Annotated in this window: 57 protein-coding genes and 1 pseudogene (3 of these 58 only partly in view); 28 read left to right on the top strand and 30 right to left on the bottom strand. The window is 39.8% G+C overall.

From position 1 onward, the window contains the following. Positions 1-125, bottom strand: the start of a protein-coding gene (locus FTV50_RS03785) for an O-succinylhomoserine sulfhydrylase (RefSeq protein ID WP_180023548.1). The gene continues 1,063 nt to the left of window position 1, outside the view; only the first 125 of its 1,188 coding nucleotides appear in the window; the start codon lies at positions 123-125; its stop codon lies beyond the left edge, outside the window. A 142-nt stretch (positions 126-267) separates the two neighbouring features. Between FTV50_RS03785 and FTV50_RS03780 the strand changes: the two genes are divergently transcribed. The 11 genes from FTV50_RS03780 to FTV50_RS03730 all read left to right on the top strand — a co-directional run bounded on the left by FTV50_RS03780 (position 268) and on the right by FTV50_RS03730 (position 9,006). Then, a complete protein-coding gene (locus FTV50_RS03780; RefSeq protein WP_180023547.1) occupies positions 268-1,362 on the top strand; it encodes an alpha/beta fold hydrolase in 1,095 nt (364 codons plus the stop codon). Between the two features lie 18 nt (positions 1,363-1,380). After that, positions 1,381-2,253, top strand: a complete 873-nt coding sequence (locus tag FTV50_RS03775) for an NAD(P)-dependent oxidoreductase (RefSeq protein ID WP_180023546.1) — start codon at positions 1,381-1,383, stop codon at positions 2,251-2,253. A gap of 88 nt (positions 2,254-2,341) precedes the next feature. Further along, positions 2,342-2,611, top strand: coding sequence for a YARHG domain-containing protein (locus FTV50_RS03770; RefSeq protein ID WP_078188510.1), 270 nt, complete (start codon positions 2,342-2,344; stop codon positions 2,609-2,611). 31 nt (positions 2,612-2,642) lie between these two features. Then, positions 2,643-3,056 (top strand): HIT family protein, encoded by a 414-nt coding sequence (locus tag FTV50_RS03765; RefSeq protein WP_180023545.1) that lies wholly within the window; start codon positions 2,643-2,645, stop codon positions 3,054-3,056. A 310-nt stretch (positions 3,057-3,366) separates the two neighbouring features. Further along, complete coding sequence (locus FTV50_RS03760; protein ID WP_180023544.1) at positions 3,367-4,446, top strand: porin; 1,080 nt, start codon at positions 3,367-3,369, stop codon at positions 4,444-4,446. A gap of 522 nt (positions 4,447-4,968) precedes the next feature. Continuing rightward, positions 4,969-5,160 (top strand): cytochrome oxidase putative small subunit CydP, encoded by a 192-nt coding sequence (gene cydP / locus FTV50_RS03755; protein WP_078188513.1) that lies wholly within the window; start codon positions 4,969-4,971, stop codon positions 5,158-5,160. Continuing rightward, a complete protein-coding gene (locus tag FTV50_RS03750; protein ID WP_168378621.1) occupies positions 5,160-6,746 on the top strand; it encodes a cytochrome ubiquinol oxidase subunit I in 1,587 nt (528 codons plus the stop codon). Before cydP ends, FTV50_RS03750 begins: the two co-directional genes overlap by 1 nt. Continuing rightward, positions 6,743-7,888 (top strand): cytochrome d ubiquinol oxidase subunit II, encoded by a 1,146-nt coding sequence (gene cydB / locus FTV50_RS03745; RefSeq protein WP_078193913.1) that lies wholly within the window; start codon positions 6,743-6,745, stop codon positions 7,886-7,888. The genes FTV50_RS03750 and cydB overlap by 4 nt, the downstream gene beginning before the upstream one ends. A gap of 24 nt (positions 7,889-7,912) precedes the next feature. Continuing rightward, positions 7,913-8,014 carry a cytochrome bd-I oxidase subunit CydX gene (cydX, locus tag FTV50_RS03740; protein WP_002120988.1) on the top strand — a complete coding sequence of 34 codons (102 nt, stop codon included), beginning with the start codon at positions 7,913-7,915 and terminating at the stop codon, positions 8,012-8,014. 3 nt (positions 8,015-8,017) lie between these two features. Continuing rightward, entirely contained in the window at positions 8,018-8,320 is a 303-nt protein-coding gene (locus FTV50_RS03735) for a cyd operon YbgE family protein (protein ID WP_078188516.1), read from the top strand. Between the two features lie 293 nt (positions 8,321-8,613). Further along, positions 8,614-9,006, top strand: a complete 393-nt coding sequence (locus FTV50_RS03730; protein WP_180023543.1) for a hypothetical protein — start codon at positions 8,614-8,616, stop codon at positions 9,004-9,006. Here FTV50_RS03730 and FTV50_RS03725 read toward each other — a convergent pair. From FTV50_RS03725 to FTV50_RS03695, 7 genes and pseudogenes are all read right to left on the bottom strand, one after another. Continuing rightward, positions 8,984-9,182: pseudogene (locus tag FTV50_RS03725) on the bottom strand (transposase); the annotation flags it as partial. The gene FTV50_RS03730 and the pseudogene FTV50_RS03725 sit on opposite strands and share 23 nt — an antisense overlap. A 285-nt stretch (positions 9,183-9,467) precedes the next feature. After that, on the bottom strand, positions 9,468-10,604 hold the full coding sequence (gene rodA, locus FTV50_RS03720; RefSeq protein ID WP_078193916.1) for a rod shape-determining protein RodA: 1,137 nt from the start codon (positions 10,602-10,604) through the stop codon (positions 9,468-9,470). Between the two features lie 85 nt (positions 10,605-10,689). Beyond that, positions 10,690-11,415, bottom strand: coding sequence for a 2-C-methyl-D-erythritol 4-phosphate cytidylyltransferase (gene ispD, locus FTV50_RS03715; protein WP_180023542.1), 726 nt, complete (start codon positions 11,413-11,415; stop codon positions 10,690-10,692). Next, on the bottom strand, positions 11,378-11,770 hold the full coding sequence (locus FTV50_RS03710; protein WP_078188520.1) for a septum formation initiator family protein: 393 nt from the start codon (positions 11,768-11,770) through the stop codon (positions 11,378-11,380). Before FTV50_RS03710 ends, ispD begins: the two co-directional genes overlap by 38 nt. A gap of 16 nt (positions 11,771-11,786) precedes the next feature. Next, positions 11,787-13,076, bottom strand: a complete 1,290-nt coding sequence (gene eno / locus FTV50_RS03705) for a phosphopyruvate hydratase (protein WP_111884957.1) — start codon at positions 13,074-13,076, stop codon at positions 11,787-11,789. 64 nt (positions 13,077-13,140) lie between these two features. Then, the gene (gene kdsA / locus FTV50_RS03700) at positions 13,141-13,998 is read right to left on the bottom strand and encodes a 3-deoxy-8-phosphooctulonate synthase (RefSeq protein ID WP_078188522.1); all 858 of its coding nucleotides are present in this window, start codon (positions 13,996-13,998) and stop codon (positions 13,141-13,143) included. A gap of 31 nt (positions 13,999-14,029) precedes the next feature. Continuing rightward, on the bottom strand, positions 14,030-15,670 hold the full coding sequence (locus FTV50_RS03695; RefSeq protein ID WP_180023541.1) for a CTP synthase: 1,641 nt from the start codon (positions 15,668-15,670) through the stop codon (positions 14,030-14,032). A 229-nt stretch (positions 15,671-15,899) separates the two neighbouring features. Here FTV50_RS03695 and FTV50_RS03690 point away from each other — a divergent pair, with 229 nt between their 5' ends. Continuing rightward, positions 15,900-16,313, top strand: coding sequence for an internalin (locus FTV50_RS03690; RefSeq protein WP_180023540.1), 414 nt, complete (start codon positions 15,900-15,902; stop codon positions 16,311-16,313). 113 nt (positions 16,314-16,426) lie between these two features. On the opposite strand, the gene FTV50_RS03685 is transcribed toward FTV50_RS03690, so the two are convergent. Continuing rightward, a complete protein-coding gene (locus tag FTV50_RS03685) occupies positions 16,427-17,311 on the bottom strand; it encodes a LysR family transcriptional regulator (RefSeq protein WP_180023569.1) in 885 nt (294 codons plus the stop codon). Between the two features lie 109 nt (positions 17,312-17,420). On the opposite strand from FTV50_RS03685, the gene dkgB reads away from it, so the two are divergent. Next, the gene (gene dkgB / locus FTV50_RS03680; RefSeq protein ID WP_180023539.1) at positions 17,421-18,242 is read left to right on the top strand and encodes a 2,5-didehydrogluconate reductase DkgB; all 822 of its coding nucleotides are present in this window, start codon (positions 17,421-17,423) and stop codon (positions 18,240-18,242) included. 1 nt (position 18,243) lies between these two features. After that, the gene (locus tag FTV50_RS03675) at positions 18,244-19,419 is read left to right on the top strand and encodes an MFS transporter (RefSeq protein WP_180023538.1); all 1,176 of its coding nucleotides are present in this window, start codon (positions 18,244-18,246) and stop codon (positions 19,417-19,419) included. A gap of 38 nt (positions 19,420-19,457) precedes the next feature. On the opposite strand, the gene FTV50_RS03670 is transcribed toward FTV50_RS03675, so the two are convergent. The 3 genes from FTV50_RS03670 to FTV50_RS03660 form a co-directional block, all read right to left on the bottom strand. Continuing rightward, positions 19,458-20,549, bottom strand: coding sequence for a YheT family hydrolase (locus FTV50_RS03670; protein WP_180023537.1), 1,092 nt, complete (start codon positions 20,547-20,549; stop codon positions 19,458-19,460). A gap of 202 nt (positions 20,550-20,751) precedes the next feature. After that, entirely contained in the window at positions 20,752-21,156 is a 405-nt protein-coding gene (locus FTV50_RS03665) for a nuclear transport factor 2 family protein (RefSeq protein WP_078193923.1), read from the bottom strand. Between the two features lie 121 nt (positions 21,157-21,277). Next, positions 21,278-23,302 (bottom strand): NADPH-dependent 2,4-dienoyl-CoA reductase, encoded by a 2,025-nt coding sequence (locus FTV50_RS03660; protein WP_180023536.1) that lies wholly within the window; start codon positions 23,300-23,302, stop codon positions 21,278-21,280. A gap of 181 nt (positions 23,303-23,483) precedes the next feature. Between FTV50_RS03660 and FTV50_RS03655 the strand changes: the two genes are divergently transcribed. After that, entirely contained in the window at positions 23,484-24,023 is a 540-nt protein-coding gene (locus tag FTV50_RS03655; RefSeq protein WP_180023535.1) for a PadR family transcriptional regulator, read from the top strand. A 25-nt stretch (positions 24,024-24,048) separates the two neighbouring features. Continuing rightward, complete coding sequence (locus FTV50_RS03650) at positions 24,049-24,957, top strand: alpha/beta fold hydrolase (RefSeq protein ID WP_180023534.1); 909 nt, start codon at positions 24,049-24,051, stop codon at positions 24,955-24,957. A gap of 133 nt (positions 24,958-25,090) precedes the next feature. Here the strand turns inward: FTV50_RS03650 and FTV50_RS03645 are convergent, their stop codons facing one another. Further along, a complete protein-coding gene (locus FTV50_RS03645) occupies positions 25,091-26,002 on the bottom strand; it encodes a LysR family transcriptional regulator (protein WP_078188530.1) in 912 nt (303 codons plus the stop codon). 279 nt (positions 26,003-26,281) lie between these two features. Here FTV50_RS03645 and FTV50_RS03640 point away from each other — a divergent pair, with 279 nt between their 5' ends. Then, positions 26,282-27,196, top strand: coding sequence for a LysR substrate-binding domain-containing protein (locus FTV50_RS03640; protein WP_180023533.1), 915 nt, complete (start codon positions 26,282-26,284; stop codon positions 27,194-27,196). A 320-nt stretch (positions 27,197-27,516) separates the two neighbouring features. On the opposite strand, the gene map is transcribed toward FTV50_RS03640, so the two are convergent. Continuing rightward, entirely contained in the window at positions 27,517-28,311 is a 795-nt protein-coding gene (gene map, locus FTV50_RS03635) for a type I methionyl aminopeptidase (protein WP_078193926.1), read from the bottom strand. A 349-nt stretch (positions 28,312-28,660) separates the two neighbouring features. On the opposite strand from map, the gene brnQ reads away from it, so the two are divergent. Together brnQ and FTV50_RS03625 are read left to right on the top strand one after the other, a co-directional pair. Beyond that, positions 28,661-29,953 carry a branched-chain amino acid transport system II carrier protein gene (brnQ, locus tag FTV50_RS03630; protein WP_180023532.1) on the top strand — a complete coding sequence of 431 codons (1,293 nt, stop codon included), beginning with the start codon at positions 28,661-28,663 and terminating at the stop codon, positions 29,951-29,953. A gap of 558 nt (positions 29,954-30,511) precedes the next feature. Next, positions 30,512-30,748 (top strand): hypothetical protein, encoded by a 237-nt coding sequence (locus tag FTV50_RS03625; RefSeq protein ID WP_078188534.1) that lies wholly within the window; start codon positions 30,512-30,514, stop codon positions 30,746-30,748. Positions 30,749-31,022: 274 nt separating this feature from the next. On the opposite strand, the gene FTV50_RS03620 is transcribed toward FTV50_RS03625, so the two are convergent. Next, complete coding sequence (locus tag FTV50_RS03620) at positions 31,023-31,484, bottom strand: hypothetical protein (protein WP_180023531.1); 462 nt, start codon at positions 31,482-31,484, stop codon at positions 31,023-31,025. Positions 31,485-31,658: 174 nt separating this feature from the next. Here FTV50_RS03620 and FTV50_RS03615 point away from each other — a divergent pair, with 174 nt between their 5' ends. Next, on the top strand, positions 31,659-32,519 hold the full coding sequence (locus FTV50_RS03615) for an alpha/beta fold hydrolase (protein WP_180023530.1): 861 nt from the start codon (positions 31,659-31,661) through the stop codon (positions 32,517-32,519). Between the two features lie 215 nt (positions 32,520-32,734). Then, positions 32,735-33,220 (top strand): Lrp/AsnC family transcriptional regulator, encoded by a 486-nt coding sequence (locus FTV50_RS03610; RefSeq protein ID WP_078188537.1) that lies wholly within the window; start codon positions 32,735-32,737, stop codon positions 33,218-33,220. An 85-nt stretch (positions 33,221-33,305) separates the two neighbouring features. Here FTV50_RS03610 and FTV50_RS03605 read toward each other — a convergent pair whose 3' ends face one another. The 5 genes from FTV50_RS03605 to FTV50_RS03585 all read right to left on the bottom strand — a co-directional run bounded on the left by FTV50_RS03605 (position 33,306) and on the right by FTV50_RS03585 (position 36,528). After that, complete coding sequence (locus FTV50_RS03605) at positions 33,306-33,518, bottom strand: hypothetical protein (protein WP_180004964.1); 213 nt, start codon at positions 33,516-33,518, stop codon at positions 33,306-33,308. Next, on the bottom strand, positions 33,515-33,727 hold the full coding sequence (locus FTV50_RS03600; RefSeq protein ID WP_078193931.1) for a DUF4177 domain-containing protein: 213 nt from the start codon (positions 33,725-33,727) through the stop codon (positions 33,515-33,517). Before FTV50_RS03600 ends, FTV50_RS03605 begins: the two co-directional genes overlap by 4 nt. Before the next feature lie 203 nt (positions 33,728-33,930). Beyond that, a complete protein-coding gene (locus tag FTV50_RS03595; protein WP_180023529.1) occupies positions 33,931-34,788 on the bottom strand; it encodes a tetratricopeptide repeat protein in 858 nt (285 codons plus the stop codon). A 94-nt stretch (positions 34,789-34,882) separates the two neighbouring features. Next, the gene (gltS, locus tag FTV50_RS03590) at positions 34,883-36,106 is read right to left on the bottom strand and encodes a sodium/glutamate symporter (RefSeq protein ID WP_180023528.1); all 1,224 of its coding nucleotides are present in this window, start codon (positions 36,104-36,106) and stop codon (positions 34,883-34,885) included. Positions 36,107-36,312: 206 nt separating this feature from the next. After that, entirely contained in the window at positions 36,313-36,528 is a 216-nt protein-coding gene (locus tag FTV50_RS03585; RefSeq protein ID WP_180023527.1) for a hypothetical protein, read from the bottom strand. A gap of 192 nt (positions 36,529-36,720) precedes the next feature. Between FTV50_RS03585 and FTV50_RS03580 the strand changes: the two genes are divergently transcribed. After that, positions 36,721-37,806, top strand: coding sequence for a ParA family protein (locus tag FTV50_RS03580; protein ID WP_180023526.1), 1,086 nt, complete (start codon positions 36,721-36,723; stop codon positions 37,804-37,806). A gap of 121 nt (positions 37,807-37,927) precedes the next feature. On the opposite strand, the gene FTV50_RS03575 is transcribed toward FTV50_RS03580, so the two are convergent. From FTV50_RS03575 to FTV50_RS03560, 4 genes are all read right to left on the bottom strand, one after another. Further along, complete coding sequence (locus FTV50_RS03575) at positions 37,928-40,567, bottom strand: bifunctional aconitate hydratase 2/2-methylisocitrate dehydratase (RefSeq protein WP_180004960.1); 2,640 nt, start codon at positions 40,565-40,567, stop codon at positions 37,928-37,930. 296 nt (positions 40,568-40,863) lie between these two features. Further along, entirely contained in the window at positions 40,864-41,133 is a 270-nt protein-coding gene (locus tag FTV50_RS03570) for a hypothetical protein (protein ID WP_078189189.1), read from the bottom strand. A gap of 296 nt (positions 41,134-41,429) precedes the next feature. Next, a complete protein-coding gene (locus FTV50_RS03565) occupies positions 41,430-41,789 on the bottom strand; it encodes a hypothetical protein (protein WP_180023525.1) in 360 nt (119 codons plus the stop codon). Positions 41,790-41,901: 112 nt separating this feature from the next. Beyond that, positions 41,902-42,336, bottom strand: a complete 435-nt coding sequence (locus FTV50_RS03560) for an I78 family peptidase inhibitor (protein WP_180004959.1) — start codon at positions 42,334-42,336, stop codon at positions 41,902-41,904. A gap of 298 nt (positions 42,337-42,634) precedes the next feature. On the opposite strand from FTV50_RS03560, the gene FTV50_RS03555 reads away from it, so the two are divergent. From FTV50_RS03555 to xseB, 4 genes are all read left to right on the top strand, one after another. Beyond that, entirely contained in the window at positions 42,635-43,282 is a 648-nt protein-coding gene (locus FTV50_RS03555) for a LexA family transcriptional regulator (protein WP_078193940.1), read from the top strand. A gap of 15 nt (positions 43,283-43,297) precedes the next feature. Beyond that, positions 43,298-44,593 carry a Y-family DNA polymerase gene (locus tag FTV50_RS03550; protein WP_078193941.1) on the top strand — a complete coding sequence of 432 codons (1,296 nt, stop codon included), beginning with the start codon at positions 43,298-43,300 and terminating at the stop codon, positions 44,591-44,593. Between the two features lie 123 nt (positions 44,594-44,716). Next, positions 44,717-45,997: an exodeoxyribonuclease VII large subunit gene (gene xseA / locus FTV50_RS03545; protein WP_180023523.1), complete on the top strand. Its 1,281-nt coding sequence runs from the start codon at positions 44,717-44,719 to the stop codon at positions 45,995-45,997. Then, positions 45,987-46,181 carry an exodeoxyribonuclease VII small subunit gene (xseB, locus tag FTV50_RS03540; RefSeq protein WP_078188551.1) on the top strand — a complete coding sequence of 65 codons (195 nt, stop codon included), beginning with the start codon at positions 45,987-45,989 and terminating at the stop codon, positions 46,179-46,181. The genes xseA and xseB overlap by 11 nt, the downstream gene beginning before the upstream one ends. A gap of 69 nt (positions 46,182-46,250) precedes the next feature. Here xseB and FTV50_RS03535 read toward each other — a convergent pair whose 3' ends face one another. Continuing rightward, a complete protein-coding gene (locus FTV50_RS03535) occupies positions 46,251-50,771 on the bottom strand; it encodes a translocation/assembly module TamB domain-containing protein (protein WP_180023522.1) in 4,521 nt (1,506 codons plus the stop codon). 21 nt (positions 50,772-50,792) lie between these two features. Next, complete coding sequence (locus FTV50_RS03530) at positions 50,793-53,534, bottom strand: autotransporter assembly complex family protein (protein ID WP_180023521.1); 2,742 nt, start codon at positions 53,532-53,534, stop codon at positions 50,793-50,795. 177 nt (positions 53,535-53,711) lie between these two features. Here FTV50_RS03530 and FTV50_RS03525 point away from each other — a divergent pair, with 177 nt between their 5' ends. Both FTV50_RS03525 and coq7 read left to right on the top strand, forming a co-directional pair. Continuing rightward, positions 53,712-55,031 carry an MFS transporter gene (locus FTV50_RS03525; RefSeq protein ID WP_180023520.1) on the top strand — a complete coding sequence of 440 codons (1,320 nt, stop codon included), beginning with the start codon at positions 53,712-53,714 and terminating at the stop codon, positions 55,029-55,031. A 3-nt stretch (positions 55,032-55,034) separates the two neighbouring features. Next, positions 55,035-55,670 (top strand): 2-polyprenyl-3-methyl-6-methoxy-1,4-benzoquinone monooxygenase, encoded by a 636-nt coding sequence (gene coq7, locus FTV50_RS03520; RefSeq protein ID WP_180023519.1) that lies wholly within the window; start codon positions 55,035-55,037, stop codon positions 55,668-55,670. A 69-nt stretch (positions 55,671-55,739) separates the two neighbouring features. Here coq7 and FTV50_RS03515 read toward each other — a convergent pair whose 3' ends face one another. Beyond that, the gene (locus tag FTV50_RS03515) at positions 55,740-56,420 is read right to left on the bottom strand and encodes a hypothetical protein (protein ID WP_180023518.1); all 681 of its coding nucleotides are present in this window, start codon (positions 56,418-56,420) and stop codon (positions 55,740-55,742) included. 77 nt (positions 56,421-56,497) lie between these two features. Next, on the bottom strand, positions 56,498-56,995 hold the full coding sequence (locus tag FTV50_RS03510; protein ID WP_180023568.1) for a DedA family protein: 498 nt from the start codon (positions 56,993-56,995) through the stop codon (positions 56,498-56,500). Between the two features lie 243 nt (positions 56,996-57,238). Further along, a protein-coding gene (locus FTV50_RS03505; protein ID WP_180023517.1) for a 2-amino-4-hydroxy-6-hydroxymethyldihydropteridine diphosphokinase crosses the window boundary here: on the bottom strand, positions 57,239-57,671 show its 3' portion. The gene runs 17 nt beyond the window's last position; the window shows 433 of its 450 coding nt (coding positions 18-450); its start codon lies off the right edge, out of view — the gene reads right to left on this strand; the stop codon is at positions 57,239-57,241. Next, a protein-coding gene (gene folB, locus FTV50_RS03500; protein ID WP_180004951.1) for a dihydroneopterin aldolase crosses the window boundary here: on the bottom strand, positions 57,645-57,671 show its final stretch. Its footprint extends 354 nt past the window's final position; only the last 27 of its 381 coding nucleotides appear in the window; its start codon lies beyond the right edge, outside the window; its stop codon occupies positions 57,645-57,647. The genes FTV50_RS03505 and folB overlap by 44 nt, the downstream gene beginning before the upstream one ends.

Raw genomic sequence — 57,671 nt, 5'->3', positions numbered from 1 at the left:
CTTTCACAAACAAATGATGAAGTCAGGAAAATTGGCTCACTATGTTCACCCTCAAAAGTACGAGTATGACCTGTACGAATCGCTAAAGTCTCTAATTGGTATTCGATGTCGTCTTGTTGGCTCATCTGTATTACTCAGTCGCGAAGAACTGCCTTTGTGAAGAATTGCCAATATTTTGAGCGTCTAAGCTATTTAAGGTCAAGGTAAAATACGAAATTATCGCTTAGACTTCGACCAATCCTACAAGGACTTAGGCAATTGACAGTTATGCACCCTTTCAAACAGAAATTTCTGGCGCAGCAAAAGAAAATTAAACACTTGTCTACACGTGTGTTTAATGCAAAATCGCTGGTCCTTTCTCAATCGACACCCTATGAAGTAATTACTGAATATAAACATGCAAAAGTTCGGTATTACGCTTCGCCTGATCGTAAATACAAAGAACCCTTAGTGTTTGTTGCTCCACTGGCCATCAATATGGCGATTTATGATTTGTATCCATATCGCTCATTGGTTAAACATTTTCAACACAGTGGCTTTGATGTCTATTTGCTGGAATGGGGAAAATTAAACTATCAAGATCGTTTCTTAAATTTTCTATCGTTTATTGATGATGTGATTCCACATTGTATTGATCAAATTTGTGAGCATGCAGATAGTCGATACATCTCGCTACACGGTTGGAGTATGGCTGGAGTCTTTGTCACGCTGTATACAGCATTACATCAACCTGAACATGTTAAAAATCTAATGGTGATGGGCGCGCCGATTGATAGCTATGCCTCAGGTCGTATCGGAAAGCTATTTCAAAAAACCAATCGCTTGCTTTCACGTAGTAAGAATTTACAAGATAAGGTCTACACAGGGAAAATTCCTAAACATTTTATCCATACACCGGGTGTGCTCAATGCAATTGGATTTAAAATCGTCGATCCACTGGGTTGGTTCAAAAGCCAAAAACAATTTCTATCTAACTTAGACAATCTACATGACCTGTATGAACATGCAACCATGGGCGATTTTCTCAATCACATGATTGACTATCCGGGTGGGATTAACCAAGACATGGTGTTCAATGTTTGGCTACAAAATCCACTTAAAAACGGCATTATTCAATTGAAAGATAAAGTTATTAAATTAAAAAATATCCACTGCTCTTTATTGATTGGCGCGGGTTCTACCGATCAAATCGTTACTGCCGATGCAGCAAGTCCTTTAGGCGAATTGACAAGTAGTCAAGATGTCACGTTTACTCTCATTCCCGGTGGTCACCTCGGCCTGATGTCGAGTCAAAAAAGTGCCAATCAATTTTGGCCAACTTTGACCCAGTGGCTTACACAAAGATCCAGTTTATTGAAATAAAAAATTTAGAGGGTAAAGATGATTCAGTCAGTTGCATTTATCGGATTGGGCGCAATGGGTTACCGTATGGCAGCGCACCTACCAAAACAGTTCGACACGGTTTATGTCTGGAATCGAAACTTTACCAAGGCAGAGCAACATGCTGCTGAATTTGGTACGCAAGCGGTTGCATTAGAGCAAGCAGTACAAGCGGACATTATTTTTTCATGCCTACCCATCAGCCAAGATGTTGAAAATTTAATTGCGAGTGTGACGCTGAAATCAGGCTCGATTTGGGTCGACTGTACCAGCGGTGTGCCAGAATCTGCAAAAAAACTCGCTTCAGCCTTAAAGCAACAAAACGTTTCATTCTTAGACGCCCCTGTGAGTGGACAAACCATTGGCGCTGAAACGGGAACATTAACCGTCATGATTGGTGGTGACGCAGCAGCCTTTGAACGTGCATTACCTGCGATCCAAACATTTGGCAGACTGATTAAACATGTGGGTGAACCGGGTGCGGGTTTTGCTGTTAAAGCTGTAAACAACATGTTAATGGCTGTAAATCTTTGTGCAGTTGCTGAAGGATTAACCACCTTAAAAGCGCATGGCGTAGACTTACATGAGGCACTCGATTGTATTAATGCGTCGAGTGGTAAAAGTAATGTGACTGAAACAGTTTTACCTCAGCGCGTACTGAATCGTAGCTTCCCATTAACCTTTGCACTTCCATTACTTGCAAAAGATACGGGAATTGCTGTTGATCTGGTGCGACAAGCAAAACTTTCAGCACCTGTGCTCTCTTTGACGCAAAATTTAATCCAAGCAGCAAGCGATCAAGCTGAAGAAAACAGTGATTTTTCAAGCGCTATGATTATGTATGAAAAATGGAGTAAAATTACAATTGAGTAATAACTCGCCATTGAATAACGATAAATAACCATCATATTGTACTCTAGTGTCATAACACACATTGTTACAAATGACAGAGGAAACTCGCATGAACAAATTTACCCTTGCAACTTTGCTAGGTGCTGTAACTTTAATCGGGGCTTCTACTGCTGTTTTAGCATCTGAGCAAGAATGCCAAAAGTTGAAAAATGACCATGATGTGATTTATGCGTCGAAAGGTTTCTGCTTTAAAGATCCTGATGCTAAAGCGAAGTTTGGCAATGACAATTGCTACACAACTAAGCCTAAATTTTCAGAAAAAGAGCAACAACGACTTGACGCGATCAAAGATCGTCAGAAAGAATTGAACTGTAAATAATTACGATTCAATTCGCTCAAGGAATTTAGCAATGACTTATGATGATCAAAATATTTTTGCTCGGATTTTACGTGGAGAACTTCCTGCGTTTAAAGTCTATGAAGATGATCAAGTACTCGCTTTTATGGATGTCATGCCACAGGCCGAAGGTCATACGCTCGTAATTCCTAAAACCCCTGCTATTACGCTGCTTGATTTAGATCCAGAAGCGGCTGCTTATACCATTCAGGTTGCTCAAAAAGTTGCGAAAGCAATGGAAAAAGCCTTAGACGTGAAAGGTATCGTATTGATGCAGTTGTCTGGCGCTGCTGCGGGTCAAACTGTTCCGCATGTACATTTCCACCTAATTCCGACTTCAGTACATGAATTAGGTAAACATGCCGCAAAAATGGGCGATATGGAAAAAATCAAAGCCATTGGCGAAAAAATCAAAGCAGCACTTTAAGTTCAATTGAGTTTAAAGTGATGATCAATGGAGCTTCGGCTCCATTTTTTATGTCTCGAATATTGTCCCAAGAACTTTTAGCTGCAAAATTTACTGTTCAATACAACTCTAAGCATTTAATAAATATTCATTTTTATAAGTATAAAAGCAATTTAAACCAAAAATCACCTTTCACCGTTTTGAAATATTTCCTTAATAGAACTGTCTTATTTGTAATGAATACTTAGCGCCATTAGATAGCGAAATTACTTCTAGCCAAGCTACTGATAAAACATATTGATATGACTGGAAAAGTCTTCTGGAGCTTCAAATGAAAAAAACTCTATGTGCATTAGCAATCGGGGCAACAATTCTTACACCAATGATGGCGTCTGCTGCAGATGTAAAAATTTATGGCCGTGCACATGTCTCTCTTGACTATCTAGATGATGGTAAAGATTACAACGAAGTTGGTCTTTCTTCTAACGCTTCACGCTTAGGCTTCAAAGTAGATCAAAAAATTAATGATGACCTCAACGTATTCGCTCAAATTGAGCAAGAAGTAAACTTTGCAAGCGGTAGCCAAGACAGTAAAGGTGTAGATTTTTCAACACGTGACACATTCGTGGGTTTAAAAAGTTCAACTTATGGTCAAGCACGTGTAGGTCGTTTTGACAGCCCATTTAAAGTCGCACGTAGCCCTGTGAACTTCTTCGGTGACATGGTTGGTGACGTTCGTAACGTAACACGTGTAGGCAACTTAAAATTTGATGAACGTAATGAAAACACCATTGAATATAAATCTCCAAAATTTGGCGGTGGTTTCAATGTATTAGCTGCAATGTCGATGCATTCAGGTACACAAATTGACCGTGACGCAGATGGCGAAGGCAAAGATGATAACAAAGCCTATGACCTTGCTCTAACCTATAAAGAAGGCCCAATTGATTTTGCAGCAGCATACGAAAAGTATGATGAAAATGCAGCAAACGCAGCAGGTGGCGCAAGTCGAGATGCATTCCGTATTGCCGGTGCATATAAGTTAACTGAAGAATTGAACTTGGGTGCTCTATATCAAATTGCTAAACACGACAACGATACATCCAACCCAGATGCTCAAGTTTTTGGTGTAGCTGGCGAATATAAAGTAACGCCTAAAACCTCAGTACGCGGTGAATACTTCTACCGTGACGTCGATGCTGATGATGCCAATGCAAGCTTGATCGGTGTGGGTGTAGAACATAAGTTAGATAGCACTTTACGCGTATATGGCAACCTAGCAACTGTGCTTAACGACAAAAACTCTAAACTCAACCCTTGGAAAGAAGGTCGTAGCTTCGGTAACGGTATTTCAGGGATCGGTGATGAAAATGCAACTGCACTTTCTCTTGGTCTGCGTTACGACTTCTAAGCTGCAATATCTCCCCCAAAAGACATACTCCGGTATGTCTTTTTTTACTCAAAAGAAATGTTTCAGGACTAAAATAAGCTAAGTTCATCATGTATCAAATATTTAAAAAGTATTTAAAAAACTTAGTCCAGCCTCTTTAACATTAACCATATAGAGATCGTTTAACAGCACTACATCAATAGCCCATTTTTTTAGCAAAACTTAAACATAACAAATAAAAATCTTATTCACTCAATAAGGATTATCATTATTAATAATGTAACTTTTAGTAAATATAGTAAATTAGTCAGAATTTAAAATATAAATATAAGCGTTTTAGTCGGATTTAAAATAATTAAACACAAGTGTTTTAGTCAAGTATTTAAAATAAAAAAATTAGTTTATTTTTTAACTAATAAGCACTATAAGTAATTGTATTTAAATTACTTAATAATATATTTTTATTTTAACTGTTCAACCTATTTGCTTTTTGTATATATTTGTTAATAATATAGTACAAGTTTAAAGAATAGGCTTATCTCCATGAGCTTAAAATTCAAAGATTTAAATCGTCGTGTGGTCAGAGAAATAACCGCAATACTAATAATTAAAGTGATTATTTTAATGATCATTAAGAACATCTGGTTTGACGCCCCTACTATCCCTAAAAACTTTGACAATCAAGTTGCCGAGCATATTGCTGGCAGTCCTTCCCAAATCAAGGAGACACGTTGATGATTTCTGAAAGCGTGGTCGATCTTTCGCGGTTCCAATTTGCAATGACCGCGATGTATCACTTTATTTTTGTTCCACTGACTTTAGGTCTGGCTTTTATTCTTGCCATTATGGAAACCACCTATGTGATTTCTGGCAAAGAAATTTATAAAGACATGACTAAATTTTGGGGAAAACTCTTCGGTATTAACTTCGCATTAGGTGTTACTACTGGTTTGACCATGGAGTTTCAGTTCGGTACTAACTGGGCGTATTACTCACACTATGTCGGTGATATTTTCGGTGCACCATTAGCCATTGAAGGTCTGATGGCATTCTTCCTTGAATCAACATTTATTGGTTTATTCTTTTTCGGCTGGGATCGCCTATCTAAAGTTCAGCATTTGGCTGTCACTTGGTTAGTTGCACTTGGCTCGAACATGTCTGCACTATGGATTTTAGTGGCAAATGGTTGGATGCAAAACCCTGTCGGTTCCGCGTTTAACTATGAAACCATGCGTATGGAAATGGTGGACTTCGGTGCACTGATTTTCAACCCTGTGGCTCAGGTTAAATTCGTACATACCGTATCTGCAGGTTATGTGACTGGTGCTATTTTCGTACTGGCAATTTCAAGTTACTACTTATTGAAAAAGCGTGACTTGCCATTTGCGCGTCGTTCATTCGCTATCGCTGCTATCTTTGGTTTAGCGTCTACACTTTCAGTGATCTTACTAGGTGATGAATCTGGTTATGAAATTGGTGACGTACAAAAAACTAAACTTGCTGCGATTGAAGCTGAATGGGACACTCACCCAGCTCCAGCGCCATTTACTTTGTTTGGTATTCCAAATAAAGAAACTATGTCTACTGACTACGCGATCAAAATTCCTTATGTCATGGGGATTATCGCAACACGTTCAACTGACAAAGAAGTAACAGGTATTAAAGACCTGATCGTACAACACGAAGCACGTATTCGTAACGGTATGGTGGCTTACTCACAGTTAGAACAACTTCGTGCAGGCGATACTTCTCCTGAACTTAAAGCAGCATTTGCTGAGTCTCAAAAAGACTTGGGTTATGGTTTGCTTCTGAAAAAATACACAGACAAAGTGGTCGATGCTTCTGATGATCAAATCAAAGCTGCTGCAAAAGACACTATTCCACATGTTCCAAGCTTGTTCTGGGCATTCCGTGCAATGGTTGCTTCTGGTTTCTTAATGCTCCTTCTGTTCGTACTGGCTACCTTTGCTGTCGGTAAACGTAATGCAGAAAACAAACCTTGGTTATTAAAGTTTGCTTTGTTTGCTCTACCATTACCTTGGATTGCTGCACAAACAGGTTGGTATGTTGCCGAAGTTGGTCGTCAACCTTGGACTATCGGTGAAGTTCTACCTACACATCTTTCAGCTTCTAGCTTAAGTACAGGTGATGTATGGGGTTCTATCCTTGCATTAGCAGCGTTCTACACTGTACTGCTGATCATTGAAATGTACTTAATGATTAAATTCTCACGCCTTGGCCCAAGTTCTCTACATACTGGTAAATACCACTTCGAGAAACTTGAAGCTGCAAAAAAGGCAAATGAGGAGGCTCAAGCATGATCGAATATGAATTACTCAAAATCATTTGGTGGGTATTAGTCGGTGTCCTACTGATCGGCTTCGCCCTCACCGATGGCTTCGATATGGGCTCAATGGCGATCATGCCATTCGTAGGTAAAAAAGACGAAGAACGTCGTGCGGCAATCAATACGATTGCCCCACACTGGGACGGTAACCAAGTGTGGTTTATTACTGCCGGTGGTGCACTGTTTGCAGCATGGCCAATGGTATATGCGACTGCATTCTCAGGCATGTACTGGGCACTGTTACTGGTACTCTTCGCCCTTTTCTTACGTCCAGTCGGTTTTGACTACCGTTCTAAACTCGAAAATACCAAGTGGCGTAATTCTTGGGACTGGGGTTTAGCAATTGGTGGTGCCGTTCCTGCCCTCGTATTTGGTGTTGCGTTTGGTAATATGTTCCTTGGTGTTCCATTCACTATGGACGAAACTGTTCGCTCAACTTATACAGGTAGCTTCTTTGCACTGCTTAACCCATTTGCTTTAGTTTGCGGTATCGTGAGTTTATCTATGCTTTGTGCACATGGTGGTGCATGGCTCATGCTTCGTACAGATGGCGACCTACGTGCACGCTCTGCAAAAGCGACTCAACTTATGGGTATCGTATTCTTGGTTTGCTTCTTACTTGCAGGCGCATGGTTATACTTCGGTAATATCCAAGGCTACACATTAGCGCAACCATTTGACACAAATGGCGTTGCTAACCCATTGGCTAAAGAAGTGATCACCAATGCCAATCCAGGTTGGATGAACAATTATAGTATTTATCCAATTACTATGATTGCGCCAATCATGGCAATTTTAGGTGCTTTGATCATCATCCTTGCCGCAGGTAAAGGCAAAGCAGGTTTCAGCTTCCTTGGTTCAAGCTTGGCAGTCATTGGTGCAATCTTAACTGCTGGTTTTGCATTATTCCCTTTCCTTATGCCATCGAGCATCAACCCAACTGTAAGTTTGACTATGTGGGATGCGGTATCAAGTAAAAATACCCTGACTGTGATGACAGTTGCCGCGTGTATTTTTGTCCCAATTATCCTGTGCTACACAACTTGGTGTTACTACAAGATGTGGGGCGTGGTCACTAACAAACATATTGAAGAGAATTCACACAGCCTATACTAAGGCTGTGTCTAAGGAGATAAAACAATGTGGTATTTTGCTTGGATTCTCGGTATTTTGATGGCTTGTTTTGCAGGTGTACTTAGTGCGCTTTACATCGAACATCATCAAGATCTAGATGAGGAATAACAAATGACTGATGCTGCTGTAGAAAAATCACTTGTAGAAAAGAAGCCAAATAAATTTGCAATGGTCATTTCCTGCCTGTTAGCTTTTCCTTTGGCAGCCGTGTTACTTGTACATCCTGCTGCCATGCTGGATGACAATGGTGGATATAGCCATCGAGCGCTGATGTTCATCATGATAGGTATTTCAGGTGGTTTTGTGCATGGTGTGGGTTTTACGCCACACCATTGGTTCTGGAAATGGCTTTTTAGCCCCTTCCTCGCTTGGCCACTCATGTTATGGGGCTACTACACATGGTTCCTACATTAATTGATATCTAAATAAAGCCCTCACTTGAGGGCTTTATTTTTGATTGAAACTACAAAACTGTTTAAAATCAAAAAGATAAAAAAATCGATCCTAGTTGCACACTTCAGAGTTTGTATGAGCACTAATAAGTAAATGAAAGGTATTTAAACTATCGAAACTAGAGATTAGGATTTAATATCTAGATCAATAGATATATTAGATATAGGATCTAGTCTTATGAAAATAAAAGGTTTTCTTTTAAACCAAAATCCAATTTTTTTGATCGAAATGCAAATATATTCAAGAACTTTTCAATGCTAAAAATAGAAAAACTTTGGAGTATGTGTAATAGAAATTTTAGTGATCTTACAAACAAAAACTACGCTGAAGTAATTCAATCTGTCTTTTCTAAATATAAAGTGCAAGAACAAACTTACTCATTTGAATCCACTGGAGGAATATTAGAGTTTGATATTTCATGCTCTATGTATGATTGTTTGGCATATAAAGAAACCAATGGATTCTTCGATGAGTGTGATTGTCCGCCGCCAGAATTTTGGATTGCTTATATTGACGATAAGTTATTTGCTTATATTCCAAAAGAATACTTAGATATAGCAAATTGTGGTGTTGAAATATCTATGAGCGGAAGCTTGAATTGGGTCCAAACATTAGGGCGTGTCCTCATTTGGCTTTGCACCAAATAAACATGCAAGCAATGTAGATCATAGACTGATAATTTCGTGCAAGCTTATCAAATCGGGTAGCAATAGCTACGGAAATGTTTTAATCTCGCAAATGCATTTTCAACCAAATGTCTTAATTGATATAAATATTTATCAAATTCCTTATTCGACCTCTTACTATTTGATCTCATTGGAATAATGGGAATCATATCCTTATTTTGGGCATATATTCTAGGGCGTGTCCTCATTTGAAGAATTGGTTTTAAATACTTAAAATCCTCTTTTGAGTTATTTTTATTTCTTTTATGATGCCTTAACTTTAACTATAGATTAAAGCACCACATCATCGAATGAAGCTTTTTAATTTATTTGAACATTTCATGACTATTTCAATAGTCAATTTTTCGCAGTTTTATCTAGTCTATTTTAAATCTCAAGCAAAAAAACCGGATATAAATCCAGCTTGATGTTGTCTATTACACTTAACGATGCGTATGAATCGACATCACAATCCCCATCCCTGCGAGCATCGCAATTACAGCTGTACCACCATAACTCATCAACGGTAGTGGATCACCTGTTACCGGTAAAATCCCACTGACCATACCCGAGTTTAAAAATACAAAAAAGAAGAAAGTTAATCCTATCGCTCCTGCATAAAGTCGTCCAAAATTATGGAAGCAATTTAGTCCAATAATCAAACAGCGAACAATAATTGCTGTAAACAAACTAAATAAAAGAAATACACCAATAAAGCCAAACTCTTCAGCATAGGTCGACATAATAAAGTCAGTATGATGCTCTGGCAGATAGCCCAAGTGCGACTGCGTCCCTTCGGTATAACCCTTACCCATTAAACCACCTGATCCAATGGCAATTTTAGATTGAATAATGTTCCAACCTGCACCAAGCGCGTCAGATTCAGGGTCAAATAACGTCAGTACACGTTTTTTCTGATATTCCTGTAAAAAAAACATCCAAAGTACAGGTGCTGCAATTGCAAAGGCGGTTAAAGCACCTGCAATTAAACGCCAAGACATACCACTTAAAAATAAAACAAAAATACCCGGAATAATCAAACCGATATTCAAGTCAGGCTGTAAAGCGACCAATGCAAATGGAATCAATAATAAAATTAATGCCCCGACAATTTGTAAAAATTTCGGTGGAAAAGGTTTTCGCGCAAAATACCACGCCATCATGAGTGGCATGGCAAATTTCATAAACTCACTCGGCTGCATACTGCCGATACCCGGCAAGCTAATCCAGCGTTTCGCCCCCATCCTTTTTTCACCAATGACCAGAACCAACAACAGTAAAAATATACCGATGGCATATAAGTACGGACTCATAGATTGGTAAACTTTGGGGGGAATTTGCGCACAGATCAACATCACAATAAAGCCCACACCAAAACTTGTGGCTTGGCGTAGTACCATTCCCGAATCTTCCGCGGTCGCACTATAGACAACCATCAGCCCCAATATTGCATTGAGTACCAAGAAGCAAAGTAACCACGGGTCTAAATGAAGTTTAGCCCATCGAGAAGAATCGTGTTTTATACTGCGGCCATCACGTAATGACTGACGTAAAAAACGATACTGTTGAGAAGGGATCATTGCGAAACAGATCTAAAAAGGATGCGGGAATTATAGATTAAAGCGACAGTAAAAATCACTGTCCCTTAAATATTCCTTGAAATAATCATCTATTCACTTGAGACGCTAAAATTAAACGTGCCAATTCCAAGTCATCCGGATAGGTAATTTTAATATTGTCCGAACGACCCTGCACGACATTGACATGCTCACCGACAAATTCTAAGGCACTTGCTTCATCTGTGATGGTCGCACCAGCGGCAAGCGCTTGTTCAATGGCATTTTTAAGCACACCCAATTTGGCAATTTGTGGTGTCTGCGCTTGCCATAAAGTTGAACGATCTACCGTTGTTGATATAAGTGGTGCCGTTTCAACTCGTTTTAAGGTATCGCGTACGGGAATTGCGAGAATCGCACTTTGCTCAGTTTCTACTGCCGATTGAACTAAATTTTCTAAACTCGACTGCGAGACACATGGTCTTGCTGCATCATGAACAAATACCCAATCATCATCATTGGCAATCTTAGATAGATATTGCAATGCATTGAGTACAGAATGCACACGCTCTGAACCACCTAAACAAAAATGTGCTTTCTCTTGATTAGCTAATTCCAAAGTCTGAGCAATATTATCTTGCTCGCCTATAGCCAATACATAGCCTGTTAAAGGTAATTGGTTAAGACGCGCAACTGTGTGTTCAAGCACAGTTAGACCCGCAATGTTTTGATATTGTTTTAGTTCAGTTTTAGAAAATCGACTTCCTGAACCAGCAGCAGGAATAATAGCCCACAATTTAAGGTTCGGGTGGAAGTTCGGCTGGTTCTGACTCATTGGTACGTAGGTCTACTTTTGCGTTTGGATCAATATAAATTGGTTTGTACTGAGTACTGATCGTACTCATTTGTACGAAAGTCTCATGCGGTTTAATTAAACCTAAATCTAGACGAGCATGCTCTTCAATAGCTTCAACGCCATTTTTTAAATCGTATACTTCAGCGGCAAGCACGCGATTTCGTTCTTTTAATTCGTCATTGAGTTCGACTTGTTGTTGTATTTTCTGACTCAGTTGTTGATGTTGATGATAACCACCTTCACCGAACCAGTATAAATATTGAAACCCTGCGATCAAAAAGATCGCAAGGCCCAACAATGCTTTACTCGCTTTGGAGTCAAATACATTTAACATAGATAGCATGATCTGCTTAGTTCAAACCTTTGAACTCAGCTTTACCTCGATATGCTGCATTAGTCAATTCTTCAATACGAAGTAATTGGTTATATTTCGCTACACGGTCAGAACGGCAAAGTGAACCAGTTTTGATTTGACCCGCTGCTGTACCCACTGCAAGATCCGCAATAGTTGAATCTTCAGTTTCACCAGAACGGTGTGAAATTACTGTAGTGTAACCATTTGCTTTCGCAAGGTAGATTGCATCTAGAGTTTCAGTCAACGTACCGATTTGGTTGTACTTGATCAGAATAGAGTTACCCACTTTTTCGTTGATACCACGTTGAAGAATCTTAGGATTCGTAACGAATAGGTCATCACCAACCAATTGGATTTTGTCGCCAAGGATTGAAGTAAGGTAAGACCAACCTTCCCAATCAGACTCGTCTAAACCATCTTCAATTGAGATGATTGGGTATTGTTTTACAAAACCAGCAAGGTAGTCAGCAAATTGGTTGCTTGTGAATGCTTTATTGCCTTCACCTGCAAGGATATATTGACCATCTTTGTAGAATTCTGAAGATGCACAGTCAAGCGCAAGCATAATATCAGAACCTGCTTTGTAGCCAGTTTTTTCAATTGCTTCAAGAATTACTGTAATTGCTTCTTCGTTAGAACGAAGGTTCGGTGCAAAACCACCTTCATCACCAACTGCAGTATTTAGACCTTGTTTCTTTAAAACTGATTTTAAAGAATGGAAAATTTCAGCACCAGCGCGTAAAGCTTCAGAGAATGAAGTGAAGCCAACTGGCTCAATCATAAATTCTTGAATGTCTACGTTGTTGTCTGCATGTGAACCACCATTTAGGATGTTCATCATTGGAACAGGCATAGTCAAAATGCTGTTATTACGAAGGTCTGCGATGTATTGGAAAAGTGGAATTTTCTTTTCATCAGCAGCAGCGCGTGCAGCAGCTAGCGATACCGCTAAAGTTGCGTTCGCACCTAATTTTTCTTTGTTTTCAGTACCGTCAAGCGCGATCATTGTGTTATCAATGTCTTTTTGTTCGAATACTGATTTACCCAACAATGCATCACGAATTACTGTGTTAACGTTGTTAACCGCAGTTTTAACGCCTTTACCTAAGTAACGAGCTTTGTCGCCGTCACGAAGTTCTAAAGCTTCACGAGAACCAGTTGAAGCACCAGATGGTGCACATGCACGGCCTACAACGCCAGAGGCTAAGATTACGTCTGCTTCGATGGTAGGGTTACCACGAGAGTCCAAAATTTCACGTGCACGAATGTCAACGATTTGGCTCATGAACAATTCCTCAGTTGATTAATAAAAATGATGCGTCAAAAGTGACGCATCAATGTGTATCGAATTAGTGTGTGTCTAACTTTGCGAAACCTTTAACTAAGGTATCGAGCTCTTTTAACTGTGCCAAGAAAGGTTCCAACTGTGACATGCGTAGCGCACATGGACCGTCACATTTGGCATTTTCTGGATCTGGATGAGCTTCTAAGAACAAACCTGCTAAACCAGTCGCCATACCTGCACGTGCCAGTGTCGTGATTTGCGCACGACGACCACCTGCAGAATCCGCACGACCACCCGGCGTTTGAAGCGCATGTGTAACATCAAAGAACACAGGGACATTCATTTCTTTCATGATGTCAAAGCCCAACATGTCTACAACTAAATTGTTGTAACCAAATGCTGAACCACGTTCACAAAGAATTAGTTTGTCATTTCCTGCTTCCAAACACTTATGCAAAATATGACGCATTTCGTGTGGTGCGAGGAACTGTGCTTTTTTAATGTTGATGATGGCATCAGTTTTCGCCATTGCTTCAACAAGGTCAGTTTGACGGCTTAAAAATGCAGGAAGTTGGATAATATCCGCAACTTCAGCAACAGGCGCAGCTTGGTATGGTTCATGTACATCAGTAATAATCGGCACATTAAAGTGTTTTTTAATGTCAGCTAACCACTCGATTCCTTTTTCCAGGCCTGGGCCACGGAAAGAGTTCAAGCTTGAACGATTGGCTTTATCAAAACTTGCTTTAAACACATACGGAATATCCAAGCGTTTGCAGATATCCACATAGGTTTCAGCAATTTCAAAAGCAAGGTCTTTTGACTCAAGTACGTTCATGCCGCCGAATAGTACAAATGGCAAATGATTTGCCATTTGTATATCGCCTAAACGTACAATTTCCTGTGGTTTTAATTGTGACATTTAAACTCTTCCTGGTTTAGTCAAAAACACATTATTTCGCTTTTTGGTACTGCTTTTTAGCAGCATCAATAAAGCCTGCGAATAATGGGTGTCCATCACGTGGTGAACTTGTAAATTCCGGATGGAATTGTACAGCAATAAACCAAGGATGTTCAGGAATTTCAACAGTTTCAACAAGACGCTGTACTGGAGAATAACCTGAAATCTTCATGCCTTTTTCTTCAAGCACTGGGATATAACGGTTGTTCATTTCATAACGGTGACGATGACGTTCAACGATCTCTTCAGAACCGTAAACTTGTGCAGTTTTTGTTCCTGCAACCAATTCAGATTTTTGAGCACCAAGACGCATTGTGCCGCCTAAGTCAGAATCTGCATTACGTTGTTGAACTTCGCCGCGCTCATCTAACCATTCAGTGATTAGACCAATCAATGGTGATTTTGTAGAACGGTTAAATTCAGTTGAAGTTGCATCACTAATACCCGCAACGTTGCGCGCATATTCGATCACAGCCAACTGCATACCTAAACAGATGCCAAGGAATGGCACACCGTTTTCACGTGCAAAACAAATCGCTTTCATTTTGCCTTCTGTACCACGTTCACCGAAGCCACCCGGCACTAAGATTGCATCCGCGTCTTTTAATACGTCGTTTACATCTTGGCTTTCAAGTTCTTCTGCATTGACATAATCAATTTGAACTTTCACACGGTTTTGAATACCCGCATGTAAAAGCGCTTCGTTTACAGATTTGTATGCATCTGGAAGTTCAACGTATTTACCAACCATCGCTACACGAACTGTGTATTCAGGGTTCAGTAATGCATCTACAACGTTATCCCAGTCTGTAAGATCAGCTTCTGGAAGATCGTTATAACCAAAACGTTCACAGATTAAATCATCAACGTTTTGTTCATAGAAAGTACGTGGAATTTGGTAAATTGAACGCGCATCTTTACATACCACAACTGCACGCGCTTCAACGTTCGTAAATAACGCAATTTTACGTGTAGTGTCAGCATCAACATCATGCTCTGTACGGCAGATCAGAATGTCTGGTTGAATACCAATCGACAAAAGCTCTTTTACAGAGTGTTGAGTTGGTTTAGTTTTTAATTCCGCAGCTGACTTAATGTATGGGAGTAAAGTTAAGTGCATTAACATTGTGCGCTTATGACCTAGTTCGACCATAAGTTGACGTACAGATTCCATGAATGGGAGAGATTCAATGTCACCTACTGTACCGCCGATCTCAACGATCGCAACGTCATAGCCTTCACCTGCGCGAAGAACACGTTCTTTAATATTGTCAGTAATATGTGGAATAACTTGAACTGTACCACCGAGGTAATCACCACGACGTTCTTTATTCAAGACATCTTGGTACACTCGTCCTGAAGTAAAGTTGTTCAGTTTGGTCATTTTCGCACGACGCAAGAAACGTTCGTAATAACCCAAGTCTAAGTCAGTTTCAGCACCATCCTCTGTGACAAAAACTTCACCGTGTTGGAATGGACTCATAGTCCCTGGATCGACATTAATGTATGGATCCATTTTTACCATGGTTACTTTTAAACCACGGGCTTCTAAAAGCGCAGCCACTGATGCAGCTGAAATACCTTTACCTAGTGATGATACAACACCACCAGTAACGAAAATAAAATGGGTCATTAAGTTTCTCGTACAATGGAGCCTAAATTGGCCTACAATGTTGTGCGATTTTACTTTACTCTGTACCAAGAAAGCAAAGTCATTCCGCATCAATTCATAGAACAATTAACAATTGGCTATTGTAACAGCAATTATCATAAAAATTTAGAGTAAGTTCTTATCATTTCTATATTCTTATTTGCTGTTATAATGCAGTTATCCAATCCACACTTTTTTGTTTTGTGTAATTATGAATAAGAAACTTTTAATCTGCGGTGCAATCGCAACAGGTCTACTTCTTACAGCATGTGTAAAAAAAGAAGCACCAAAAGAAGAAGAACAGGAACAGGTTGAAGTTGCAGCATCTGAACCAACAGCATCTGTACCTACACAATTAGAACCAGTTGAAGAACAACCAGTTGTTGAAGAAACGACTCAGCAGCAAGTTGAAGTGATTCGTGAAGAAACACCGAATACAACAACTGAAATTCGTCGTGAACCTACTCCTCCTGCAGAAACTCCTGCTCCAAAAGCAGAAGCGCCTAAAGCTGCAGAGAAACCTGCACAAGCTGCTCAACCTAAACAAAACTCAGGTTCTGCTCAGTCTGAAGATGACGCCGTGGCTGCTGCCATTGCTGCTGCAACACCTGCTTTAGAGAACTAAGATCGAAGTTTTATCAAACCAATGATCAAAAAAACCCGGCAATTGTCGGGTTTTTTATTGTTTCTATGTAAATAAAAATATGTACCCAACAATGCACTGTTTTTTTCTCACAACTATTCTTGTAATTTTTCAGCTAAATATTCAATAAATAAACGAACACGTTTCGGTAAATGCTCTTGTTGATAATAGACAGCATGAATAAGCTGTTCATGTGGCTCAATTTGATCGTCTAAAAGTTGTACCAATCGTCCTTCTGCAATATCTTTTTCCAACATAAAAATCGAAAGACAAGCGATGCCCATCCCATGAATCGCAAGCTCACGAATGGTTTCACCATTTGACGCCTTGATTTTGGGGCGGATCGTCAGAGGTTTCCCTGCGACTTGGATCGGCCAAGTATTCATATGGGTAATTTGACTAAATCCAAGTAAAGCATGTGCAGTTAGCTCTTCAGCATTTTGCGGACGTCCATGCTGCTGAAGATATTCAGGACTCGCCACCAAACACAGTCGACTCTTGTAGATAAGTTTTGCGTGCAAACTGGAGTCGTTTAATTTTCCAAAGCGAATTGCAACATCCGCTTTATGCTCTAATAAGTCAATCACTTGATCATGATTTACTAATTCAATCTGTATATGCGGATAACGTGCATTAAATTCTGGAATCAAGGGAACGATCATATGCAGAATAAAAGAAATTGCTGAATCGACTCGCACTAACCCCGAAGTATCTGCATCTAATTTTAGCAGAGAATCTTCCGCTTCGCTCAAATCATTCAATATCCGCCGTGTTTTTGCTAAAAACAATTGCCCCTCTTGCGTGAGCTTAATTTTGCGGGTTGTTCGTTCCAACAGGGTTACATTTAATTTAGATTCCAGACGCTGTAATGCGCGGCTTACACCAGATGCTGTTTGATCCAGTCTTTCTGCTGCTTTGATAATAGAGCCGCTATCTACAATAACAGTAAAAGCCTGCAGCTCCTCAATGGTCGATTTCATTGCATATTCTAATTCGTGATTTTTAATCAATAATATATTCCAAATTCATGCATTTTTCTTCATTAAAATTAGCAGCACAATAGCATCAATTCAAAAAAGAGAATTCCTGATGATTGTTCCTCAATTTGGTGTCGGCACCTTCCGTTTGACAGGTGACACTGTCATTCATTCTGTTAAAACTGCCTTAGAAGTTGGATATCGTGCTGTAGACACCGCACAAATCTACGGTAATGAAGCAGAAGTAGGCCAAGCAATCGATGAAAGTCAGGTCAATCGAGCTGATATTTTCTTAACCACGAAAATTTGGACTGAAAATTATGCTGCCGACAAACTGATACCCAGCCTAAAGGACAGCTTAATTAAATTAAGGACGGATGCAGTTAACCTCACACTTATTCATTGGCCTGCACCTGCACTTGGAGTCAATATTCCAGAATTAATGGGACATTTACTTGAGGCAAAAAAACAAGGTTTGACTGAATATATTGGTGTATCTAATTTTAATATTGAGCTCACTCAACAAGCCATTGATCACATCGGGCTGGAAAATATTGCAACCAATCAAATTGAACTCAGTCCATATTTACAAAATCAAAACTTGGTCAATTATCTGCAAGCCAACAATATAGATGTCACATCCTATATGACTTTGGCCTATGGCAAAGTTTTGCAAGACCCAACGCTGTTAAACATTGCAGCCGAACACCAAGTTACTTCGACTCAAGTCACTACGGCTCAAATTGCACTCGCATGGGCACTGCAAAAAGGCTATGCCATTATTCCATCATCAACCCAACGTGAACATTTAATCAGTAATTTAAAAGCTCAAGACATTCACTTAACACCTGAACAGATGCAGGCCATTGCCACACTCGACAGAAATGCGCGTGAAGTGAACCCACCTGAACTTGCTCCAGTTTGGGATATTTAATATGAAATTCAATTTTCCATTAATTGCATTAGCCGTAGGTGCTTTTGCAATTGGCACAACAGAATTTTCACCGATGGGTTTTTTGCCTGAAATTGCAGCAGATCTATCAGTGTCTATTCCTCAAGCAGGCTTACTGATTAGTGCCTATGCCGTTGGCGTCATGATTGGTGCCCCATTAATGACTTTATGGTTAGCACGTTTTCCAAAACGTACTGCCCTTATTTTGCTGATGGCAATATTTACCATCGGTAATATTTTGGCAACGATTGCACCAAATTATCTCGGTTTAATGGCGGCACGCTTAGTCACCAGCTTAAATCATGGTGCATTTTTTGGCTTAGGTTCTGTGGTTGCAGCGAGTGTTGTGCCGAAAGATAAACAAGCCAGTGCTGTTGCCATGATGTTTATGGGCTTGACCATTGCCAATATTGGCGGTGTACCACTCGCAACGTGGGTAGGACAAAATATCGGTTGGCGTATGTCTTTTGCCGCTATTACCTTATTGGGCATCATCACCATGTTGGCATTATGGAAAGCACTACCCCATCAGCAACAGACCGAAAAACCTGATGTACGAGCAGAGTTAAAAGTATTAACACGCATGCCTGTTGTTTTAGCACTGCTCACCACGGTAATGAGTGCTGGAGCTATGTTCGCGCTCTATACCTATATCGCACCAAGTTTAAAAGTCTTTACTCATGCAAGCCCTGAACTTATCACTTTCATGTTGGTTTTAATCGGGATCGGATTTTCAATTGGTAACCATTTCAGTGGTAAGTTTGCCGATCAATCCTTAGATAAAACCTTGATTGGCTTTTTAGTCTTACTCATGCTGATGATGCTGTTATTTCCAATTTTAGCAACCACCACCATTGGCGCAGCGATTGCATTAATCATCTGGGGAGCAGCAGCCTTTGCCGTCGTACCACCTTTACAAATGCGTGTTATGACAGTAGCTCACGATGCACCAGGCCTCGCTTCTTCAGTGAATATTGGTGCATTTAATCTTGGAAATGCATTGGGTGCAGTCACAGGTGCCGCAGTGCTAAATCTTAACCTAAGCTATGCTGCGGTGTCTTATGCAGGCGCTACACTGAGCGCTATAGCGTTGATTTTAGTATTGATACAGATGAAGCTTAAACCTCAAATTACTGCATGTTGCGCACAAGCTGAATAACACATACTTAAAATAGCCTACCCAAAGTAGGCTATTTTTTAGTTCGCATATAACTTTAAAAAATCTGCCATTAATTTGGTTGCCCATGAATGGGTGTCGACTAAACCTTCATAATAACCACAGTGACTGCCTTTTTTAGTGGTCACCACCACTACATTCGGCAAAGAACGGATTAATTCTTTATAGGGTTCAAAGTTTTGAATGTGGCAAACAGGATCGTCTTCGGCATTTAAAATCATCAAAGGAATTTTAAGATTTTCAAATACATAAATTGGGTTGGTGGATTTGGCATAACTTTCATAATCAGTAAAACCCGCCATTTGAAAATATGTACGTTCAAACTGCGCCAGATCTTTACTTTTTAGGACTTCTATTAAAGATGGTGTTGATGACCATGTTGCAGAATAGGGTTCTACAAACTTCTGAAAGAGCTTCTTGGTCATCATTTTACTGTAAAAAGGATGGACATTTTTAAAGCCAAGCTCAGTGTCATAGCCCGGACATAAAGCAAAAGCCGCTTTAAGTGGTGTTTCCTCACCTTGTTCGCCTAAATAGCGAACCAATAGCCCCGTTCCTGCAGATGAACCGACGCCACACAAACTCGATGCGGGAAATTTCTGCTGAATAAAGGCAATCTGTTCACGTAAGTCATCTGTTGAACCAAATAAATTTATTTTGGCAACTGGCATAGGCAAATTGGCATGACCACGCCTTAAACACAGTGCAATACGCCAACCAGTATATAGATGAAGATCCCGAACCACTTCTCGCATACTTTCAGGCGTTCCCGTAATCGTATGCATGAGCACCACGGTTGGTACATCTGCAGGCAAATCTAAGCCCAACCATGCAATGGCTGTGATTCCACCATCAGCCATGGTTAGTTGCTCTATGGCGTCGTATTTGAGCTTTACTTGGCGCTTTCTAATGACATCAAAATACAGTAAATGTGCATGAGTATTCGACAACCAAGGCGTAGGACGATATTTTTCATGTAGTTGCTTTAACTTCGGCAGCACATCTTTCATTTGCCCTTCAGGATGATAATAAAGCTGTGGTAATTCTGCACCAATTGCATGATCTACAAAGTTTAAAAGAGCCTGACGCCCTTTATGCATCACATTATTCATTGACCTTACCTTCACCTCGCTTCGCACCACAGCAAATCATTTCAATCTTTTCACTTTGACTAACAATGCCCAGTAAAAAAATGTATCTACAAAACCATATCTCGCTAGCAATATTTGTTTGCTTAAGCCTCAAAAGCAAAAAGCATGACAATATCCATCATGCTTTTTATCATTCTGTGATGAGCATTTAAAATCAGCAGATTTAAGGCTGATATTGCATAATGCGCTCACCCATTTTCGCCGCCAATGCTTCCAAGCCACTTTTTGGACGAAGCATGACTTCAAAATCAATCATCTGACCTTGTTCATTAAACTGAATCATGTCGATCCCTTTTAACTTTTTCTCGCCAACATTGGCAGAAAACTCAAGTACAACATTGAGGCCATCCTCACTATAAAACTCACGGTGGTAAGTAAAATTTTCAAAAATTTGAATCACATTGGTCAAAATAAAAGTTACTACAGGCTTACCTGGATATGGGTTAAACGCGACAGGTGAACGAAACACCACATCCTCTGCCAAGAGTTCATTTAAAATATTCATATCCCGTGTGTTAAGCATTTCGTGCCAACGTGCAACAGATTTTTTTGTTGTTTCAATAGTCATGTTTATGTCTTTTTTTTGATGAATCATTTCCCTTTCCTCAAACTCCTCTCCCAAATGGAGAGGAAGCACGACAACTGCATATTAAATTGAATGAAGTTGTCGTGGTTTAGTATGAGGCTGATTAAATCACCGCAGCCAAATCTGCACCTTGACGAATGGCACGTTTAGCATCTAACTCACCTGCTTCTTTCGCACCACCAATCAAATGCACATTTTTCCCATCTGCTTGTAGCTGTTCATACATCGCGGTATAGGATTCCTGACCTGCACAAATCACCACATGATCAACATCTAAAATACGTGATTGACCATCAACGGTAATATGCAAACCTTGATCATCAATTTTGTCGTAGCTTGCACCCGCAATCATTTTCACATCGCGGTGTTTCAAACCTGTACGGTGAATCCAACCCGTGGTTTTACCTAAGCCAGCACCAACCGATTTAGCCTTACGTTGCAATAAATACACTTCACGCGGCGATTCTTCGACGTCTGGATGTTTCAAGCCACCGACTTGCGCATAAGTGGTATCAATACCCCATTCATCATAAAATTTCTCAGGATTGAGGCTACCGCTTTCACCTTCATGCGTTAAATATTCAGCCGTATCGAAACCAATACCGCCTGCACCAATGATTGCTACACGTTTGCCAACAGGTTGACGTTCACGTAATACCTGTAAATAGCTCAATACTTTTGGATGATCAATACCATCTATATCTAACTGACGCGGTGTTACACCCGTCGCCACCACGATGTCATCAAAATCAGACTGAGCTAATTCTTCATACGTTGCTGTATGGTTCAATACCAATTTAATCTGAGGCAATAGTTCTATTTTACGTTTGAAATAACGCAGCGTTTCATAAAACTCTTCTTTACCAGGAATCGTTTTCGCAATATTAAACTGTCCACCAATTTGGCTCGATGCTTCAAAAATAGTTATGTTATGACCACGCTCTGCAGCATAAGTTGCAAAGCTTAAACCTGCAGGTCCCGCACCAATCACAGCAATATTTTTCACCTGTGCAGATTCTTTAAAAATCAGTTCAGTTTCATAGCAAGCTTGAGGGTTAACCAAACATGTTGCAATTTTCATCGAGAAAATATGATCTAGACAGGCTTGGTTACAACCAATACAGGTATTAATTTCATCACTACGACCTTGTTCTGCTTTTTCTACAAAACGTGGGTCAGCCAGCATTGGACGTGCCATGGACACCATATCTGCATCACCCGAAGCAAGTACGTGCTCAGCCATTTCAGGAGTGTTAATACGGTTTGAGGTGATTAAAGGAACATTCACAAGACCTTTTAATTTCTTGGTCACCCATGTAAATGCAGCACGTGGCACTTTGGTTGCAATGGTCGGAATACGCGCTTCATGCCAACCAATACCGGTATTGATAATAGTTGCACCGGCTTTTTCAATGGCTTTTGCAAGTTGCACAACTTCTTCGAAAGTCGAACCACCTTCAACCAGATCCAGCATAGAAAGACGGTAAATAATAATAAAATTTTCACCGACTAATTCACGCGTACGACGCACGATCTCAATTGGAAAACGAATACGGTTTTCATAACTGCCGCCCCATTCATCATCACGGTGGTTGGTACGTGCAGCAATAAACTCATTAATTAAATAACCTTCTGACCCCATGACTTCTACACCGTCATAACCCGCTGTCTGTGCTAACTGAGCACATCGAGCAAAATCATTGATCGTGCGCTCGACGTCTGCTGTGCTTAAAGCTTGCGGTTTTACTGGGTTAATTGGTGCTTGAATAGATGAAGGTGCAACATTATTGGCTTGATACGAGTAGCGACCTGTATGCAAAATCTGCATCGCAATTTTACCGCCAGCATCATGTACCGCCTGCGTAATCACTTTATGTTTTTCTGCTTCTTCTAAAGAATCTAATTTTGAGCCACCAGCAAATGTCACACCATCATCATTGGGAGAAATACCACCGGTTACAATCAGACCTACGCCGCCTTTCGCACGCTCTGCATAAAAAGCTGCCATGCGTTCATAGCCACCCGGCGCTTCTTCCAAACCGATATGCATAGAACCCATCAATACACGGTTCTTTAGCGTTGTAAAACCTAAATCTAGTGGTGCCAATAAATTTGGATAATTTGACATTTTTTCTCCTTAGCGTGCTGAAAAGCTGGCTATTTTTATCTTTGCTTGTATACGAGCTTTCTATTTCCATCTACGCACACAAGATTTTTGCAACTTGTTGCACTAATTTATATGCGAGATTTGATTTTTATGCAACATGTTGCATAATAAAAAGTACAAAACTATTTTGACTGAGCCATATATGTCTTTAGCCCATGTTTTACTCACGAGCTTACTTGAAAAACCGAGTACAGGAATTGACCTTGCACGCCGTTTTGACCGCTCTATGGGCTTTTTTTGGAATGCAACACATCAACAAATCTACCGTGAACTCAATGGCATGCTGCAAAAAGGCTGGATCAGTACCATTGAAGATGGGCACAGCACAACCCGTAAAAAAACCTACCAAGTTGAACAGCTTGGACGTGTTGAATTAGCCAATTGGATGGTTGAGCAAAGCCCTCCGGCTCAATTACGCGAAGAGTTAATGGTCCGTTTACGTGCAGAAGCTCAGCTGGGTACAAATGGCGTATTACCCGAATTAGAGCGCCATCTTGAAATTCACAAAGAAAAACTAAAAGTGTACCAGTCTATTTTTGCAAAAGACTTTGCACATGCGCATGATGAAGACCGTACTTTGTACATTCATAAAATGATTTTACAGCTTGGGATTGATTTGGAAATCGGTTGGATCAAATGGCTTGAAACCATCATTCCACAGTTGCATAAATTTAATCGCTAAAACAAAAAAATAAATAGGAAGCCGCATGCCACACTATACAATGCCCGATCAGCAACAACTGTATGTTCGTGAATATGGTCAAGGAGAACCCATTCTGGTTTTATCTGGACTGGGCATGCAAAGTTGGCAATGGCACCCTTTTCTATATCAACACCGAAAGCATTTCAAATTTATCATTCCAGACTGGCGTGGATTTGGCGGCTCTAAACATTGTCAAATTCCAAATATGGATACCATTTCAAGCCATTGGCGAGATATTGACAGCTTAGTTTCCCAACTTGGTTACGATAAAATCACGGTGATTGCCTACTCCATGGGGGCAACGACCACCATGCATGGTTTGAAATACGGTCAGTTTGCCGAAAAAATTAAACGTTATTTACACATCGATCAAACGCCTAAAATTCGAGTAGATGCAGATTGGCAATATGGTTTATATGGCAAACGCCACACTGAGTTTTTGAGTATTTTAGAAGACATCTCGAAGGTACTTGCAACCAACCTCTCCGTGCCATTTGCACAGCAGATGAATAAACATGACCGTCAAGGTCTGGTCGACGCTTGGTTAAGATTCATAGACTTACAAAATAGCAATCCTTATGCATTATCCGCTTTCCGTTTTGCATACCAACAACCAACTTTACAGAAGCTGATGTTACCATCACAAAGTGTGGCCTATTTATATTGGTATATTCAAAATTATTTGAACCATACTGAAGATTATCGTGAAGCCATTGCAGCACTCACCGCACCGACGACTTTTTTCACAGGGGCAAAATCGATCCTCTATCCTGCCCAAGGTCAAAAAATTATTGCTGACAGCCTAGCCAATGCTGAGCAGATTATTTTTAAAAAATCGGGACATACGCCATTGCTCAGTGAACCGGTCAAATTTAGCCGTGAAATCACCAAGTTTTTAAAACAATCGATCTAGTAAGACTGAATAAAAAAACAGGCTCAATACTTTCAAGAATGAGCCTGTTTTTTTATATACAGGATGGTGTTACTTAATAAGTAACTTAAAAATTAATTTCAAAATCAAATTATTTTTAATGCTCTAACAAGTGTTAGAAAACCCGACGATCGTATTCAATTGCTTCCAAATCATATACTTGGTAAACACAATCAAATAAAGGACGTGCCAATTCCCCTTCATCATCATTCCGCACAATCAAATAAATTTGGCTAATGGCAGCACTGTCCGATAATTTCACATAATTCACATGCCTAAACTGCATAATTTGTACAGATTCAGGAACAATACAAATGCCTTCGCCTGCGGCAACCATGCCTAGCGATTGCTGCAAATCAGCTTGAGTGTTAAAGCGTTTCGGCTCCATCCCATATTCTAAAAACAACGACTTGATCAGCGTTGCATAACTTTGACCATCCGTTGCTGGATAGATAAAAATCTGCTCATCTTTGAGATTATTTAATGCAATCTGCTGCTGTGAAGATAAAGGATGGCTCGAATGTACCGCAACAATTAGCGGCTCTTCACGCAATAGCACACGTTTAACCGCCTGATCCGACACACGAACTCGGCTAAAACATGCATCAACCCGACCTTCTTTTAAAGCCTGAATTTGATCGACTGCACTCAGTTCAATTAAATTTACATTTAAGTGTGGATATTGCTGACGGAACAAATAAACAATTCGAGGTAATAAACCACAGAGTAACGAACCGCCATACCCAATATTAATAGTACGTTCAGTGGCACTAGCCCGCTGCGTAATCAGCTTAATTTCTTCTGCATTGGAAAGTAATTTCACAGCTTGCTGATAAAAGAAACGGCCAATGGTGGTGGTTCTCAAAGGACGGCTGCCACGCTCAAAAAGCTGTGCACCCAACTCTTCTTCTAAATTTTGAATTTGACGACTTAAAGGAGGTTGAGCAATAAATAGCTTTTCAGCAGCCTTCGTAAAACTCTGTTCTTCTACAACGGCGACAAAGTAACGTAAATGTCTTAATTCCATGACATTGTCCTTTAATGTCGAATTTCTTTCATAATGGTCTTTTATTTGAATATATCAGGACGACACTCAAATCACATCCTTCAAATTCGGTTATTTAAAAGATGTATACACCACATTTATTGTTTGGTCATGCTAATGTGAAACGATTACAAGGTTAACCCGACTTTAGTCTTGGCAATTTTGCTCAACCTTCTCACATGAAAAACTACAAAACGTGATTGACTTCATGAAACAATTCAAGTTAATTAGCTAAATCGTTGCAAATATGGAATAAGAACAGTGCTGAGTGATCTAGATGATTTTTATTGTTTTGCCCAAGTGGTCGAACATGGTGGTTTTAGTGCAGCCGAACGTGCAACAGATATTCCAAAATCAAAACTGAGTCGTCGGGTCTATAACTTAGAAGAACGTTTAGATGTCCGCCTGATTCAACGTAGCTCACGACATTTTGCTGTTACAGATATTGGTATGAATATCTATCGCCATGCACAAGTCATGATGAATGCCGCTCAAGCCGCACACGATTTGGTTGATCATCTCAGCACACAGCCGCGCGGCTTAATTAAAGTCAGCTTACCTGTTTCCATCGCGCAAAATGAAATGACCAAAATTTTGCCTGAATTTTTAAAGCAATATCCAGAAATTAAAGTGCAAATGATGGTGACCAATCGCCGCGTAGATATCATTAATGAAGGCTTCGATCTTGCGCTACGTGTACGTTCAAATCTAGACGACGACCCCAATTTAGTCATTCGTAAATTTGAAACGATTGAGCAGCACTTATTTGCCAGTCAGGCGTATCTGAATAAATTTGGTGAACTCAAACAACCTGAAGATTTATCTCAGCATCAAATATTAAGTATGGCGGATGAGCATCTCGATCAACATATTATTGTGACCGATGCACAGCATCATCAGAAAAAAATCAAAGTTAACCCAACCGTGATGGGCTCTGACCTGTCTATGTTAGCTGCACTGGCCTGCCAAGATTGTGGCGTGGTGTTATTACCCGACAGTATTGTGTCCGATCACGTGAAATCAGGTGCTTTGGTTCGTGTACTACCTGAATGGAAAGCTGCACATGGTATTTTCCATGCAGTTTATCCATCTCGTCGTGGCTTACTACCTGCTGTGCGTGTATTCATTGATTACTTAGTTGAAAAACTCAGCCAACATGAACACGCTAAATTTTAAGCAAAAAAAAGCTTACCCATGTGATGGGTAAGCGAAAACTTAAAAACTAAGTAAAATCAGAAACTACAGCAGAATCTGTAGGGCTATTGTATAAATAAAATACATCTTTATTAAATCGTTAATAGCTCTAACTGATTTTTTGAGCTATAGGCAAAGCCTTACAAATTAAGACTTAGAGAAATGTAGTTAGTCTTAAAAACGATAACGCCCATAACCACCACGAACTCCTAGACTAAAGTCAAAAAATATACAACTGTATAATTTTATTTAACTTCAATCATTTGGACACAGCAGATATGGCATTAACAACACTACTGAGCTTAGATCGCGGGATATTCGCCTGTACCCTCTGGCCATGGAGATAACAACTCAAAACCCGTATCGGTTACAACAACCATATGTTCCCACTGTGCCGATAAAGAACGGTCTGCAGTAATTACTGTCCAGCCGTCTTTTAACTCTTTAGTACGCGCTTTACCGCTATTAATCATCGGTTCAATGGTAAAGACCATGCCTTTTTTCAGAATGACACCTTGACCCGGTTGACCATAGTGTAAAACGCTTGGTTGCTCATGATAAACTTTACCAATCCCGTGACCACAGTATTCACGTACAATGCTGTAGCCTTCACGATGAGCAACTTGTTGAATGGCATAGCCTACATCACCCAATGTTGCTCCCGGTTTAACTGCATGAATCCCTGCAACCATCGCTTCGTAAGTAGTTTCGACTAACTTTTTAGCCGCAGGCGAAACCTCACCCACATAGTACATACGACTGGTATCACCGAAATAACCATCTTTAATGATAGCAACATCAATATTGATAATGTCTCCGTCTTTCAATACGGTTTCTTTCGAAGGAATACCATGACAAACCACTTCATTCGGTGAAATGCAGGTGGTTTTGGTATAGCCATAGTAGCCAACGTTGGCAGGAATCACTTTAAGTGTGTTGACGATAAAATCATTGCAGATATCGTCTAGATATTCAGTGGTCACGCCCGGCTTGACATACTCCCCGATCATCTCTAAAACCTGAGCAGCTAAACGACCTGAAATGCGTAATTTTTCAATATCTTGCTCGGTTTTAATCGTGATTTTGGAAGCTTTCATCTGAATATCCTCAAATTTGAATACACCGAATTATAGACCTTTTAGATTTTTTTTGTTTTATTCAGCCAATATTTCTGCATTTATTCGGCTTATAGCATCCTATTTAGTGCTGAAAATTAGAACAATTGATTTATATCTGATAAATCTTAATAGCTAAACATATTCCTATAAAAAATTTATATACAATAAATTTCTTTTATTTATCATGAATATAAATAAAACATTATTTTATCTGTCAATATATTCATAATTCGTATTATAAAAACTATCTATACGATTTATAAATTTTGCTCCAAAAACGAGCTTAATTGCACTAAAATTGCCTTTTTTCACAGTTCATCTCCCCTTTATGACAAGTCTTCGTACACGGGATATTGTTGCCTTAGGTTTTATGACCTTTGCACTATTTATTGGTGCAGGTAACATTATTTTCCCACCAATTGTCGCACAGCAAGCGGGTGAACATGTTTGGTTAGCTGCATTTGGTTTCTTGATCACTGCAGTTGGCCTACCTGTCATCACGATTATTGCTTTGTCGCGTGTAGAAGGTTCTATTCAAGTTTTAAGTTCACCTCTGGGTAAAGCAGCCAGCATTATCCTTACTGTCGCGTGTTACTTAGCTGTTGGACCTTTATTTGCAACACCTCGTACAGCTACCGTTTCTTATGAAATTGGTTTCTCTTCTTATTTTGGTAACAGCGCAAACAGTCTGCTGATTTATAGCGTGATTTATTTTGCATTGGTGACGATTGTTTCACTTTACCCAAATAAAATTTTAGATACCGTAGGTTATTTCCTTTCACCACTCAAGATTTTAGGCCTCGTTATACTGGGTATCTCTGCGTTCTTTATCCCTGCCGGTGTGATTCCACCTGCAATTGATAACTACGTAACTGCACCAGTTTCTGAAGGTGTAGTAAATGGTTATTTAACCATGGATACATTAGGCGCTTTAGTTTTTGGTATTGTGATCGTCAAAGCCATTACTTCACGCGGCGTAACGGATAGTAAGCTCGTCACCAAATATGCTGTCATTGCCAGTATTATTTCTGGTATTGGACTTACACTGGTATATATCAGCTTATTCAAACTCGGTATGGGCAGCCATGATATTGCTCCAAATGCAACAAATGGTGCAGTGATCCTGCATGCATATGTACAACATGCTTTTGGTGATATGGGCGCTTATTTCCTATCTGCAATGATTTTTGTTGCATGTATGGTGACTGCGATAGGCTTAACCTGCGCATGTGCTGAATATTTCTCAGAATTGACTAAAATTCCATACAAAGTTTTTGTGTTCATTTTAGTTGGCTTCTCACTGCTTATTTCAAACTTAGGTTTAACCAAACTCATTGCTGTTTCAGTACCTGTTTTAAGTGCGATTTATCCACCTGCGATTGTAGTTATCCTACTGAGCTTCTGCTCTAAATGGTTTATTTCACCATCACGAGTTATTGCGCCTGTTACCGCATGTGCGTTTATTTTCGGTATTTTTGATGGTTTAAAAGTGGCTGGTTTCGAAGATGCACTTCCAAGCGTTATTGCCAATCTACCACTTGCTCAACAAAATTTAGCATGGCTGATCCCTTCTGTGATTGTGCTGATTATTGCTGCTGTAATTGACAAAGTTAAAAAATAACCTTTTTTGACCTGTCTAAAATCGGAGTTTTACCCGAATGACGATTTTACCTGTGACCAATAATTGTCGAGTTTTACCCAAACTGACATTTATTTGTCCTACTACAGCGAAATAATCCTAAGTCATTGAACTTTTAAATAAAGTTTTATTTTCATGATGAGAAAAAAAGCCAGCCATTTGGCTACAAAATATAATAATAGTTAAAATACAAATACTTTCTGCAAAATACACCGTACACAAACTCCATAATTAAGCCCGATTCAGACTGTAAGCTAGGCGGTTTCGTGTCATAAAGCCGATATACTCGTGTTGGTATATATATTGCTTATTCATACATAGATATTATGCATCGACCATTTTACTTACCAGTCAACACCTTTAGATTCATAATATTTAGTATATGAATAAAATGATTATTCTTATATGATGATCTAACATAGTTTTATGACAAAATAATGACATTTGCTATTGAAATACTTCTAGTTTCGAAGTACAACAGTAGTTCAAACCTGACCAAAATCATGGGTTTTGGCGAAACAACAACAAGGAGGGGTGGAGATGTTATCAGTACATTTCAAAAAGCAATTCTTCATTAACGCTCTGAAGGCAAATAAGAACATGGTGACCTATACAAGCACCACTATTGCTCTCATGCTGACACTACTTATTCAAGGCTTAATACAAGGAAATTTAAGACCTGAATACTTTGCTTATGCGCTTATTGTCTCGGTGGCCTTTTATTTATGGGCAGTGATTGACCACAAATATCGAAAGCAAAAATCAACAGAATTTTAAGTTAGAAGATGGATGAGGCATCATCCATCTTGAAAAAAGAAAAGATGCCAATCCCTACCTTCTCGATCATTTAATCCTTTTTAAATAACAATACAAATAATCCCTAAAATAACCAGAAAATCATCAGCCTTTTCTCATAAATTTTCAATTCTGCAGAACTTCAAATTTTGTTTTATAAATTCTTCTACATAGCCATCGTCTGCACTTTAAAAGCTTTTATCTCCTGATTAGCTTCCAATCTAATTGGTACTATTTATGATTGATACTACTTTGCTTAAAACCAAAATTTAACGATGACTCCAAAGAGCAATCCGAGTGTTGCAATTAACTCACCAATCACCAATCCAAGCATTGCCATACTCATCATCCATTTAGGTAAATGCCATTTGCCTAAGACGTGCGGTACTTTAAATTGATTGGTGGTATCAGCTAAAAAGCCATGCAGCACATAGCTTAAAATCGAAAAGCTAAAAAAGAACAAATTGATGATTACAAAGAGTAAATTGAGTGTATGTGGAAGTGCTGAAAAATAGGCCAATACCGCTAAAATAAGCGTCGCTGGGGCGTATAACAAACTGCTCCGATGTGCAATATCGACATAATAATGCGCACGTGCCAGTTCAGACTGCCTTATTTGTGTATATTTCCACACACCCGTGAGCATACCTACCCATAAATAAATCCCACTAAAGACTATCGCAATTTGTACTGCACTCGAAAGTTGAAGCATGTCCATTTTTAATTTACATCCATTGTTCAATTACACGCATTATTTTTATCTGTATTTCTACTGCAATAGTACTTGCTTCAAACCTGTTATGACATGACTTTAGAGTCATACTCTCTTCAGGTTTCTTTTTGGAACTTGTGTAAATTAGAGTCATCGGAATACATCCATGAAGTTTGAATCATGTCATCATCTGAAAAACTCACGATTCATTGCCAAGACGGCTATCCACTGAGTGCGCGCTTTTATCCACACCAGACAGATCTAAAACAGGCTTTACCTGTGTTGATTTGTCCAGCCACAGGCATTACCAAGCAATTTTATAATAGTTATGCAACATGGTTGAGCCAACAAGGCTATGACGTGTTAGTTTTTGATTTTCGTGGTATTGGTGAGTCGCTACACAGCCCTCTAAAAGAATCGACAGCAAGTATTGTGCAATGGGGGCAGCTTGATATCCCTGCGGCAATCGACGCCTTGATCAGTAAAACGCAAGCGCCTAAAGTCATATTACTCGGTCATAGCGCAGGCGGACAATTATTAGGTATCGTGCCAAATTTTGACAAAGTTGCCAAAGTGGTTGCTGTTTCTGGCTCTACAGGTCATGTAAAAAAACTTAAAGGTCGTACCAAACTTTTAGCTCCAGTGATGTTTAATGTGATCTTCCCGATTGCACGCTATACCATTGGCTATGGCCCGACCAATGCAATTGGCATGGGTGAAAATTTGCCAAAAGATGTTGCTCGTGAATGGGCTGAATTTTGTAGCAAACCCGGTTATGTCATCAATGCCTTAGGCAAAACTGTTCAGCATGATTTTCATCAACAAGTGAGCTGCCCGATCACTGCCGTATGGAGCTCTGATGACGAAATCGCCACGGAAGCCAATGTCAAAGACTTGCTGCGTTTATACCCGAATGCTTTGACTCAAATGATTGAGTTAAAACCGAAAGAAACAGGTCATAAAGCCATCGGACATATGTTGATGTTTAAATCATCACATCAAAACCTATGGCCGATCATTGAACAACAGTTACACGCTTAAGTTTTTGCCACTCAGTCAGTAATCCGGCTGAGTGGTCTTTTTATGGACTGCACAATAATTTCTACTTTTAGATTCATTCAAACTGCCTGACAGCTTACATATTCTATTTTCTATCTTTAAAATCTGCACTGAACGTCCAAGTGTACTTATTTTCATCAGCCGACCATTGCAAAAAATGATATAACTATTTTTTCTCAATTATATTCTATTTTGGCATGAGTGAAGCACGACACAACCTCGACAGAATTGATCGTTTAATATTATCCGCATTAAGAGAAGATGGACGACTCACCATAGCCCAGCTTTCTGAACGTGTTGGTCTCTCCTCTTCGCCGTGTTGGACACGCTTAAAGCGTCTAGAAAATTTAAAAATTATCGACGGCTATACAGCCAACATCAACCCAAAATCGATTGGGATCAATGAATTATTCTTTATTGAAATTACATTAGAACGTCACGACGATGAAATTTTAGATCAATTTAGTGAAACTTTAGCCAATATGCCAGAAGTGGTAGAAGCACATTTAGTCACTGGCGATTATGATTATTTGGTGAAAGTTGCAGTTAAAAATGCTGAACACTATGAGCGTTTTTTACGTAAAAATTTATATTCTATGAAAGGTATACGCCATACCCGCTCCATTTTTGCGCTACGACAATTAAAATCTGCCAGCAGTGCTGACCTCATGATGATTGAGTAATGAGTCAATATAGATCTAATCTATAAAATGACTTTAAAATTTTAAGGCAATTGAGCTCAGCACCCAATTGCCCTATTTATGTGTTCTAATCTATATAGCCATCTTTTTTCAATTTTTTATCTGTCAAATACTCACGTATGACCAATGTTGCAATAATAATGATGGCTTCTAAGATCGCTACTGTGACGGTTAGTTTGGTAAATACTTCGACACTGAGCAACTCAAACCATAATTGAGCGATGGCTAATAAACCCCATAAAACTGAAATAATAAGTGCACTAAAGACACCGTATTTCATTTTTCTCTTTCCAAAACAACTACATAAGCTTCGCGCTTCCAAAAAAGCAGCATACGACGGATATCCTTTTCCATCGTAATCACCGCCCAACCTTGCTGTGCATTTTGATTTAAAAAATTGGTGAATTTAACAGGATCAACTTTTGAAGAGCCAAGCAGCAAAGATCCCAGCATACCTTCTTGATAGATAACAACTTTATATTCTTTCATCAATATAGTTCTTTATGGTTATAGTGAAATGAACAAATGTTCAGAGCAAAGTATAACGATCGGTTTTCCCTAAAACAACCAAGTTTTAACTGTCAATTTGCTCAGCATTTTTTTCAATTTTATGCTTTAATACACGCAGTATGAGATGAGCCTTATATGAGTATCACGCGAGTGATACGACTAGCCCCTAACCATGGGGCTTTTTATTGTTTTCTACTTAGCTCACATTGTTGTATTTCATTGTTCAATTTTGACAAAACAAGACTGTGAATTTCACATGTTTTCACAGAGTCTTGCTGATAAGCCGAATTAAACCATGCAGCAGCTTTTTCAAAATCTTGCTGCACGCCTAGCCCACCCAAATAAAAACTTGCTACGCTAATTTTTCCGTTCAAATCATTTGCTTCCGCAGCCTTTAAAAACCACGGATAAGCCTTTTTATAATCAGGCTTTGCATCAATACCTTGATAATAAATCATACCCAAACGGGACTGATATTGAGCCAAGCCTTGTTCAGCCAACAACATCGTTGGCTTTTCAGCAAGCTGCATATTTTGCTTCGTATAGTAATAATAGTCGGCCAATTGTTCGATATCTTCTTGCTTGCCTTTATTTGCAAATTCAATTAAAAGACTTTCAAATTTTTTATCATTTCTTGGAATGAGTTCATATTTATTCATGATCAAAAGCATACGCTTTGAATCATCTAAATTTCTTTCAGCACCAATCTCAAACCATTTTGCAGCTTCTACATAATCTACTTTTACTCCTACACCTTTGTAATATATCAATCCCAAATTTTGATTTGCTGAGCGATGCCCTAAGGCAGAAGCACGCTTATACAGCGCTATGGCTTTAGGCAGATTAATCTCCACACCTTCTAGCCCCATATGTTTCAGTACAGCCAAATCATAAAGCGCCTGTTTATCGTTATTTTGCGCTTGAACTATGGTCTTTTGGACATCAATTTCGGCTGAATAGGTTATGGAAAATGGAAGTACTGTTAATACAAATAGCATGCACAATTTGATGTAAGGCAACTGATATTTTAAAGCTTTCATTGTTAATTATTCTTGATCAATAAGATGGTGAAAAATGAAATGCTGAAGCACCCTCTCTAGATGCTTTAGCATTTTTTAAGCAGTATATACAGCTTTAACCGAAGAAGCCTATCGTTATCTGAATGACCACAGCATTGACAATGTCTACAAAAAACGCCCCTGTCAAAGGTATGATCAAAAAGGCTTTATGTGAAGGTCCATAGGTATTGGTCACTGCCTGAATATTGGCAATCGCTGTAGGCGTCGCACCGAGGTTTACGCCGCACTGCCCTGCACAAAGTACCGCTGCATCGTAGCTTTTTCCCATGATTCTAAAAGTTACAAAGTACAGATACAGTGCTAAAACGAGGGTTTGTACCAGTAAAATAATCACCAGTGGGCCTGCAAGATCTGCCAATAACCAGAGCTGCAATGACATCAGCGCCATCGATAAAAACAGCGCCAATGATGCATTACCAAAGACATCGATACAGCGGTCAAACATTTCTATTTTAAAGCCAAGTTCAAGGGTGTTTCTTAAAAATACACCACACGCTAAAGCCCAAACGAATGTAGGCAACTCAAACCACTGTCCACGAGCAAACTCTGTCATGAAATAAGCAAAGCTGATACAGATGGCAAACATCCCCATCGTTTTGACGGCATCATCTGCGGTAATTAAACGAGTTTTTTCAGGATATTCGAAAGGCGCCGTTTCAGATGCAGGCGGTGCTTCATTACGTCCTGATGTGGGTACAAGTTCTTCTGCCAACTGAAAACGGCGGATGAGGAATTTCGCCACTGGCCCGCCCATCATGCCGCCAATGACTAAGCCGAAGGTTGCACTTGCCATACCGAGTACGACTGCACCTTGTATACCATGATCTTGTTCAAAGACTGTACCCCATGCGCCTGCTGTACCGTGACCACCTGTAAGTGTTACGGAACCTGTAATTAAGCCGATGAGTGGATCTAATCCCAAAACTTTGGCCAAACTGATGCCAACGATATTTTGCAGCATGACAAATACAATCACACAGCCTAAAAACAGTACCAGTGCTTTTCCGCCTTCTTTGAGTTTTCCAAGACTTGCGCTCAAACCTACAGAGGTAAAGAACATCAGCATGAATATTTGCTGAATTTTGGCATCAAAATTTACGGTGATATTAAAGTTTTTAAATAATATAAAAGTAATTACCGCTGCAACTAGACCACCTGCCACTGGTTCAGGAATGTTGTATTTTTTCAGGATGGAAATTTTGTGTACGAAGAAATAACCAATAAATAAAACCAAAACCGCCACGACAATTGTCAAAAAAGCATCTAGCTCATAATTCATAATTTAATCTTAAGTGCTCAATTTTATTTACCTTTTTACATAATCATTGGAGTTTTTTCAGCTAGAAAAATGTAAATAAGCTATTTACGCCCCTTCTTCTACTACACATTTTTGAAGCCTAATAAGTGAAATAAATAAAAATGCTCAGCGTATGTGATGTGCTGAGCATTGGTTATTTATGACTGAATATAAAGATTTTTGAGATATTATTTTATGTCGAATACCCAGTTATGCGCCTCTTTATCACTGGTAGTTTCACAGACGTAGTAATCGTGATCCCAAGCTTCAGGATGGAAAATTTCTTTTTTCGTATAGGTCACGTTTTTACCTTTTTCGACGCAGACAAAGCTGTCGCCTTGGTCTTTGACTTGAGTTCCGTTAAGGAAACCACCGATGCAGAGAAAGCGGGATTGTTTGGGCATTTTAGATCAAAAAATTATTTTCTATACCCAATAGTAAATCATATATCAAGTATATTAAACTTATCTTATTAAAATAATAAGTTAATGCTTTTAATTAAATTAAAAAACTATATGGATAAATATATTAATTCCAACTTGAACAAACATTTAAATATGTTAATAATTTAAGCTTTATTCTAAGAGAAAAATACTTTGAAAATAATTTCATTATTTAATCATAAAGGCGGTGTAAGTAAAACAACAACTACCTTTAATTTAGGCTGGAAATTAGCACAACTCGGTTACAAAACATTAATTGTTGATGCTGACCCACAATGTAATCTTACATCTTTAGTACTAGACTACGACTCAATCGAAGATATAGGCGCATTTTATCGTCAAAACTTAGGATGTGATATTGTAAGTGGTCTTTCACCTGTAATGACAGGCAGTTTATCTGGTATCTCTAGCGGAAAACCAACCGAAACAGCCAATCCAAATTTATTTTTATATTGTGGTAATTTAGGATTATCCAATATTGAAACACAAATCAGTGTTGCATTAACAACGAGTACAGCAATACCTGCAATCAAAAATATACCAGGTAGCCTAAATCACCTATTAAGAAAAACTGGTAATGATTTAAACTTTGACTATATATTAGTTGATATGAGTCCAAGTGTTGGAGCATTAAATCAATGCCTACTAATGTCCAGTGACTACTTTATTGTCCCAACATCTCCCGATTTTTTCTGTGTTCAAGCTATTGAATCTCTATCCAAAGTTATCCCTGAATGGAATAAACAAATGGATTATTTTAGAGATGAGACATTGGATTACCCTATCCCCTCTGAACCTCCCAAATTTTTAGGGATTTTATCCCAAAAATATAGACCAAAAAATCAAACACCAAGTCGATCATTTCAAGATTGGATTGATAGTATCAACCATACTGTGAATGAAAAATTAGTTCCTGTTTTAACTAAATACAATATGATTGTAGACCAACAAAAGTTACGTAGTATTAAGTTAGAAAATATACCAGTTCAATCGAATAATGATTTATTTCAAGATCATTTAAATGAACAAGTAATGAACTTAGATCTATACAACCTAAGTAACATCCCCGATTTTAACTCCTTAATTGCACAATCCCAAAAGCACAATGTACCTATTTTTTGCTTGACAGAAGAACAAATTGAACAAAGTGGCATCATCCTTCAGACAATGGAAGAAAGCCGAGATAATTTTGATTCGATATTTAAAAAATTAGCAGAAAATATATTACAGTTAGTATAAAAAATAAGGGCTGATTACTCAGCCCTCATCTTATATTGCTTAACGCTTAATTTTTCAAGTAAATCATAGATTTGCTCTTGCGCTAGGGAAAAGCCTTTCGGCTTTTCTTTATCCTAGCTCATTAAGACAATTGAGCAGCAGCAATTTTCTTAGTATCAACGTCTTTAGCAGCGTCAGTATAGTCGCCCATTTTGTCGAAGCTTAAGTATTGGTAGATGTCTGCAGACATGCTATCAATTTGAGCTGCGTATTCTTGGTACTCAGCTGGAGTTGGTAATTTACCAAGTACAGCAGCAACAGAAGCAAGCTCAGCAGAAGCTAAGTAAACGTTTGCGCCTTGACCTAAACGGTTCGGGAAGTTACGAGTAGAAGTCGATACACAAGTAGTGTTCGGAGCTACACGTGCTTGGTTACCCATACATAATGAACAACCTGGCATTTCTGTACGAGCGCCAGCTTTACCATAGATGTTGTAGAAACCTTCTTCCATCAATTGACGTTCGTCCATACGAGTTGGAGGAGCCAACCATAGACGAGTAGATAAAGAACCACCAGGAACTTTGTCTAGAAGTTTACCAGCCGCACGGAAGTGACCAATGTTAGTCATACATGAACCAACGAATACTTCGTCAATTTTTGTACCAGCAACGTCAGAAAGCAATTTAGCGTCATCTGGGTCGTTCGGGCAGCAAAGAACTGGTTCAGTAATTGTAGAAAGGTCAATTTCATACACTTTAGTGTATTCAGCATCTGGATCTGCTTTGATTAGGCTTGGGTTCGCTAACCATTTCTCCATGTTTTCTACACGGCGCGCCATAGTACGAGCATCGCCATAACCTTCAGAAATCATCCATTTCAACATAGTAATGTTTGATTTAAGGTATTCAGCAACTTTCTCTTCAGAAAGCGTGATAGAACAACCAGCAGCTGAACGTTCAGCAGATGCGTCAGAAAGTTCGAACGCTTGCTCAACAGTAAGGTCCGTTTCCATTTCTGTAAGGTCGATCTCAAGGATACGGCCAGAGAAGATGTTTTTCTTACCTTTTTTCTCTACAGTTAAGTCGCCTTCTTGGATCGCAACGTAAGGAATCGCATGTACTAGGTCACGTAGAGTGATACCAGGTTGCATTTTACCTTTGAACTTAACAAGAACAGACTCAGGCATGTCTAGTGGCATAACGCCAGTTGCAGCAGCAAACGCTACAAGACCAGAACCCGCTGGGAATGAAATACCGATTGGGAAACGAGTATGCGAGTCACCACCAGTACCAACTGTATCTGGAAGAAGCATACGGTTTAACCAAGAGTGGATAATACCATCGCCTGGACGTAGAGAAACACCGCCACGGTTCATGATGAAATCAGGAAGCGTGTGCTGCATTTGAACGTCAACTGGTTTTGGATACGCAGCTGTATGACAGAAAGATTGCATAACTAGGTCAGCAGAGAAGCCTAGGCAAGCAAGATCTTTAAGTTCGTCACGAGTCATTGGACCTGTTGTATCTTGAGAACCAACAGTAGTCATCTTAGGTTCACAGTAAGTACCTGGAAGTACACCTTGACCTTCAGGAAGACCACAAGCGCGACCAACCATTTTTTGAGCTTGAGTGAAGCCTTTACCAGTAGCTGCAGGTTGAACTGGAGTACGGAATAAAGTTGAAGGTGCAAGACCAAGAGCTTCACGAGCTTTAGTTGTTAAACCACGACCAACGATAAGGTTGATACGGCCACCAGCACGTACTTCATCTAAAAGAACTGGAGTTTTAAGTTCAGATTCAGCGATTTGAACGCCGTCTTTGAACGCAGTTACTTTAGCAGCAGCGTGGTCGATTTTAAGCGTGATTTCGTCGCCCATGTTCATGTTTTGAACATCGATTTCTACTGGCAATGCACCAGCATCTTCCATAGTGTTGAAGAAAATCGGAGCGATTTTAGAACCTAAGCAATAACCACCATCTTTTTTGTTCGGAATGTGAGCAATTTCGTCACCAAAGAACCAAAGTACAGAGTTAGTTGCTGACTTACGAGAAGAACCAGTACCAACAACGTCACCTACGTAAGCAACTTGGTTGCCTTTCGCGATAAGCTCTTTGATTTGGCTAAGTGGACCAACTTCGCCAGGAACTTCTGGATTGATACCGTCACGTACGTTTTTAAGCATTGCGTTAGCATGTAACGGAATGTCTGGACGGCTCCACGCGTCTTGTGCAGGTGACAAGTCGTCTGTGTTCGTTTCGCCAGTTACTTTGAAAACTGTAAGTTTGATTTCTTCAGGAACGTCTTTACGGCTAGTGAACCATTCAGCATCTGCCCAAGATTGCATAACTGCTTGTGCATTCGCATTGCCCGCTTTTGCTTTATCAGCAACGTCGTGGAAGGCATCAAATACAAGAAGAGTTTTCTTAAGTGCGTCAGCAGCTAATTCACCAAGCTCTGCATCATCAAGAAGTGCAACTAAAGGAGCAACGTTATAACCACCAAGCATAGTACCTAGTAGGTAAACCGCACGTTCTTTAGTTACTAGTGGAGAAGTCGCTTCACCTTTTGCCAAAGCAGCTAAGAAAGCAGCTTTAACGTATGCAGCTTGGTCAACACCCGCTGGAACACGGTTTTCTAGTAAATCAACTAAAAATGCTTCTTCGCCAGCTGGTGGGTTTTTTAATAATTCAACTAATGCAGCTGTTTGAGCATCGTCAAGTGGCTTCGGTGGGACTCCGAGTGCGGCACGTTCTTCAACGTGTTGGCGGTAAGCTTCTAGCACGGTGTTATTCCTCTTTTTTAAAAAATTATTTACGCATTCCTGCTTTAAATAAAGCTACGCAAATAATATGGACTGCTAAATTTTACTAAAATTCCAGTTAAAAGTTAATGCACTACAAGTGTTTCTTCGTGATGCCCGTTATTTTATAAATAAATGATCCTCATATCGTTTATACATTAAGCAAAATCAATACTTAGAACACGCTTTTCTTGCATATATTAACTTTTGACTAAAATTAACCATCAAAAAAAGGCAACTAAATGTTGCCTGTTTTTATTGGTATTGGATATTCCACCTTAGTGGACAGTGGTTGCAGTGATATATTGCTGAAGTTCTGCTCGATCGCCTGTAAATCTGAGGCACCATTCGTCCTGACATGTGGTTTGATGTTGATTACTTGCAAAGCTGATATCGACCAAATAGCGTTGAGAAAATTCATCTACTTTTTGGCGTAATGTGACTTTATCTCCAATGCTGAGCACGTAGTTCCCACCACCGATAATTGCTACGCCTTGTTCATCTTCTAGGAGTAGATCTGAGTGATGCATATAACCTATAACGTCCATATTCTGCTCCTCTACTGTTTTTTATTCTCCATTTCATTATTCATTAAAAAGATTTGCTTTTCTATATTTATGATTTAGCAAGTTGTCACAATTTGTATTCCGCTCTGCTTAGGCTATTTTAAAATCTTTAAGCATCTCATATTCAAAGTAACCCGAAGATAAATATGCATTCGCAAAATAAGCATGAACTCCATCATATGGCTAAACAACGGATAGTTGCCCCGTTGTAACTACTCACTGCTGAATAGAGCCTTTAGGTTTTGCTTTACGCGCTTTCTCGCATAAAAAACCGTTCCTTAGAACGGTTTATAATCTGGCATTTCGGTATGCGGTGTTGCGATACATTTTTCAGTAAACTCAGCACGAATTTTTTCACGTGCTTTTTCAACATCAGTATTAATCTCAGCTTGCGGCAAGGCATAAACTTCATCAATGATGTTCAGGATAAATCCTTTGGTGGTTTCATCCTCAATTTTGTTGGCATGCCCAACTGCTTTGTCTTTTTCAATTGCATTTTGACGATCTAACATAATCGTACGTGCAGCATTACCTACACTGCGGCAGTAACCCTGCCACTGCTCTTCAGGGGTTAATGGTTTTTTTTCAGCACAGCCGACCAAAGCCACCATAACGGATAAAGCAAATAACTTTTTCATGAACTTCTCCTTACGAGGGGCAATATAAAAGATCGTAATGGATTTGTCATTTAAATTAGTCGTAGCCGAACAAACAAAAAAAGCCCTTTCGGGCCTTTTTTATGCGTTTGAATTAACCACAAGTTGCTTGAATAATCTTTTTATTGATTGGATTTACAGTGACGGTGACGCGCTCTACACGATAATCCATTGTTACTGGCTGCCCAGGTTTTACTAAACGGACAATTTGAGCTTGGCTAATCGCCTTGATCTGATCTTCAGTCAATTTTGCTTGGCCAATCAGCGTCTTAGCCTTATCAGCTACACATTCAGTTTGGCTACTACGGAATAATGCCCACTCTTCAACCACTTGTCCGTTTGGCAGATGGCAATACCCGACCTGAGCATTTGCTTCATCACGAATTTCAAGTTTACCTTTTTGTTCTACACAATACTGGCTGGCTGGATTTGCCATACCAATTTTTTCTGGTGTCGTTTCAGTTTGCTGTGTTGTACTACAACCCGCCATAAATGCTGTCAGTGCAGCTAAAATCCATATATTTTTCATCATGTCTATTTCTGAATATAAAAATTTAACTTATCAAGTTTGTGCCAAATAAACGAGTTGTTTATTGAAATTTTTAGTTGTCATTCCACTTTCTGTAATTAGGCAGCAATGTGCCCTATGTTCAAAATACAGAACGTCATTTTCTTTGAACTGATGATGATTTTTGCAATATTTAAAACGACTAAACTTGTCGCAGCTTTGATTTTAAAGGTTTTATAAATTTGAAAAATGACCTGCTCAACGCGTATGCTAAAAAAGTACTTTTCTTCAAACACGCCACGTTGCGTAGGAGCAAAATATGTCAAAAAAACTGCCGATTTATTTTTCGGACGAAGCTTGGTCGTCTTTGCAACAGCTCATGGGCGCAGATGGCAAACCCAGTCCCACCATCAATGCCCTGCTTGAAAGGCAATCTCAAGAACTATCTATGGATCCATTTTTGGATTCTTCGCTCAATGTTCAGCCTGTTCAGAAAAATACCCGTATTGAACTTCCCGTTGCCTTGGAACGTATTCCTGCTGGCCCAGCTTTCGCCAATAAAGATGTTTTTGAAAAAGTCTTAGACCTAAATGATTATTTGGTAATTAACCCGCTCGCTACATTTATTGCGCATGTCGATAGCGAGTCTTTACTCAACGCCGGCTTTGAAATTAATGATACTTTTTTAGTCGATCGTAGCTTAGAAGCCAAACATGGCGATATCGTGGTTGCACTGATTGATAATCGTGAAATCACCTTAAAGCGATTGATGATCACCGCAAAAATGTCAAAAGAAGAAATTGCCGACATTTTTGGTGACCCCAATAAAGTCTTACCCAAAATTTGGCTAAAAGCAGAAAATCCAGCCTATGCGCATATTATCCCTTCAGATAGCGAATCTATCGTCGTTCAGGGTGTTGTGACCTTTAATTTAAAGCAATTTTATAAGCGCTCATCACACACCTAAACACAAGAATTCACCATGAAAGCTGCAAATAAAATATTTGCGTTAGTTGACCTTAACAACTGCTACGTCAGTTGTGAGCGTGTCTTTAACCCAAAGCTCAATAATGTCCCTGTCGTCGTGCTGTCCAATAACGATGGCTGTGTTGTATCTCGAAGTCAGGAAGCCAAAGACCTCGGTATTAAAATGGCTGTGCCGGTCTATCAAATTCAGGATTTAATCCAACAGCATCATGTTCAGGTGTTGTCGAGTAACTATGCTCTCTACACCGAAATGTCTAATCGATTTATGAATATTTTAGGCCTGTATGTCGGCCCCGAAGACCGTGAAGTTTACTCGATCGATGAGTGTTTTTTAGATTTCACTGCCTATCAAGAACTGTTTGATTTGAGCCTATATGCCAAAGAAATACGAGATACGATCCTAAAATGGCTAGGTTTAACCTGCTGTGTCGGGATTGGTCGCTCTAAAACGGAAGCCAAAATGGCCAACCATTTTGCCAAAAAAAATGCTTATTTGAACGGTGTGTGCAATTTAGTTGAAATGGACCCTTGTTCCTCAGAACAACTCCTTGCGCAGACACCAGTCAATGAAGTTTGGGGCGTGGGTCGCAATCATACAAAAGCCCTGAATCAGCTTGGCATTCATTATGTTTTAGATCTGATCAATGCACAGCCTAAAGATATTCGAAAAAAATTTAGTGTAGTGATGGAAAAAACCGTCTTGGAACTGCAAGGTCTATCTTGTCTGTCTATTGAAGAAGAAGCACCGAGCAAACAGCAAATTATCAGTAGTCGTTCCTATGGTCAGCCAGTCTACGAACTGGAAGATATTAAAGCCTCTATTCGTGTATATATCGCGCGAGCCGTCACACGTTTAAGAGCAGATCATTCTCTATGTCGTATGGTGGGAGTGTTTATTCAAACGAGTCGCTTTAATTCTACTGAAAAATACGCACCTTATCTGGCCATTACACTGAATGAGCATACCGATGACTTAATTAGTATCACCCAAGCAGCAACGCGTGCCGCCGAAAAAATCTTTAAAGCGGGATTTAAATATAAAAAAGCCGGTGTGGTGTTATTAGAAATCATTCCAAAACAAAACTTTACCCCAGATTTGTTTTGCGATATGGCGTTAAGACAAAGCCGTTTGAAACTGTCCGACACCATCGACGATATTCAAAAAAAATTTGGGCATCATTTTGTCTCGATCGGCTTAGCGCAGGACGATGCTGCAACATGGCGGATGAAAAAAAATCTGTGTTCCCCCGCTTACCTGAGTAATTGGAACGAACTGCTTCGTGTGAAATGAAACACTATGTTGTAGCGCCGCTTAGTCCTTCTATTGTTTTAACCGAAATGATCATTTGCAATTGCTGAATATTTATTTAGTATTTAAATGAATATTCATTTTTATATTCTCCTATTTTAAATTATGTCTGATGTTCAATTAACGCTGAGCGAATACCTATCTGCGGTCAAAGAAGTCATTCAATTGGCTTTTGATGATGCCGTGTGGGTCAAAGCCGAGATTCGAAATTTAAACATCAAAGGTGGACATTACTATCTCGAATTAGCTGAAAAAGAACAAGAAAGTGATAGAGTCATTGCCAGTTGTAAGGCCACAATTTGGAAATTTACTGCAAATAAAGTTGTCGGAAAATTTGAACGTGAAAGCGGTATTGAGCTCAGTCGTGACTTAAATGTCTTGGTTAAAGTGCGTGCCAAATTTGACCCGCAGTACGGCTTTTCAGTCAATATCGAAGAAATTGATTCGAGTTTTACTTTGGGTGATCTGGCTCGACGTTATCAACAAATTTTAGAGAAACTCACCAGCGAAGGTCTGATTCATAAAAATCGAAACTTGCCTACGCCATTTGATATTCAGCATGTCTTGGTTATCGCACCTGAAAATGCAGCAGGCTTAGGTGACTTTAAAAAAGATGCAGATGCACTACAACATGCTGGTGTGTGTGAATTTGTCTATCATGCTGCAACCTTTCAAGGAAATACCGCAGCACAAAGTATCCGAGATGCATTGGCACTGGGTTTAAGACAATGGGCCAATGAATTTCAAACTGCGCCAGATTTGATCGTGATTATTCGTGGTGGCGGTGCTGTTAACGATCTTGCTTATCTGAATGATTATGATTTGGCTGCACTTTTATCTAAGCGTAGCGTGCCAATTTGGGTCGGTATCGGCCATGAAAAAGACCGCACAATCTTAGATGAAATTGCACATCGCTCTTTCGACACCCCGAGTAAAGTGATTGGGGGGATTCGTAATCATATTGTTGAGCGAACTCAGGAAGTTTTAGAGGCATTGCAAAGCATTCAACTACGCTCACAACATCAAATTGCTCTATATCAAAGTCAAAATGATCAGTTACTACAAGTCATAAAGACCTTGGCACAGAGTCAAATCAATGACTCAACTCAGCTATTACAACAATACCAAGATAACACTGCTTATTTTGCTCAGTTACAACTTAAAACAGCTGCACAGAATATTGAAATACTCATGCGTGAGACTTTGCTGCAAAACCCTGCACATGTGCTCTCCAAAGGTTATGCCATCGTGCGGCAGCAAGGTCACGCCATTCGCGCAACTAAAAATCTTCAGCCTTCAGCGCATTCGCCGATTGAAATTGAAATGCAAGACGGCATCATCACGGCTGACATTCAACATATACAGGTAAAAAATCATGACGACTGATACTCTAAGTTTTAAAGAAGGCTATGAAGTTTTAAAACGTAATGCTGAATTACTCGAATCTCAGCAAGAACCCGATATTGATAATCTTATGAAAATCGTTGAAGAATCGATGCAAGCCTATAAAGCCTGCAAGACCCGTGTTGAAGCAGTACAACAGGCACTGAATGATACGTTTAAAGATTGATTTCTCAGCTCATCATTTGCAAAAAAACGCAGCCTAAGCTGCGTTTTTTTTGCTCAAATTTTGCTTCACTTAGAAGCGCCAGTTATAGAACAAGTCGATTGCACGCTCTAAAGACTGACTCGCTTCCAAGTACAAACGTTGATTCATTTGATAACGTAAGGTCAGTTTATTCACTGGTGTAAATACCCCGACACCATAACGAATGAATAAGTCAGGTGTGATATAACCCGTCACAGAAACCTGAGTATCATCTCCTGTTCCTTGAGCATCTAATGCCAAACCACTCAGACCAAATGTACGACCAATTTGATTGGTCAATGCACGTGTACCACCCAAGCCCATACTAATACCGGCTGCAGCAATCGTGTTGTTCACATCAGAACGGAAACCTTCCGCCTGACTTAAACCTGAACTTCCTTCATTGATACGACCTGTAATTAAGGCATTTAAGGCTTCTTGTTCAGATAGACCTGCATCGTTATACACCTGAATTGCAGGGCTTGATGCTGTACCTGTCACACGAACACCAACAGTACTGCCTTGCACGGCTTTATTGGCATCAATATCTAAAGTAGGGTTCGCCAATGGTCCATTAAAACGGGCAATCGCACGGTTCAAGTCCAGACTTTGACCATAAGCTTCGATTTTCACACGCTGAGAAACACCGATTGCACCATTGGCACGCATTGCTGTTTCTAAACCACGTTGTGTCAAATTCAAACGACCAATCAACGGAATTCGGCTATCAAAACCTTGGAAAATCACTTGATTACCAATATTTACCTGTACGTCAGCGCGAATATCCCAAGGACGTGCTGATTTTAAGATTTCAAGTTGATTATCACCTTCATGTACCACACGTACATCTGAAGATACCCCAACCACTGTTGCAGACGATTCTGGCATCGAAATCAATGCGCGCGGCACATCAATTTTACCTTTTAAGGTTAATTTCTTACTGAAAGGCAGCACATCTAAAGATAAATCAGGCGTTACAACAGCGGTGATCAATGGCGCTTGACGGACCAACATTTCATTACCCGTTAAATTCAACTGGATACGTGGATCATTTTTCCAGTCAATATTTCCGGTTAATTTGCCCACACCACGACCACTGTTAAATGCACCATCAATCGTCGCGTGGTTTTGACGCACAGCAGAATACAACTGAATATTGGTCAAGTTCACAGGCAATGAAATCATGCTAATCGAGCCATTTTTCACTCGAATCTCACCATCCATTAAAGGCTGAGACAATGTTCCGCTAATTTTTGCCGCATAAGACAACGTACCGCCCATTGAACGGACATCTTGTATAAATGGTTTTAAGATTTTCAATTGAACTTGGTTAAAGGCCACTTCACCACGGATCGGTTTGTTGGTTTTATACGGGTCAATAATAATATTGGCATAACCTGTACCAATATCAGGAGCTTTGGTATCGAGTCGAATTTGTAGCCCTTCAGCGACACTTTTCGCAATCAAACCTACTTCATCATATTTTAAAGTGGATGCTAAATACTGTGGGTCTTCCGCTGCTAAACCGAGTAAACCGTCACGAGTTACTAATCGTGCATCAATTTTAGGTTTTGCACCTTTCGCCCAAGACGCTTTCGCATAACCATTCACTTTACCCGTAATCGCCAGGCCTTCAGGCATAAATGCTGCAAAATCATTTAAGTCTAGGTTCTTTGTCACAAAGGATACATTGCCGCGGTTTTTATTCACACGAATCGGCTGATCAAAACATAATTCACTTTGCTGACTCATCCAACAATGCGCGCCAACAAATAAGTCAGACTGTGCAGTGTTGTAAATAATCGATGCATTTTGACGCTGCACAAGACGTGTACGCAAGGAGTCAAAATCGCCTTTTTGAATCTGACCAAGCCAATTATTTTGTGCGTTAAAACCACCAGCTAACTGCACATAAAATTTTGATAATTTATTTTCAGCACTGACTTTTAATAAATGCGCATTACGTGTACCGGCCAGTGAAATTTGACCTTTTACAATCTCACGGTTGTTACTGCGTAAATTATCCATCGTTGCCGTTAATAAACTTGGTGAAGTCGCAGAAGTTGGCAACTCGCCTTGCACCCGTATTTTTTTCACACTGAATAAATTATTAAAAGCAAAATTATCTATTGCGATATTGGCAGATGCTTGCAGTCGTGGCTGTGCTTGAACATTTAAGTAGCCATAAGCACGTCCACGTAGGCCTGCATAAATTTCATATAACGCTGGTGCATTAATTTTCAATTGTAAATTTTGTGCATTACCAGTGGCTTGAATTTGGTTATTGGCATAAGCCAACAGCAAATTATTCGCTTCAAACTGTTTTGGCATAAAGCCGGATTGATTTGAATTAATCACCATCGCCAAGTTACCTTGACCACGGACAGGTTTGTTATTGATCATACCTGCCAAATTCAGACGTTCAATTTGAATACGTTTTAGCGCATCTGACCACACACCACTGGTTTTTAAATTTCCAGATAATTCACCCCGTACATTTGAGGCAAAATAATGCGGCTTAAAATGCACCAGTGATGCATTAATATCCCAACCAATGGCTTTTTGTAGTAAAACTTGTCCATTGGCAGAAATTTTACCTGCCACGCCATCATGACGCAGCTCGGCTATTTTAATTAATTCAGGTGTACCCGATACTTTGAAAATCAAACTGCCTTTACTTGCGGCAACTTGGCTTGCATTGAGGCCACCATCATAATTCACAGCAAAAGCTTTAAAGCCTCCACCTTGTTTCTCATCATGGAAAGTCAGCGCAGCAGTAGATTGACCTGTTAAATGAACCGTTTCATTTTGCTGTGCTAGTCGGCCTAACAAATCAATATTATTCAGCTGAATAATCTGTTGATTTGGTTTTGCATAACCATTGGCTTTTAATGCCCCTGTAATTTGATCGACAGGCGCAGCAGCCACGATGGTTTGTGGATTGAACTGCTGTGCTTGTACATTGGCTTGCCATTTCAGCATACGTTTTTGATCAGGCAATTCTACAACTGCGTTACCTTTGAGCTGACCTTTGTCGGCCACATAACTAAAGGCAGGGACATTGAGATTGTTATTTTTCAGATTCAATTTGGCTTGATATTGTCCAGCAGGCAGAGCACCTTTTTCATGTCGTGACACTGTGGTCGCCACATTAATGTTCTGCTGACCTTCTGTAAGCGCCAATTGCACATTGCCCGAATCACTACTCAACCATCCAACATATGGCACTGCACGGTCTATATTTTTCCAAGACACATCCATCAGCATCGGCTGAGCTTTATTATTTTTAGCAGGCGCTTGATCGAGTTTTAAATTCCAAGTTTCATATTGATCAAAATCCACCAACGCCGTCAGGTGCATGCCTTTTTCAAGGGTCCCTTTAGAAGCAATCTTACTATTTAAACTCACAGGTAGAAAATCTTGAACCACCTGCGGAATCAACTTATGTTTTGGATTAATTTTATCTAAACGACCGCTTACATCCCAAGTGACCTGATCTTTCCAACTCACCACGCCGCCCAAATTGACAGCGCCGCCCATCACTTGACCATTTAGGTTAGTAATATCAAGTTGATTGACCAAGTCCGTACTCATGAGCGCAGTATATTTACCTTCAGGAATATTGGCCCCGCTCAGGTCCGTGTCTAAATCTAAATTGAGACGCTGAATATCCCCATTGAATTTTGCCAGACCATTTTTAGCAAAGAGCTTTTGCTCAGTCAGTAACGGTAAATGATAGTTTTTAAATTTGAGTGCACCAAACATTGGAACATGTGGACGCATTGGATGAACCACAGCCCAACCAGTTAAAAGATCTGGGGTATGAGTTGCCACACCAGCTTGAATCGTATCAAGAGATCCTTTAGCCACCACTTGAATATCATGAATATTCAAGCTTTCACGTAGTGAAGGTAAATTGACAATCCCCACAGCATTTAGCGGATACTTGTCTTCAAACTTCATATTCCCAGACGCTTGGCGCACAGACAAATACCCCATATCCATACGGGTATCTTCGAATTTTAATTCCGTCCCTGACCAAAGCGCTTCATTTAATTCAATGTCATAAAAATCCACACCTGAACTATGCGTTTTAATCAACATATGATCTAAATCTGCATGATCGACACGAAGTACGAACGGCAGACGGATTTCACTAAATGCAAAAGGTTTATCGCTAGGTTGGGTCTTGGTAATAATTTGCAGATTTTTAACATCTGCTTTATTTAAATGAATTTCTTTATTAATAATGGCGCGCCAACCGAGTGTAATATCGGCACGGTCAATTTTTACATCGACAGGTTTTAGCGTAACGAGGACATTTCGTAAAATAATGCCCCGCCAAAGGTTACCACCTTCATATTCATAGTGAATGATTTGCTGACGTTCCAGAACACGGTCAAGTAAAAACTTACTGCCTTTGTCTGTAGAGAACATGACCGCCAATGCAGCCACCAAAAAGATAAGCACGAACACGAAGGTCAAAATGACACTTCGAAGAATACGACGCTTCTTCGGCAGTTGCTCTACCGGCGTTTCGTTTTCTGGTTCTTGCTGTTCTTGTTCAGTCATAAAAAACACATCACCTAAAAATTATAATTGTGAACCAATAAAGAAATGTAAACGAATTGGTTTGCTGTCGTCAGAAAGTCCGGTAGCGACATCTAAACGAATTGGGCCAATTGGAGAAGCCCAACGTATCCCCACACCGGCGCTATATGCAGTCGGTGTATTGAAGTCTTTATCGTACGCATTACCAAAGTCACTAAAGACCGCAGCACGCCAGCCTTCTTTAAATTGGTAGTTATATTCTAATGAACCCGTTGCCAAGACTTGACCACCAATTTTATAGCCATTTTCTTCGGCAGCTAAACTCTTATAGTCAAAGCCGCGAATGGTTTGGTCACCACCGGTAAAGTAGCGTAAGTTATAAGGAACTTTATCAAAGTTCTCTGTCAGAATATAACCTAAATCACTGCGCCCCACGAACTGGTGATTATCATTTTCACCCAATGAATAAATAAAGCGCCAGCCCGCATTCAAGATCGCCATGTCAGCATCTGAAAGTAAGCTTTCACTTCCGACTTCAACTTTATAGGTTTGCTTAATCCCTTTACTCGGATTCACACGTTTATCAGAGTCGGTTCGAGAAATTTCATAGCCAAACATCAAGGACTGCTGTTCATTATTGGTATTCACCAAGAACGCATCTGGAACGTCATCACTTGGACTTAGGCCGTCATCGGTAATACGGTCCAAACGGTAACGTAAACCAAAGGTATGCTGCCAACTGCCACGTGGGTTTTTAATAATCCGGTCAACCCCAGCTACAGCAGATTCAATCGAAAGATTAACGCCTTGACCGACATCGTCACGTTCTTCACGCTCATAACCACCGACCAAGCTGACATAGTCATTTAATGGATGGTTATATGGAATGTTATAGCGACCATCAATCGATTGACGGATTTTGGATACTTCCATGTTGGCGTCAAAAGAATGACCACGTTTGTTTACAATGGCACGACGATACTGGCCACGAACACGTGTACCAGTGTCGGTACCAAAACCAGCACCAATTTCTGCACTATTCAACTTATCTGCATTTAGTGTCACGATCACAGGGACTTTTTTATCTTCACGTGCTTGCGCTTTTAAACGTTCTTGTTCTGCTTGTTTAGCATCTTGCGTATCTTGCAAACTGCGTAATTTAGAGGATTGCTCTGCATCATTCACCCCCGCAAATTGGTCTTCATCAACCACTTTTTGCGTGACTTCCTTATTCGACATCACTTCCGTTTTGTCTTTCACCACTTGTGAACTTTCAGACAACTGATTTTGATCGACCAAGGTCTGAATATCTGGTGGCAGTTCAAGCGGCTTTTCAATTGGGTCTGGTCGAATCGCATCAACTAAGGTGTAGTTAAAATAGCGAGAGTTGGTTAGGTTGTTAGCCAAACCATTCACACGCCAGAAAGTATAGTCAGCACCGTCTTTCCACGTCACCAAACTTTCTAAAATATCGCGATCCAATGGAAACTCTGCATTCGGATCACTCATTCGAAATTCGACTTCGCCAAGCTTATAACGCTCACCCGTTTCAAATCGCAAATTGATATCGGCAGTATTTTGTGGTTGAGCCACTCTTACATCGTGCAAACGCCAGTACGAGTCGAAATAACCGTTATTAGTTGCTGCATCATTAATTCGGCCTTTCGTCGTTTCGTATTCACCATGATTAAGAATGTCACCTTCTTCCTGATCTGGTAATACACCAATCACCTGAAACTGAGCTTGATTTGCTCCAGCCCCTGAAAATTCAATATTTTGCTTTTGAATTTGCACAGGCGTATTTGGTGTAACCAATACACGAACTTTACTGTCAGACACTTTTTCAAATTTGAATTCAGACTGATAGAAGCCCACAGCTTGTGCAGCTTGATTGGACAAGCTGCGTAATTGAGGCAAGGCCGATGGAAAATCGCTAAAAGACTCTTGAGTAAAACTTGAAAGCTTGCCTTTAATATTGGCTTTGAGATCTTCCAGCGCCGCACCGTAAGCCTTACTCGAAGTCTGACTGGTATTATGTGCTGAGGTAATTTCAACATCCGCACTAATTCGTGGCACTTTTGCCGTATTCATCTGACGTGGCGGACGCACTTTATATAATAAGCGCTTAAAAATACCTGGCTCTGCATCATCTTCCACAGTTGGATTATTCAGCTCTTGCAGAGTACTGGCATTTTCATTTTGTGTTGCAGTAATTTCATTATCAGAGCGAATTTCACTCATGAGCTGATCAATATTGACTGGCGCTTGGTTAATTTCCGTTAACTCTTTTTGGGTAATGTCCGCAACAGCAACTTCTGTTTGTTGTGTCGCACGGTACTCCTGCGCCTGACGTTTGGCCTCTTCAGCAACTTGGAAGATTTCATTCGCCATGTTTTGATCAACAGGTGTCACGGGTAAGTTTTCTAAATCTTCGAACTCAATGGGTTTAAATTCTTGTAGTTGTGTTCCTGCTTGCTGCTGTTCTTGCAGCATTTTCATACTATCAACAGATTCTTTCGGCTCATTTATATTTTCAATTTTTTCAATTGCTTCAGGCGTCGACAGCCCTTGCTTTACAGCCTCATCCTTGATTTCAGCAACAATCTCTGCTTTTGTATCTGCAGAGGTTGGAACAGTTTCCGCGGGAGTTTGGGCGAAACTATGCTGAGCACACAAGGTCAAAAAGATGCTCATATATAGACTTTTATTGCTATGATGCTGTCGTATGCAGTGAGCCATACTGTGATGAAGCATTGTTTTTTTAAACTTGATTTTTGCAGGCATAGCAAACTCTAACAAATTTCATTATGTAATGGACTTAGTCAATCAGATGTAGAGCTAAAGATCTTATATCTATTGGTTTTTCGCCATCCCCAAACTCAAAAACATATTACATGATTTTTTTAGAGATTTTACCAATCACTCACATTTCTTAATAAAACTTAATGTAGCAAGACGCTTATGAATAACAACGAACATCTGCTAGGTACACGCCGTTTCCTGCCTATGTTTTTGACCCAATTTTTTGGGGCGCTCAATGACAATGTCTATAAACAGGCTTTATTGTTGGTCATCACCTATGGATTAATCCAACAACAGGCATTACCCATCAGCACGCTAAACAATCTAGCTGCATTATTGTTTATTTTACCCTACTTTATTTTTTCAGCGACAGCGGGACAGATCGCAGATCGGTTTGAACGTTCACAACTTGTCCGTGGTATCAAAATTTTAGAAATTATCATCATGATCATCGGCAGTATTGGCTTTCTGACCGGTCATTTATGGTTATTATTGGTGGCTCTATTTTTGATGGGAACCCATTCGACATTTTTTGGTCCAATCAAATATGCGATTTTGCCTGAAATTTTAAAACCCAATGAGCTGATGTCAGGCAATGCGCTGTTCCAATCTGCGACATCCATGGCGATTTTATTCGGGATGATTTTGGGCGGTGCAGTGATTGCTTCCTCACAAGGCAATTTAATATGGATCAGCCTGACAGTTATGACCATCGCCATTTCAGGTTATATCACCAGTCGTTTTATTCTTAAGCAAAATGTCACTACACCAGATTTAAAAATCGATTGGAACTTTTTCCGAACTAGTTACCAAACGATGAAATATGCCAAAAGTTTGCCGCTAATTTTTACTATTTTATTGGGGAACTCGTGGTATTGGTTTTATGGTGCAACCTACCTCACCCAAATTCCACAAATGACTCAGCAAAATCTACATGCCTCTGAAAATGTCGTTAGCTTGCTATTGACCTTTTTCTCTGTCGGTGTGGGCGTAGGTTCATTGCTTTGTCGTAAATTGGGCGGCACTCAAGTCAATATTAAGATGGTTCCCATCGGTGCTGTAGGTTTAACGGTATTTGCACTGTATTTAGCATTTAGTTTAACGCTTGTCCCGACTCAAACTGGCCCACTTATTACCCTTTCAGAAGTTTTTCATCAAGGTTGGGGCTATTACCATGTCATGATTGCCGTGACTTTATTGGGTATTAGTGGTGGTTTTTACATCGTTCCGCTCTATGCAATGATGCAAGCTTATTCTCCACGCTCACATCGTGCGCGAGTCGTTGCCGCAAACAACATTTTAAATGCGGTATTTATGGTATGTTCTGCTATATTTTCAATTATCATTCTGAGTGTTTTAAAGATTGATATTAAAATACTTTTTTGTATAACCGCAGTGCTCAGTGCAATCTTTTGTATTTGGCTGCTATTACGCATCAAACCTTTGCTTAAAACTACGCAAGTCTCTCTGGAGGATTAATCCATGCGTCAATTTACAGGTGTCGACAAACTTATTCACTCATTTGATCAAGCCTTACGTAGTTTAGTACCTGGGGCGACTGCCGCACATCGAGAAAACCCTGCTAACATTGAAGAAACACAATTAGCAGTGAGTGAAGCGCGTCATGTTGCAGGTTTAATGCGGGTCAATCATAGTGGTGAAGTATGTGCACAAGCGCTCTATCATGGCCAAGCCCTCACCGCTAAACTGCCAAATGTCCGCCGTGAAATGGAACAAGCAGCGATTGAAGAACAAGACCATTTAGCATGGTGTGAAGATCGCTTAAAAGAATTAGACAGCCATACCAGTCTGCTCAACCCTGTTTGGTACGGCCTTTCTTTTGGGATGGGTGCATTGGCAGGTATTGCCGGTGATAAATACAGCTTAGGTTTTGTCGCTGAAACTGAGCGTCAGGTGAGTCTGCATTTAGAAGACCACATCCGCCAACTTCCTGAACAAGACGAACGTTCACGTAAAATCTTAGTGCAAATGAATGAAGATGAGCTTCATCACCGTGATACAGCACTCAATGCAGGTGGTGTAGACCTTCCTGTTCCAGTTCGTATTGCCATGACTGGTATTTCAAAGCTGATGACCAAAACCAGTTATTACATTTAATGATTTTCTAATGATTGTCGCTAAGTTTTATAAATAGTGAACAAAAAGCCTGCAGTGATGCAGGCTTTTTTATGAGAAATCTTTTGACTTTAATACAATAATTCCTTCGCCATCAAAACAGTTTATAGGCTGCCATCGACTTGGTGTAAACCAATCAAAATTCAACCTATAACGTTGTGCAGTGGACGGATAACCAGCTCCACCTAACTCAAGCAGCCATCCTGCCGGACAAATTTCTCTTTGGTTATTCATCATAACGGTTTGATCATGTGCCAACTCAAGCAATAAATGCCGATGCAGCTCAAATGCAATAACATCAAATCCAGCTATTTGAATAGGCTGTGGAAAACGAGCCGATGTCAAACCTTGACGAATATCAGTCATCTGTTCCAGAGTATAGTCGGTTTCAAATGATCGGTTAATCCACGTGCCTTCAGGCAGTACAACCTCTCCAAAGTTTAAGGGTTCCTGCAACTGTATATGAATTTTCTTTTGATGCTGCCACTCTGCATAGTCAGAACTAAGATCTGAAATCACGAACAATCCAAGCGTTACTGCAACAAATAAAGGGAAAAACAATACGCCAGATAAACCAATTTTAAGTGCAGCATTTACTTTATATGGTCGATTTTTTTGCTTTTTATACCAATTATTCCAACTCAACCAAATCGCAATGACGATAAATAGCACCAAAATCGCAAAGCAAATAATAAGGAAACCTCCCGCACCCGCACCATAACCTAAGCCCATATTGCTCTCACTAAATATCCCTTTAAATCTTTTAATTATGTTTTGACGACTTTATCAGATCAACCACTTGCACTTTATCAATGTTGATGATGCTTACGCCACCACTTCAACACCGTATAGAGCACACGGAAGAATACGATACATAATATAACGGCAATAACGATGTAAATATCTTGATGATAAGGCAGCATTTTCGCCCAAAATAGATGTAAATAATGACTGATTTGGAAACCAATCGTTGCGACCAACATCGCCCAAATAAAACAGGCAACCAGATTAATCAGCACATATTTCCAAACAGGATAAGCACGCACACCGACTGCAATAAGTAAAATAGTTCTAAAACCCCAAGCAAAGCGCATAAATAAAATGGTCAAAATAGGATAACGTTCAATAAACTGGCTCGCACGATCGAATTTTTGTGCAAATTCTGCATTCGACTGGATAAGTTTTTGCCCATAGCGAGCGCCCATTTGATAATAAAACTGATCGCCAATAAAACTGCCTAACATCACCACTGCAATCAACATTGGAAAATGAAGTATGTGTTGATGGACAGCATAGGCGCCAATCATCAGCACTGTTTCTCCCTCAAACTATGTGCCAATAAAAATCGCAATATAGCCATAGTGCTGAATCAGATCCGTCCAGTTCATATCAGTATTTTGAAGCTAAAAAGATAATGTAATCCTGCGACAGCCTATACGCTAGCGCATACCATGACAGGATTTGAATATTTTTATTATTGTTTATCTAGCGTATTTAAGGTCAGTTTGAAATATCACTCATGTTCATTGAAAACATTTCGTTTCATTCGCTCAATCCACTAAAACTTTTTGGCAACTCACCACAGGAAATTGATGTGCTGGATGTTCAAACATTTCATTTTTCCAAATGTCGAACATTGGTATTTTAACATCGAGTGCTAAAGGCAGTTTTTTCGGATTAAATTGCATGTGCGCTAAGCTTTCGCCCCACGCGATCAGATCCAGATCCAAAGCGATATTATGAGATGGACGAACACGACCTGAGTCTGCTTCCATTTTTTTCAGTAAGGTGCTGATTTCATCTACACATAAACTGCTTTTCACCAAACAAGCTGCATTCCAATAATCCGCCCCAATGCCATCACGACAAGGAATCACATAAATTTTGGAAAATTCAACATGACCCAAAGCCTGAATTTGACGTAAAGCCTGTTGAAAATGCGGTTTGGGATTGAAATTACTCGCCAGAGCTAGGGCGAAAATC

It is taken from the genome of Acinetobacter sp. YH1901134 (assembly GCF_013416965.1).
Classification (GTDB): domain Bacteria; phylum Pseudomonadota; class Gammaproteobacteria; order Pseudomonadales; family Moraxellaceae; genus Acinetobacter; species Acinetobacter amyesii.
The sequence above is the reverse complement of the archived record's forward strand: the minus strand, read 5'-3'. Positions and strand labels throughout refer to the sequence as shown.

Coding starts and splice junctions, on each gene's coding strand:
- FTV50_RS03780 (WP_180023547.1), top strand. CDS start 268: ATGCACCCTTTCAAACAGAAATTTCTGGCGCAGCAAAAGAAAATTAAA.
- FTV50_RS03775 (WP_180023546.1), top strand. CDS start 1,381: ATGATTCAGTCAGTTGCATTTATCGGATTGGGCGCAATGGGTTACCGT.
- FTV50_RS03770 (WP_078188510.1), top strand. CDS start 2,342: ATGAACAAATTTACCCTTGCAACTTTGCTAGGTGCTGTAACTTTAATC.
- FTV50_RS03765 (WP_180023545.1), top strand. CDS start 2,643: ATGACTTATGATGATCAAAATATTTTTGCTCGGATTTTACGTGGAGAA.
- FTV50_RS03760 (WP_180023544.1), top strand. CDS start 3,367: ATGAAAAAAACTCTATGTGCATTAGCAATCGGGGCAACAATTCTTACA.
- cydP (WP_078188513.1), top strand. CDS start 4,969: ATGAGCTTAAAATTCAAAGATTTAAATCGTCGTGTGGTCAGAGAAATA.
- FTV50_RS03750 (WP_168378621.1), top strand. CDS start 5,160: ATGATTTCTGAAAGCGTGGTCGATCTTTCGCGGTTCCAATTTGCAATG.
- cydB (WP_078193913.1), top strand. CDS start 6,743: ATGATCGAATATGAATTACTCAAAATCATTTGGTGGGTATTAGTCGGT.
- cydX (WP_002120988.1), top strand. CDS start 7,913: ATGTGGTATTTTGCTTGGATTCTCGGTATTTTGATGGCTTGTTTTGCA.
- FTV50_RS03735 (WP_078188516.1), top strand. CDS start 8,018: ATGACTGATGCTGCTGTAGAAAAATCACTTGTAGAAAAGAAGCCAAAT.
- FTV50_RS03730 (WP_180023543.1), top strand. CDS start 8,614: ATGCTAAAAATAGAAAAACTTTGGAGTATGTGTAATAGAAATTTTAGT.
- rodA (WP_078193916.1), bottom strand. CDS start 10,604: ATGATCCCTTCTCAACAGTATCGTTTTTTACGTCAGTCATTACGTGAT.
- ispD (WP_180023542.1), bottom strand. CDS start 11,415: ATGAGTCAGAACCAGCCGAACTTCCACCCGAACCTTAAATTGTGGGCT.
- FTV50_RS03710 (WP_078188520.1), bottom strand. CDS start 11,770: ATGTTAAATGTATTTGACTCCAAAGCGAGTAAAGCATTGTTGGGCCTT.
- eno (WP_111884957.1), bottom strand. CDS start 13,076: ATGAGCCAAATCGTTGACATTCGTGCACGTGAAATTTTGGACTCTCGT.
- kdsA (WP_078188522.1), bottom strand. CDS start 13,998: ATGTCACAATTAAAACCACAGGAAATTGTACGTTTAGGCGATATACAA.
- FTV50_RS03695 (WP_180023541.1), bottom strand. CDS start 15,670: ATGACCCATTTTATTTTCGTTACTGGTGGTGTTGTATCATCACTAGGT.
- FTV50_RS03690 (WP_180023540.1), top strand. CDS start 15,900: ATGAATAAGAAACTTTTAATCTGCGGTGCAATCGCAACAGGTCTACTT.
- FTV50_RS03685 (WP_180023569.1), bottom strand. CDS start 17,311: ATGAAATCGACCATTGAGGAGCTGCAGGCTTTTACTGTTATTGTAGAT.
- dkgB (WP_180023539.1), top strand. CDS start 17,421: ATGATTGTTCCTCAATTTGGTGTCGGCACCTTCCGTTTGACAGGTGAC.
- FTV50_RS03675 (WP_180023538.1), top strand. CDS start 18,244: ATGAAATTCAATTTTCCATTAATTGCATTAGCCGTAGGTGCTTTTGCA.
- FTV50_RS03670 (WP_180023537.1), bottom strand. CDS start 20,549: ATGAATAATGTGATGCATAAAGGGCGTCAGGCTCTTTTAAACTTTGTA.
- FTV50_RS03665 (WP_078193923.1), bottom strand. CDS start 21,156: ATGACTATTGAAACAACAAAAAAATCTGTTGCACGTTGGCACGAAATG.
- FTV50_RS03660 (WP_180023536.1), bottom strand. CDS start 23,302: ATGTCAAATTATCCAAATTTATTGGCACCACTAGATTTAGGTTTTACA.
- FTV50_RS03655 (WP_180023535.1), top strand. CDS start 23,484: ATGTCTTTAGCCCATGTTTTACTCACGAGCTTACTTGAAAAACCGAGT.
- FTV50_RS03650 (WP_180023534.1), top strand. CDS start 24,049: ATGCCACACTATACAATGCCCGATCAGCAACAACTGTATGTTCGTGAA.
- FTV50_RS03645 (WP_078188530.1), bottom strand. CDS start 26,002: ATGGAATTAAGACATTTACGTTACTTTGTCGCCGTTGTAGAAGAACAG.
- map (WP_078193926.1), bottom strand. CDS start 28,311: ATGAAAGCTTCCAAAATCACGATTAAAACCGAGCAAGATATTGAAAAA.
- brnQ (WP_180023532.1), top strand. CDS start 28,661: ATGACAAGTCTTCGTACACGGGATATTGTTGCCTTAGGTTTTATGACC.
- FTV50_RS03625 (WP_078188534.1), top strand. CDS start 30,512: ATGTTATCAGTACATTTCAAAAAGCAATTCTTCATTAACGCTCTGAAG.
- FTV50_RS03620 (WP_180023531.1), bottom strand. CDS start 31,484: ATGGACATGCTTCAACTTTCGAGTGCAGTACAAATTGCGATAGTCTTT.
- FTV50_RS03615 (WP_180023530.1), top strand. CDS start 31,659: ATGTCATCATCTGAAAAACTCACGATTCATTGCCAAGACGGCTATCCA.
- FTV50_RS03610 (WP_078188537.1), top strand. CDS start 32,735: ATGAGTGAAGCACGACACAACCTCGACAGAATTGATCGTTTAATATTA.
- FTV50_RS03605 (WP_180004964.1), bottom strand. CDS start 33,518: ATGAAATACGGTGTCTTTAGTGCACTTATTATTTCAGTTTTATGGGGT.
- FTV50_RS03600 (WP_078193931.1), bottom strand. CDS start 33,727: ATGAAAGAATATAAAGTTGTTATCTATCAAGAAGGTATGCTGGGATCT.
- FTV50_RS03595 (WP_180023529.1), bottom strand. CDS start 34,788: ATGAAAGCTTTAAAATATCAGTTGCCTTACATCAAATTGTGCATGCTA.
- gltS (WP_180023528.1), bottom strand. CDS start 36,106: ATGAATTATGAGCTAGATGCTTTTTTGACAATTGTCGTGGCGGTTTTG.
- FTV50_RS03585 (WP_180023527.1), bottom strand. CDS start 36,528: ATGCCCAAACAATCCCGCTTTCTCTGCATCGGTGGTTTCCTTAACGGA.
- FTV50_RS03570 (WP_078189189.1), bottom strand. CDS start 41,133: ATGGACGTTATAGGTTATATGCATCACTCAGATCTACTCCTAGAAGAT.
- FTV50_RS03565 (WP_180023525.1), bottom strand. CDS start 41,789: ATGAAAAAGTTATTTGCTTTATCCGTTATGGTGGCTTTGGTCGGCTGT.
- FTV50_RS03560 (WP_180004959.1), bottom strand. CDS start 42,336: ATGAAAAATATATGGATTTTAGCTGCACTGACAGCATTTATGGCGGGT.
- FTV50_RS03555 (WP_078193940.1), top strand. CDS start 42,635: ATGTCAAAAAAACTGCCGATTTATTTTTCGGACGAAGCTTGGTCGTCT.
- FTV50_RS03550 (WP_078193941.1), top strand. CDS start 43,298: ATGAAAGCTGCAAATAAAATATTTGCGTTAGTTGACCTTAACAACTGC.
- xseA (WP_180023523.1), top strand. CDS start 44,717: ATGTCTGATGTTCAATTAACGCTGAGCGAATACCTATCTGCGGTCAAA.
- xseB (WP_078188551.1), top strand. CDS start 45,987: ATGACGACTGATACTCTAAGTTTTAAAGAAGGCTATGAAGTTTTAAAA.
- FTV50_RS03535 (WP_180023522.1), bottom strand. CDS start 50,771: ATGACTGAACAAGAACAGCAAGAACCAGAAAACGAAACGCCGGTAGAG.
- FTV50_RS03530 (WP_180023521.1), bottom strand. CDS start 53,534: ATGCCTGCAAAAATCAAGTTTAAAAAAACAATGCTTCATCACAGTATG.
- FTV50_RS03525 (WP_180023520.1), top strand. CDS start 53,712: ATGAATAACAACGAACATCTGCTAGGTACACGCCGTTTCCTGCCTATG.
- coq7 (WP_180023519.1), top strand. CDS start 55,035: ATGCGTCAATTTACAGGTGTCGACAAACTTATTCACTCATTTGATCAA.
- FTV50_RS03515 (WP_180023518.1), bottom strand. CDS start 56,420: ATGGGCTTAGGTTATGGTGCGGGTGCGGGAGGTTTCCTTATTATTTGC.
- FTV50_RS03510 (WP_180023568.1), bottom strand. CDS start 56,995: ATGATTGGCGCCTATGCTGTCCATCAACACATACTTCATTTTCCAATG.